The sequence below is a fragment of the Streptomyces sp. NPDC101160 genome, assembly GCF_044768205.1.
Taxonomy (GTDB): domain Bacteria; phylum Actinomycetota; class Actinomycetes; order Streptomycetales; family Streptomycetaceae; genus Streptomyces.
Genome location: NZ_JBIWPJ010000002.1, coordinates 333691 through 390566 on the forward strand (window position 1 = coordinate 333691; position 56876 = coordinate 390566).

A 56876-nucleotide genomic window follows, 5' to 3' on the forward strand; every position below is an offset into this window, starting at 1 on the left:
GGGGCGGCCGGGGGGGCGCCCGCCGCCCCGGCCCCCGGCCCGCGCGGGGGGGGGGGGGGGGGGCGGGGGGGGGGGGGGGGGGGCCCCCCGCCCCCCCCCCCCCCCGCCGCCGGCCGGCCGGCGGGGTCAGCCCGCCGCGTACGCCGTCACCGGGTAGTGGTCGGACAGGTTGGTGTACGTGTAGTCCGTGCCCCAGCTGGAGACCGTCCAGGGCGCGGTCGTCTCCGGCACCACGTTGTTCGTCCAGCCCGCCGGGCGCGGGTGGCCGGCCCGGTACAGGACGTAGTCGAGGTCCTCGCGCGGGTCGGTCGGGTAGCGGTAGCTGGCGATCGAGTTCGTCTGCGTGTCGAAGGAGTACGGGTGGCCGGTGCGGGCGTCCGCGCCGACCAGGTCCGCGTCGGCGAGCATCGTGCCGTACTCGGAGGACCGCGAGTCCACGTTCATGTCACCCGCGACGATGACCTCCTCGTTCGCCGGGATGTTCTTGGCGTCGAGGAAGGCGTCGATCGTCTTGAACTGCCGGCTGCGCATCTGCGCCGCCTCGCCCGCCGAGCAGCCCGGGTCGGTGGACTGGGCGTGCGTGCCGACGACGTGCACCTTGGTGCCGTTGACGTCGAGGACGGCGTAGACGAAGCCCTTGTTCGAGTACCAGTCGGCGCCGCAGGCGTCCTTGTAGATGTACTGCTCCTTGCGGACGACCGGCCACTTGCTCAGCAGCGTCACGCCGCCGTCCTCCGGCGTCATCGACGAGTACGAGCCGCCCGTGGCGTCCCAGCCCGACTTGGACCGGCCGACGACCGGGGTCTGGTACGGGTACTCGGCGGCCGCCTTCGACTTCAGGGCGTCGGACGCGGTGTTGTCGAACGCCTCCTGGAGCACGACCACGTCGTTGCCGTGGAAGAAGGACGTCGTGGGGATCGTCGCGGCCCGGTAGCCCTGTCCCCAGTTCGGGTACAGGTTCGTCGACATCAGGAAGGTGTTGTAGGTGAGCACCTTCAGGCTCGGGGTCGCGGCGGCCGAGGCCGCCGAGGCCGCCGGGGCGTTCGCGACGAGCGCGGCGGCGGCGAGCGTGACGGAGAGGACCGCACCGGAGGTACGGCGAAGCGCGGCGATCGGCACTGATAACTCCCGTTGGATGGTGGGGGGTTGACCCGGCGCCGCACATCAAATCAGCCGTGGTTACCTTCCGGTAGCCGTTGGATGCCGCGAATCTTGCGCGGTTCGCACAAACGCGCCAACTCTTTGGCCACTGTCTGAATTGTGATGTTTGCGATTAGGTAAGATGCGCGCATGACCCTCGCGCAGAACTCGCAGATCTTCCCCACGGACCTGGGCCCCCTGAACCCGGTCTGGGCCGAGCTCATCCTCGGCGCCGTCCTCTTCGGCCTGACCTTCCTGATCCTGGCCAAGGGGGTTCTCCCGAAGATCAGCCGCACGCTCGCCCAGCGTGAGGACGCCATCGAGGGCGGCACCGAGCGCGCCGACGACCTGCGCGCCGAGGCCGTCGCCATCCGCGAGCAGTACGAGGCCGAGCTCGCCGAGGCGCGTCACGACGCCGCCCGCATCCGCTCGCAGGCCACCGAGGAGGGCTCGGCGGCCATCGCCGCCTCCCGCGCCGAGGGCATCGCCGAGCGCGACCGCATCCTGGCCGCCGGCCACGAGCAGATCGCCGTCGAGCGCGAGACCGCCGAGCGCGAGCTCTCCGCCGACGTCGACGCCTGGGCCCGCTCCCTGGCCGGCCGCATCGTCGGCGAGCCGGTCGGCGCCGAGCGCGCCTGACGCATCCCGCGCATCCGTACGGGGCCGCGCCCCGGGCAGTCCAGCCCGGGCGCGGCCCCGCGTCATGTCCGGGGGCAGGGGGATCGGTCCGCCGGACCCGCCGGACGGGCCGGATCCGCTTGCCCGCCGGGCACAGCCCGGGCAGCCTGAGAGACACGCACACAAGGGGGAGACCGCGTGAGGGAGAACGACCGCATGTCCGCCCGGCAGTACCCACAGCCGGGCCCGACCGGCCCGGTGACGGAGGAGCCGACTGCCGACGCGAGGCCGACTGCCGCGCGGGCCGGCGCCGCGTCGACCACCGACGCCCCCGCGCCGGCCACCCGGCCTGCGTCGCCCCGTCGCCCCGAGCCCGTGCCGCCGCCCGTCGGTGGTGTGCTCTGGACCGTGGCCGGGGACGTCCGGGCGCTGCTCATGCTCCCCGCCGCGCTCACCATGCAGGTCGCCCACCCCGCCATCGGCGCCGGCGTCGACGACCACTCCGTCTTCCGGACCGACCCCTGGGGCCGAGGCGAGCGTTCCCTGCGCTCGCTCCAGCTGTGGATCTACGGCGGGGAGCGGGCCGCCGAGGAGGGGCGCAGGCTGCGCTCGCTCCACAAGGAGATCCAGGGCAGCGACGCCCACGGGCGTCGCTACCACGCGCTGAACCCCGCCTACTACGCGTGGGTCCATGCCACCGGCTACCCCGTCTACCGCCACGGCCTGCGCTATCTCGCCCGCCCCCTCACCGAGGCGCAGGAGCGGCAGCTGTACGCCGAGTGGCTCCGGGTCGGCCGGGTGCTCGGCATCCGCGACCGGGACATGCCGCAGACGATCGAGGAGTTCTGGCCGTACTACCGCCGGGTCCTCGACGAGGAGCTGGAGGCCACCGTCGTCGTCCGCGACCTCCTCGCCACCGACGCCCCGGTGCCCGCGCCCGACCGCGGCCCCCTTCCCGTACGCCTCGCCCTGCGGCTCCTCTGGCCGCTGCTGCGCGGGCCCTTCCTGCGCGCCCGCGCCTTCCTGACGGTCGGCCTCATGCCGCCGGACGCCCGCGCCGCCATCGGCCTGGACTGGACCCCGGCCCAGGAACGCCGGCTGCGCCGCCTCGGCCTGGTCGTACGGGCCGTGGTCCCCGTCCTTCCCGAGCGCCTGCGCTACCTCCCCCTGGCCCGCGAGGCCCGTGGCCGCGCCCGCGCGCAGGCCCGCGCGAAGGCACGCCGAGGCTAGGTCGATCGGACCTGGTCCCTGCCAGGCGCGGCCGCCGGCGCCGCCGAGATCCGGGGCCAGGCCTAGTACGGCTCCCGGCGCCGTCACCACGGTCCGGGCCCAGCCTCGGCCCGCCGCGCCGGCCGGCGCCGTCGCCACCGTCCGAGCGCACTCGGGGCCGCAGACGCCCCGGGCGCCGTCGCCATCGTCCGGGCCTACTCCCCGCCCGCCGTGGCCCCCAGTGCCTCCAGGTAGTCGTCGAGCAGCTCCACCTGGCGCTCCGCCGGGAAGGCCGTCGGGTCGAGGAGGGACTGGACGACCAGGCCCAGGACGAAGGACTGGGCGCCGGTCGCCAGGCGTGACGGGTCGCCCGGGGGCAGTTCGCCGTTGTCCTGCGCTGTGGCGATCAGTTCGGCGAGCCGGGCGCGGCTGCGCCCGTACTTCCCCGCGTAGTCGGCTCTCAGGGCCGGGTCGGCGAGGGCCGTGTCCCAGGAGGAGACCCAGATCCGGTTGCTCGCCGTGGCCTCGTCGGTGAGCGGCAGGATGTCGAGCAGCGCTGCCCGTACGGCGGCGAGGCCGGGCTCGCCCGAGTGCCGCCGGGGACGCGTCGTCGTGCGCTCGTCGAGCAGGTCCAGGGCGTACGCGACCAGATCGCGCTTCGCCGGGAAGTAGTGGGTCAGCAGACCGGTGGTGGCGCCCAGCTCGGTGGCGACGGCGCGCAGCGTCAGGCCGCCGAAGCCGTGCGCGGCCAGGACGCGCCAGACCGCTTCCGAGACGTCACGGCGCCGGGCCTCGTGGTCGCCCTTGGTACGTGGCATGCTGCTACGGTAATAGTCATAACGCTTGTTGTGTGAATGGGGTCCCTGATGTTCTCCCTCCCGCTGCGGGACAACGCCGTCCTCCGGCCGCTCGAAAGCTGGCACGCCGAGGAGTTCGCCGCCCATCTGGACCGGGCGCGCGACCACATCCGGCCATGGGTCGGCCCGGCCTTCGTCACCACCGACGTCGCCGGCGCCCGGGCCACCCTGGTCCGCTACGGCGAGCGGCAGGCCGCCGACGGCGGACGCCTCTACGGCATCTGGCTCGACGGCACGCTGGTCGGCGGCGTGATGTTCACGGTCTTCGACGCCGACTGGGGCACCTGCGAGGTCGGCTGCTGGCTCGAACCGGCCGGCGAGGGACACGGCCTGGTCACCGCGGCCTCCACCGCCCTGCTCGACTGGGCCCTCGTCGAGCGCGGCCTGCACCGCGCCGAATGGCACTGCCGGGCCGACAACGACCGCAGCGTCGCCGTCGCCCGGCGGCTCGGGATGAGCCTCGAAGGCACGCGGCGCGAGGCATGGCCGTACGACGGCGCCCGGTACGACAAGCAGATCTGGGGCATCCTCGCCTCCGAGTGGCGGGCCCACCGCACCTGAGGTCCCGCACGGCGCGCGGACAAGGCAGACAAGACGGAGCCGCCGTCCCGCCTGGCCAGGGGGACGACGGCTCCGCCGCTCTATGGGTGCGCCCGTCAGCGCTCGTGGATCGTGTTCGTCTCCGCGATCTTCTTCCAGGACTTCGGCTGCACCGGCTTCGCCGCGGTCAGACCCTTCGCGGCGGTCAGACCCTTCGCCGCCGCCAGGCCCGCCTTCGTGGCCGCCGGCGCCGCCGGCTTCACCGGCTGGTACAGCCAGGTGTTGAAGAGCCCCGCGAGCGGCTTGCCGGACACCTTCTCCGCGTACTGCACGAAGTCGGAGACGTGCGCGTTGCCGTACGCGTGCTCCTGCGGCCAGCCCTTGAGGATCGCGAAGAACGTCTCGTCGCCGACCTCGTTCCGCAGCGCCTGGAGCGTCAGCGCGCCCCGGTCGTACACGGCGATGTCGAACTGGTTGTCCGCGCCCGGGTCACCCGGCTTGACCGTCCAGAACGGGTCGTCCGCCGCCCGCGTCCCGTACACGTAGTCCGCGAGCTCCTGCGCCGTGCCCTCGCCCTCCTTCTCCGACCACAGCCACTGGCTGTAGCGGGCGAAGCCCTCGTTGATCCAGATGTCCTTCCAGTCGCCGACCGACACGCTGTCGCCGTACCACTGGTGCGCCAGCTCGTGCACGACCACGGAGACGTTCGCGCCGTTCGCGAACTGCCGCGGACTGTAGTACGGCCGGGTCTGCGTCTCCAGCGCGAAGCCGGTCGTCACGTTCGGCACGTAGCCGCCGATCGCGCTGAACGGGTACGGGCCGTAGAGCGACTCCAGCCACTCGGCGACCTCGGCGGTCCGCTCGACCGAGGCGCGCGCCGCGCCCGCGTTGTCGCCGAGCTCCGTGCTGTACGCGTTGAGGACCGGCAGACCGCCGGCCGTCTTGTCCGTCGTGATGTCGAACTTGCCGACGGCGAGCGTGGCGAGATACGTCGCCTGCGGCTTGTTGGAACGCCAGTTGAAGCGGGTCCAGCCGAGCTTCGAGGACTGCGACTGCAGCACGCCGTTGCTGATCGCCTGCGTGCCGTCCGGCACCAGCACGGAGACGTCGAAGGTCGCCTTGTCGAGCGGGTGGTCGTTCGACGGGAACCACCAGACCGCCGAGTCCGGCTCGTCCGCCGCCACACCGCCGTCGGGCGTGCGGTGCCAGGCCGACCAGCCGCCGATCTTCAGCTCGGACGGCTTGCCCGCGTAACGGACCACGACCGATATCGACTTGTTCTTCTCCAACGGGACCGCCGGGGTGACCTCCAGTTCGTGGTCGCCGGACGTGGCGAACTTCGCGACGCGGCCGTTCACGCGGACCTCGCTGACCCGCAGGCCCAGGTCGAGGTTGAAGCGGGACAGGTTCTGCTTGGTGGTGGCGAGGATCGTCGCCGTACCCTCCAACAGGTCTGTCGTCGGCTGGTACTTGAGACGCAGGTCGTAGTGGGACACGTCGTAGCCGCCGTTGCCGCTGGCGGGGTAGTACGAGTCGCCGATGCCCGGAGCGCCCGCCTCGAACGTGGCCGCCGACGCCGGGATCGCCAGCAGGAAGGAGGCCGCGAGAGCGCTCGGAACGATGATTCTGCGGTGCACAGGTGCTCCTCAGGTCGTGAAGTCGCAGGAAACGTAAGACGCGTGGTTGGCCGTCGGTCCTCGGCGACACTATTCAGCCCCGCGACGGGCCGTCACGTCCAGAGCACCTCCTGTCACATGATCGCCATTCGGCCGACACGCACCGCCCGTAGCGGGTGGCGCCGCAGGCACTCTTTTGCACCGCAGCCGCCCGGGGTACCTTCCGCCCCATGCCGATACGTGCGCGGAGAACCCGCTCGGTCCGTCTGTCGTGCAGATCCCTGGCCGTCGCCGCCACGACGGCGCTCGCCGCCGTCCTCCTCGCACCCGTCGGGGCCCAAGCCGCCCCGCATGTACGGGAGTCGAGCCCCGTCTACTCGTACGCCGACGCCGTCCGCGAATCCGTCTGGGTCGACACCGGGCTCGACGGCGACGCCGACGGCCGCACCGACCGGGTCGCCGTCGACATCGCCCGGCCCCGCGAACCCGTGGCCGCCGGCCGCCGTGTCCCCGTCATCATGGACGCCAGCCCGTACTACGCCTGCTGCGGGCGCGGCAACGAGAGCCAGAAGAAGACCTACGACGCCGACGGCAGGCCCCTCCAACTCCCGCTGTTCTACGACAACTTCTTCGTACCGCGCGGCTACGCCTTCGTCGCCGTCGACCTCGCCGGCACCAGCCGCTCCGACGGCTGCGACGACGTCGGCGGACCCTCCGACGTCGGCTCCGCCAAGGCCGTCGTCGACTGGCTGAACGGCCGCGCCCACGGCTACACCACCCGCACCGGCACCGAGCGCGCCCGCGCCACCGACTGGTCCACCGGCGCCGTCGGCATGATCGGCAAGAGCTGGGACGGCACCATCGCCAACGGCGTCGCCGCCACCGGCGTCGAAGGACTGCGCACCATCGTCCCGATCGGCGCGATCTCCTCCTGGTACGACTACTTCCACTCCCAGGGCGCACCGCTCTACGACGCCAACCCGACCTGGCTCTCCGACTACGTCGCCGGCCGCGACGCCAGGGCCCGGTGCGGCGCCGTGCAGAGCCGGATCGCCGCCGCCACCCCGTACAGCGGCGACTGGACCCCGGCCTGGACCGAGCGGAACTACGTGCCGGACGCGGGCAGGGTGAAGGCCAGCGTCTTCGTCGTGCACGGACAGCAGGACCTCAACGTCCGCGCCAACCAGTTCGGCCAGTGGTGGGACGCCCTCGCCGCGCACGGCGTCGAGCGCAAGATCTGGCTCTCCCAGACCGGCCACGTCGACCCCTTCGACTACCGCCGCGCCGACTGGGTCCGCACCCTGCACCGCTGGTTCGACCACTACCTGCTCGGCTACGACAACGGCATCGACCGCGAACCGGCGGCCGACATCGAGCGCGCCCCCGACCGCTGGGCAACCGACCGCAGCTGGCCGCCGCACGGCACCGCCACCACCGTGCTCCGCCCCGCGCCGGGCACGGCGCCCGGGGTCGGCACCCTCGGCCGCACGCCCGCACCGCGCGGCGCCACCGAGACCTTCACCGACGACCCGGCCCAGAGCGAGCTCCAGTGGGCCGCCGACATCGACCGGACCACGGCCGCCAAGGCCGGATTCGCCACCGCGCCGCTCGCCCGCGAACTGCGTGTCGCCGGCTCCTCGACGGTGACCGTCACCGCCACCCCGACGACCACGACCGCACACCTCAGCGCCGTCCTCGTCGACCTCGGCCCCGCCACCATCCGCGCTTACGCCGAACCCGGCGAAGGCATCACCACCCTTGCGGGGCGCAGCTGCTGGGGCGCGAGCACCGACGGCGACAGCGCCTGCTACAAGGACACCGAGGCACGTACGGCGGACGTCGGGTACACGGTCGTCAGCCGCGGCTGGGCCGACCTCGGCACCTGGGCGGACCCGCGCGTGGGCCGGCCGCTGACCCCGGGGCGCCCGTACGCGATCACGATCCGCCTCGCGCCGACCGACCACGTCGTCCCGGCCGGCCACCGGCTCGCCCTGATCGTCGCCGGCACCGACAAGGACCTCCTCGACCCTCCGTCGACCACGCCGACTCTCACCCTCGACCTGGCCCGCACGACGGCGCGCGTACCGCTGCTCGGCGGAGCCCGCGCCTTCGACCGGGCGGTCTCGCCCCCGGCGGGCGCCTTCGACCGGGCGGTGACGGCCCCGGCCGGCGCCTTCGGCCCGGCGGTGACGTCCTCGGCCGGCTCCCCGGCACGTGACCTCACGGCCGGCCCGTCCGTTCAGCACCGTGCCGCCCCGACCGGCGTCGCCGCGCCCCCGCGCACCGGCGCCCCGATCCCCGGTGAGGACCGATGACCCGCACCGCCCGTCACCGCCGCCGCGCGCTCACCGTCGCGGCCGGCGTCGCCGCCCTGGGGCTGCCGCTCCTCGCCGCCCCCACCGAGGCCGCGGGCAGCGCGCCCGGCCCGACGCCGCCGCGCACCGGCTTCGAGACCAGCGACGGCGTACGCTGGACCGGCGAGGCCGAGGAGACCGCCTTCCTCGCCGCCGTCGACCGCGACAGCGCGGCCCTGTCCGTCCGCACCGTCGGCACGACCGCACAGGGCCGCCCGCTGCGGCTCGCCACCATCGGCACCGGCGCCACCACCGTGCTCCTCATCTGCTCCCAGCACGGCGACGAGCCGGCCGGCCGCGAAGCCTGCCTGAGCACCCTGCGCGACCTCGCCTACGCCCAGGACGGCACGACCCGGCGCTTCCTCGCCCGCACCACCCTCCTCGTCGTGCCCACCGCCAACCCCGACGGCCGGGCGGCCGACACCCGGGGCAACGCCGCCGGCACCGACATCAACCGCGACCACCTCGCCCTGCGCACCGCCGAGACGCGCACCCTCGCCGCCGTCATCCGCGACCGGCGCCCCGAGCTGATCTACGACCTCCACGAGTACGGGGCCACCCCGCCCTACTACGACAAGGACCTGCTCGCCCTCTGGCCGCGCAACCTCAACACCGACCCGCGCGTCCACGACGAGGCACGCACCCTGTCCGAGGCGTACGTACGGCCCGCCGCCGGACGCGCCGGATACAGCAGCGGCATCTACGGCATCTGGACCGACCCGCTCACCGGTGAGCCGATCAAGCAGGTCGCGGGCGACGGCCAGGAGCGCATCCTGCGCAACACCGCGGGCGTCAAGAACGCCGTCGGCCTGCTTGTCGAGACCCGCGAGAACGCCCTCGACCCGGCCGAGCAGAACGACCCGGCGCGCAACCACCGCCGCCGGGTCGCCACCCAACGGGCCGCCCTCAAGGGCGCGTTCGGCTACCTGGACGAGCGGCGCGGACCGCTCATGGCCGCCACGGCCGCGGCCCGCCTCGCCGGCCTCGCCGACCGCGGCCCGGTCCTCCTCGGCGGCGCCGACAACGACCCGGCCGAACCCGCCGAGATCCTCCAGGACCCGCCCTGCGGCTACCGCCTGACGGAGGCTCAGTACGAGGACGTGCGGGACGAGTTGGCGCTGCACGGCATCCTCGTACGGACGGACGGCGACGGGGTGCTCGTACCGCTGCGGCAGTCGCTGCGCGCGCTCGTACCGCTGCTGCTCGACCCGCGGGCGAGTTACGGGCTCACCGGCGGAGAGCCTGTGGAGAGGTGTTGATGAACTGGTGACCGAGGGCGCGGCGCGGCGGTTCCCATGATCGTTCCGAGTATTGTTACCGACCGGTATTGACCATACCTGAACGGGCAACGGGCCGTGACGGCCCGGAACTTGGAGTGACACATGACGAACGCGACGCCGCTGCGCCGCACCCTGTCGGCTCTCGCCGCCACGACGCTGCTGGCCGGGGGCCTGCTGCTCGGGCAGACCGTGACCGCACCGACGGCCCAGGCCGCCGGCGCCACGGTCACCTGCAACGTCCCGAAGATGCGCCAGGAGTCCCACGAGCTGCGCGTCAAGGCCGCCAAGCTGAAGCAGCTCGGCTCCCGCGAGGAGGCCCGCCGCGTCAACGCCCAGGCGGACGCGCTGGACCGCCGCATCAAGGCGTGCGTCGACGCGGACGACCACGCCCAGAAGCCCTTCCCGGGCTGAGGCCCCTTCTTGAGCGCCCCGCCCGGCATCGTCCGGGCGGGGCGCTCGCCTTTTCCCTGTGTGGGCAGGGCGGGGGCGCCGCGCCTGCGGGGCGGGTGCCCACCGCGACGTGGTGCCCCGGCATCGGGTCGCCGGACCACGGAGGCCGTCACCTAGAATCCATCCCCTGATGACTGCCACCCTCGTCGCCAAGAACCTCGCCGCCGGCCACGGCGAGCGCTCCCTCTTCTCCGGGCTCGACCTCGTCGTCGCCCCCGGGGACGTCATCGGCCTCGTCGGCGTCAACGGCGCCGGCAAGTCCACGCTCCTGCGCCTGCTCGCCGGCCTCGACACCCCTGAGGACGGCGAACTGCGCCTGTCCCCGCCCACCGCCACCGTCGGCCACCTCCCGCAGGAGCCCGAGCGGCGCGAGGGCGAGACCGTGCGGCAGTTCCTGGCCCGCCGCACCGGCGTCGCCGCCGCCCAGGCCGCCATGGACGAGGCCACCCAGGGCCTCGTCGACGGCACGCCCGGCGCCGACGACGCCTATGCCGTCAGCCTGGAGCGCTGGCTCGACCTCGGCGGCGCCGACCTCGACGAGCGCGCCGAGGAGACCGCCGGCACGCTCGGCCTCACCGTCGGCCTCGACCAGCCGATGACCTCGCTCTCCGGCGGCCAGGCCGCCCGCGCCGGCCTCGCCTCCCTCCTCCTCTCCCGCTACGACGTCTTCCTCCTCGACGAGCCCACCAACGACCTCGACCTCGACGGGCTCGAACGACTCGAGGCCTTCGTCGCCGGCCTGCGCGCCGGCACCGTCGTCATCAGCCACGACCGCGAGTTCCTCACCCGGACCGTCACCAAGGTCCTCGAACTCGACCTCGCCCAGCAGCAGATCACGCTCTACGGCGGCGGCTACGAGGCGTACCTGGAGGAGCGGGACACCGCCCGCCGGCACGCCCGCGAGGAGTACGAGGAGTACGCCGACAAGAAGTCGTCCCTCGAATCGCGCGCCCTCATGCAGCGCAACTGGATGGACAAGGGCGTCCGCAACGCGCGCCGCAAGGCCACCGACAACGACAAGATCGGCCGCAAGCTGCGCGGCGAGGCCAGCGAGAAGCAGGCCGCCAAGGCCCGCCAGACCCAGCGCATGATCGAACGCCTCGACGTCGTCGACGAGCCCCGCAAGGAGTGGGAGCTGCGCATGGAGATCGCCGCCGCGCCCCGCTCCGGCGCCGTCGTCGCCACCCTGCGCGAGGCCGAGGTCCGCCGCGGCGACTTCTCCTTCGGGCCGGTCACCCTCCAGGTCGACTGGGCCGACCGCGTCGCGATCACCGGCGCCAACGGGGCCGGCAAGTCCACCCTCCTCGCCGCCCTTCTCGGCCGCCTCGCGCTCGACGGCGGCGACGCCGCGCTCGGTCCCGGCGTCGTCGTCGGCGAGGTCGACCAGGCCCGCAAGCTCTTCCACGGCACCGAGACGCTCCTCGAAGCGTTCTGCGCCGCCGTGCCCGACACCGAGCCGGCCGACGTCCGCACCCTGCTCGCCAAGTTCGGCCTCAAGGCCGACCACGTGCTGCGCCCCGCCACCACCCTCTCGCCCGGCGAACGCACCCGCGCCGCGCTCGCCCTGCTCCAGGGCCGCGGGGTGAACCTCCTCGTCCTCGACGAGCCCACCAACCACCTCGACCTGCCCGCCATCGAACAGCTGGAGTCGGCGCTCGACTCGTACACCGGCACGCTGCTCCTGGTCACCCACGACCGGCGGATGCTCGACGCCGTCCGCGTCACCCGGCGGATCGAGGTCGCCGACGGCAAGGTGACCGAGCTCTGATGACCGCCGCACCCGGTGCCGGCGTCTCGTTCGGGTGGGGGCCGGTCGACGCCCGGCGCCTGGGCGCCCGCGCCGAGTGCGTGGTCGTCGTGGACGTCCTCTCGTTCACCACCGCCGTCGGCGTCGCCGTCGAGGCCGGCACCGCCGTCCACCCGTACGCCTGGGCGGACGAGACCGCCGGCGCGTACGCGCGCGAGCACGACGCCGTCCTCGCCGTCGGCCGCCGCGCCGCCACCGCCCACCACCCCTGGTCGCTCTCCCCGGCCGCCCTGCGCGCCGCGCCCGCGCCCGCCCGGCTCGTCCTGCCCTCCCCGAACGGCTCCACCATCGCCGCCGAGGCCGGACGCTCCGGCGCGACCGTCGTCGCCGCCTCGCTGCGCAACGCCACCGCCGTCGCCCGCCGGCTCGCCGACCGCCCGGAGGCCCGCATCGCTGTCGTCGCCGCCGGCGAGCGATGGCCCGACGGCTCCCTGCGGCCCGCCCTGGAGGACCTCCTCGGCGCCGGCGCCGTCCTCGCCGCGCTCCACGCCCTTCTTCCGGGCGCCACCCTGACGCCCGAGGCGACCGCGGCGGCCACGCTGTGGACCGCCACCAAGGACCCGGCCGCCGCCTTGCACGGCTGCGACTCGGGCCGTGAACTGTACGAGTACGGCTATCCGCAGGACGTGGAGGTGGCCGCCGAGACCGACTCGTCCGCCACCGTCCCCGTCCTCGTGGACGGCGCATTCCAGGAGGCACCATGACCGACGACGCCCGCGTGACCCGGCTGATCGCGATGCTCGACGACCTCGACGCCGACGTCGACGAGACCATCGACCTCGCCGACGAGATCGCGGCGACGGAGGACCGGACCCTCCTCCCGCGCCTCGCCGCCGAACTCGACCGCGCGGTCGCCGACCGCAACTCCTACGCCCGCGAACTCCTCGGCGGCGTCATCGCCGCCCTCGGCGGTACGGAACAGCTCCCGGTCCTCGTGCGCGCCTCCGCCGTCGACCTCGGCGACGACCAGGACGGCCTCGCCACGGAGATCGTCGACCTGGTCCAGGCCGACCCGAAGACGGCGCAGCGGCTGCTCCAGCCGCTGACGGAGGACGACGACCTGTCGGTGGCGAACCGCGCGGACTGGGCGCTGCGGTTCGTGCCGTAGGCACCCTTGACCGTTGTTCTGGGCCCGCCGCCCCGACCGGGGCGGCGGGCCCGCTGCTGCGCGGGCGCGCGGCCGGTGCCTGCCGTGCTTTGCGTGTGGCGCCGGGCGGTGCCTGCCGTGCTTTGCGTGTGGCGCCGGGCGGTGCCTGCCGCGCTTCGCGCGTGCCGCCCGGTGGTGCCTGTCGCCCTTCTCCGGCCGACTGCTGGCTGCTGCGGGATGCTGCGGGCTGCGTCCGAGCCCGTGGGGCCGCCGGGGTTCGGCGATTCCGCGCGGGTGAGGGTGTCCGGACTGCGGCTCACCGCGCTTCGCGAGAGTTCTGCCGCAGTCCGGACACCCCGCCCCCGCTCCGCCCCGAACCCCTCTCGCCGGGTCGGGCCTCGGCGCTCTCCCGCGGGGCCCCGGGAGGGGCAGGTCCCGCCCCCTCCCGTGGCCGTCCGGCGCGTCAGCGCCTCCCGCGGCGGCCCTGGTCGCGGGAGCCGCGCTCGTTCAGCAGACCCGCCTTGCGCAGGGCGTCGGCCATCGCGCTGTTGGCCGGGGCGGGGGCCGGGGACTGGGCGCGGTCGCGGTTGCCGCCACCGGCGCCCGCACCGCTCCGGCCGCCGCCACCTCCACCGCGCCGCTGCTGCGGCGGGCGGCCGCCCCGCTCGCGCTTCGGGGCGCCCGGCTTGGCTGTGGCGGTGGCCTCGTCGTCGAGGCGGAGCGTCAGGGAGATGCGCTTGCGCGGGATGTCGACGTCCAGGACCTTCACCTTGACGACGTCGCCCGGCTTCACGACGTCGCGCGGGTCCTTGACGAAGTTCTTGGACATGGCGGAGACGTGCACCAGGCCGTCCTGGTGGACGCCGATGTCGACGAAGGCGCCGAACGCGGCGACGTTGGTGACGACGCCCTCCAGGACCATGCCGGAGGACAGGTCGGAGATCTTCTCCACGCCCTCCATGAAGGTGGCCGTCTTGAAGGCGGGGCGGGGGTCGCGGCCCGGCTTCTCCAGTTCCCTGAGGATGTCGCCGACGGTCGGCAGGCCGAACTTGTCGTCGACGTAGTCGTCCGGGCGCAGCGAGCGCAGCACGGCCGTGTTGCCGATGAGCGCGCCGACCTCGCCGCCCGCCGTCTTCACCATGCGGCGCACGACCGGGTACGCCTCCGGGTGCACGGCCGATGCGTCCAGCGGGTCGTCGCCGCCGCGGATGCGGAGGAAGCCGGCGCACTGCTCGTACGCCTTGGGGCCGAGGCGCGGCACGTCCTTGAGCGACTTCCGGGACCGGAAGGGACCGTTGGCGTCGCGGTGGGCCACGATGTTCTCGGCGAGGCCGGCGCCGATGCCGGAGACGCGCGAAAGGAGCGGCGCGGAGGCGGTGTTGACGTCGACGCCGACGCCGTTCACGCAGTCCTCGACGACCGCGTCGAGGGAGCGGGAGAGCTTCACCTCGGACAGGTCGTGCTGGTACTGACCCACGCCGATCGACTTCGGGTCGATCTTCACCAGCTCGGCCAGCGGGTCCTGGAGGCGCCGGGCGATGGACACGGCGCCGCGCAACGACACGTCCAGGTCCGGGAGTTCCTGCGAGGCGAAGGCGGAGGCCGAGTAGACGGAGGCGCCGGCCTCCGAGACCATCACCTTGGTCAGCTTCAACTCGGGGTGCTTGGCGATGAGTTCACCGGCGAGCTTGTCGGTCTCGCGGGACGCCGTGCCGTTGCCGATGGCGACCAGCTCGACCGCGTGCTCCTTGGCGAGCCGGGCCAGTTTGGCGAGCGACTCGTCCCACTTGTTGGCGGGCACGTGCGGGTAGATCGTGTCGGTGGCGACGACCTTGCCGGTCGCGTCGACGACGGCCACCTTCACGCCCGTACGGAAACCGGGGTCGAGCCCGAGCGTGGCGCGCGTGCCGGCGGGCGCCGCGAGCAGCAGGTCGCGCAGGTTCGCCGCGAAGACCCGTACCGCCTCGTCCTCGGCCGCCGTGCGCAGCCGCAGCCGCAGGTCGATGCCGAGGTGGACGAGGATCCGGGTGCGCCAGGCCCAGCGGACGGTGTCCAGGAGCCACTTGTCGCCGGGGCGGCCGCGGTCGGCCACGCCGAAGCGGGCGGCGACGATCGGCTCGTACGAGGAGACGGGGGAGTCCGTCGGCTCCTCGGGCTCCAGGTCCAGGGTGAGGACGTCCTCCTTCTCGCCGCGCAGCATCGCGAGGATGCGGTGCGAGGGCAGCGCGGTGAACGGCTCCGTGAAGTCGAAATAGTCGGCGAACTTCGCACCCGCCTCCTCCTTGCCCTCCCGCACCTTCGCGGCCAGCCGGCCCCGGGCCCACATCCGCTCGCGCAGCTCGCCGATCAGGTCGGCGTCCTCCGAGAACTTCTCCGTGAGGATGGCCCGCGCGCCCTCGAGCGCTGCCGCCGCGTCCGCGACGCCCTTGTCGGCGTCCACGAACGCGGCCGCGGCGGCCTGCGGCTCCACCGACGGGTCGGCGAGCAGCCCCTCGGCCAGCGGCTCCAGACCGGCCTCGCGGGCGATCTGCGCCTTCGTCCGCCGCTTGGGCTTGAACGGCAGGTAGATGTCCTCAAGGCGCGCCTTGGTGTCGGCGGCCAGGATCTGCGCCTCCAACTCGGGCGTCAGCTTGCCCTGTTCCCGTACGGAGTCGAGGACAGCGGTCCGCCGGTCCTCCAGCTCGCGCAGATACCGCAGCCGCTCCTCCAGGGTGCGCAGCTGCGCGTCGTCGAGCATCTCGGTCGCTTCCTTGCGGTAGCGCGCGATGAACGGCACGGTCGAACCGCCGTCCAGCAGTTCGACGGCCGCCTTCACCTGTCGCTCGCGTACGCCGAGCTCCTCGGCGATCCTTGCCTCGATGGACGTCGTCACGATGTCCCGACCCGCCTTCTCGTGCCTCAAGCTTGCGGATGCATTCTGCCGGGTCGGTCACCCGTACGCGGCAACCGACCCGCCCTGCGTCCCGGCTACGCCTTGCCGCTGAGGTCGGCGGGGAACGCGCCGGCGCCGACCGCCGCCATCAGGAAGCCCTTGGCGAGCTCGGTGAGCCGGGCCGTGCCGTCCGCTCCCAGGTGCTCGTACGGGGCGGAGTCCAGGCGGTCCGTCTCGTCCTCCAGGTGCTCGCGCAGCGCCACGCCCGCCTCGGTGAGCCCGCCGTCGGCGTCGAGCAGCCCGCGCCCGCGCAGCCGCTCCACCGCCGCGTCCCAGTCGGCGCGCCCCCAGCCGCGGGTGCCGAGGACCCAGCGCGGGTTCATGCCCTTGCCGGTGGCGGTGTGGCTCGCCAGCGCCTCCACCGGGTCGAGCCCGGCGCCGAGCAGGGCCACCAGGTGGCCGTCGCCGCGGTGCTCGCGCAGCAGGGTGGTGGCGTGCCACAGGCGCAGGTGCGGTGCGTCCTCGTCCGGCACCGGCAGGTCGGCGTTTCCGGCGTACAGCGGGCGGGCGTGCCGGGTGCATGCCTCGGCCGCGCGCAGGGCGAGCGTGGCGGCCTCCGCCATCTCGGCCGAGGCGATCGCCTCGGCGCCGAGCAGCCGGCGGTAGGTGGCGTCGACGGTCCGCAGCCGGGCGTCGAGCACGGCGGCGGGGGAGGCGGTCTCCCAGACGGCGGGCAGGTGCCGGGCGAGCAGCTCGTGGTTGTAGTTGTAGAAGGTGGCCGCCACCGTGCCGGCGCCGACCGCGCCGAGCGGCGCGCTGCGCGCGGCCAGGCGCATGGCGCTCCGGTCCTCGATGCCGAGCTTCTCGAACTCGGTGTCCAGGTCGGGCGAGAAGAACAGGGTCGCGTGCAGCAGGTTGACCGGGTGGGCGCAGCGGCGGACGGCGTGCGGCGGCAGATTCGTCATGGTGCCGCACCTTACCTACCGGCCGGTACGTGGGGAACGGCCGGGGCGGCGGCCGTCCCGGGAGGGGCAGAGAACACGGCGCGGACGTGGCAGAAAAGGTGGGGTCTTCGTCATTGCGGACACCCCGGCGCCCGCCAAGGATGGACCCATGACGCAGCGACCCGTCCGGTCCGTCCTCGTCGTCCTCTTCGAGGGCGTGCAGAGCCTCGACGTCACCGGCCCCGTGGAGGTCTTCGTCGGCGGCGCCCGCGCCGCCGGCCGGCCCGACGCGTACGAGATCCGCACGGCCTCCCTGGACGGCGGCCCCGTCCGCACCCACAGCGGCCTGCGGATCCTGCCGGACACCTCGCTCGCCGACGCCGTCGCAGGTGGAGCGCCGCACACCCTGCTCGTACCCGGCGGCGAGGGCACCCGGACCCCGGATCCGGCGCTCGTCGACTGGCTGCGGACGTACGCGCCGAGCGTGGAGCGGCTCGTCTCGGTCTGCACGGGCGCGCTGCTGCTCGCCGAGGCCGGGCAGCTCGACGGGCACCGGGTCACCACGCACTGGGTCGCCTGCGAGCAGCTGGCCCGCGACCACCCCGCGGTCACCGTCGATCCGGAACCCATCTTCGTCCGCGACGGCCGGCTCGCCACCTCCGCCGGGGTCACCGCCGGCATCGACCTCGCGCTCGCCCTCGTCGAGGAGGACCTGGGCCGCGACGCCGCCCTCACCGTCGCCCGCCACCTCGTGGTGTTCCTGCGCCGCCCCGGCAACCAGGCCCAGTTCAGCACCCAGCTGGCCGCCCAGACCGCCCGCTGCGAACCGCTCCGGGACGTCCAGCACTGGATCGCCGAGCACCCCGAGGACGACCTGTCCGTACCCGCCCTCGCCGCCCGCGCCCGGCTCTCCCCGCGTCACTTCGCCCGCGCCTTCCACGCCGAGACCGGCACGACGCCGGGCCGCTACGTCGACCGCGTCCGCCTGGAACACGCCCGGAGGCTCCTGGAGGAGTCCCCGCAGGGCGTCCAGGAGGTCGCCCGCGCCGCCGGATACGGCACGGCGGAGGCGATGCGCCGCGCCTTCGTGAAGGCGCTGGGCACCGCGCCGGCGGACTACCGCCGCCGCTTCCACACTCCCTGAACCGATCAACCGACGTCCCACGACGAAAGGACCGGCATGCAGATCGCCGTTCTCCTCTACGACGGCTTCACCACCCTCGACGCCGTCGGCCCCTACGAGCTCCTCGCCCGTCTCCCCGGCGCCGAGACCGTCTTCGTCGCCAAGGAGGCCCGCCCCGTCCGGGGCGACCAGGGCAGTCTGGCCCTCCTCGCCGACAAGGCCCTCAGGGACGTGCCGCGCCCCGACATCGTGCTGGTGCCGGGCGGTCCCGACGCCCGGACGGCCAAGGACGACCCGGAGATCCGGGACTGGCTCCGCGTCGCCGACGCGACCAGCACCTGGACCACGTCCGTGTGCACCGGCTCGCTGCTGCTCGGCGCCGCCGGGCTGCTCACCGGCCGGCGGGCCACCACCCACTGGCTCGCCTACGAGGAGCTGCGGGCGCTGGGCGCCGAACCCACCGGCGAACGGGTCGTGTTCGACGGCAAGTACGTGACGGCCGCCGGAGTGTCCTCCGGCATCGACATGGCGCTGCACCTGCTGGGCCGGATCGCGGGTGACGCGACCGCGCAGACCATCCAGCTGCTCACCGAGTACGACCCGCAGCCCCCGTACGACGCGGGCTCGCCGGAGAAGGCCCCGGCCGAGATCGTCGCCCAGTGGCGCGGCAGGACCACCGGGCAGCTCCCCCAGCGGTCGTAGCTCAGCGCCCGTACGTGAACCGGGGCGGGCGGCGTTCCAGGAAGGCGGCGACGCCCTCGGCGGTGTCGCCGCTGCCGTGGGCCTGCTGTGTCCAGTGGGCGTCCCGGTCGGTGCGCCCGTTCGCGAACTCCTTCGCGGCGGCCTGGGTGAGCAGCGAGCGGGAGACGAGGACGCGGGTGAACTCGGCGACGCGCTTGTCGAGGTCGCCCGCCGGGAGCACCTCGTCGACGAGGCCGGTGCGCAGCGCCCGCTCGGCGTCGATCAACTCGCCGCTGAACAGCAGGTACTTGGCGGCCGCGGGGCCGACCAGGGCGGCGAGGCGCCGGGTGGAGGAGGACGGGTAGACGATGCCGAGCTTCGCCGGGGTCACCCCGAAGCGGGTGCCCTCTTCGGCGAAGCGCAGGTCGCACGCGGCGGCGAGCTGGCTGCCGCCGCCGACGCAGTAGCCGCGGACGGCCGCGAGGGTCGGCTTCGGGAAGGCGGCGAGCGCCTCCTCGGCCCGTACCGCGAGCGACTGCTGCTCGTCGCCCGGCTCGCGCAGCGTGGAGATGTCGGCCCCCGCGCAGAAGGTCTCGCCAGCGCCGGTCAGCACCAGCGCCCGCACCGCCGGGTCGGCGGCGAGCGGGGCGAGCAGCTCGGGCAGGGACCGCCACATGCCGGCGGTCATGGCGTTGCGCTTGGCGGGGTTGGCGATGACGACGGTGGCGACCTCGTCGACGACGCTGACGGTCAGCTGCGGCTCCATGCGCCGGATGCTATCCGGGCACCCGTTCCGCACGATCAAGAAGGGGGGAGGTCGGAGGCCGTCGTACCGTCAGTATGGTCACACCGACGCCACACCCTCCGAAATCGTCAGCGGGGGATCAGGAACAGTCGAACATCTGACGTTGGCATACTCACCCGATCAGAAGTCGGTCGATACGTGTCGACTTCTGGTCAGTAGCCGGAGGGGGCCCGGCGGATTCCCAAGACTCGACCCGTGGCGACAATCGAGCACGAGGGTGGGAGCCGGATGATGGGAAGCCGCGGGAGCGTCCCCGCCCGGCCACCGTCCTACGAAGGGGTCTGGCGCTTCACCGCTCCCGCGGTCGACGTGTCCGTGCCGCAGGCCCGGCACGCCGTGCGCGACCTTCTCATCAGGCAGGCCGTCCCCGTCCACGACGACACCGTGCAGGGACTGCTTCTCATCGTCTCCGAACTGGTCACCAACGCGGTGAAGCACGCCGCGCTGCTCTCCCCGGAGATAGCGGTCGAGGTGGCCATCGGGGCGGAGTGGATCCGGGTGTCCGTCGAGGACAACCACCCCTACCGCCCCAAGGCCCTGGAGGCCGACTGGGGCCAGACCGGGGGCCGGGGCCTGCTCCTGGTGCGCGAGATCGCCCGGGAGTCCGGCGGCGCCTGCGACGTCGAGCACACCACGAGCGGCGGAAAGATCATCTGGGCGGCGCTGCCGCTGAACCCGTTCGTTCCGGGGCAGCCGCCGACCGGACCGGTGACCCCGGCCGCCGGGGTCACCGAAGTCACCGAGGTCACCAGCCCCCGGACTGGCCCGTCAGTTCCTTGATCGCCGGGCGCGCCGCGTCGAGCACCGTCATGAACCAGGCGGAGAACGGCGCGGCGGCGTGGCGCTCGGCGAGCTCGGCCGCGGTCACGAAGGCGGTCTCCTCGACCTCCTCCGGGTCCGGGAGCGGGGCGCCCTGCACCACGCCGACGAAGAGGTGGTTGAACTCCTGCTCCACCAGGCCCGAGGCCGGGTCCGGGTGGTTGTAGCGGACCGTGCCGGCCTCCGCGAGCAGTGACGGCGAGACGCCCAGCTCCTCGAAGGTGCGCCGGGCCGCCGCCGCGAACGGCGCCTCGCCCGGATAGGGGTGGCCGCAGCAGGTGTTGGACCAGACGCCGGGGGAGTGGTACTTGCCGAGCGCCCGGCGCTGCAGCAGCAGTCGGCCGGCCTCGTCGAAGAGGAAGACCGAGAAGGCCCGGTGCAGCTGCCCCGGCGCCTGGTGCGCGGCGAGCTTCTCCGCCGTGCCGATCGTGACGCCGTCCTCGTCGACCAGTTCGAGCATGATCGGCGCCTCGGCCGGCTCCGGCCGGACGCCGTTCGACGAGGTGTGAGCCACGGTGGCTGGTGTGGTCGGCATACCCATCCTTCGCTTCGGTCCTCTCCCTCTCGGGCAACCTCAGTCTGCCGTACAAAACCGGCTTGTCCGTACTTCGGCGGCCGGACATGGCCGGTCCCACCATCCGGAGTACACCCGGCGCGACGGGACCGGCCGACAGGTCAGACCCCGAAAGCCGCCGGATACGAGATCGTGCCCCCGCCGACGGCGCCGGAACCGCCCAGGTCGAGCGCCATCATCGCTTCGTCCGGAACGGCGAAGGCTGGCTTGATCCCGTACGCGGACGCCCGTACGAATCCGAACCGCGGGTAGTACTCCGGATGGCCGAGCACCAGGACGAGCCGCTCCCCGCGCAGCCGCGCCGCGTCGAGCACCGCCCGTACGACGGCCTGCCCGGCGCCCGAACGCTGGTGCGCCGGAGCCACCGCGACCGGTCCCAGCGCCGCCGCCGGGACACCGTCGACCCGGCACCGGGTGATCAGGGCGTACGCGGCGACCGTGCCGTCCGGGGCCTCCGCCACGTACGACAGACCCGGCAGCCAGGCGTCCCCGTCGGCGCGCAGGGCGTCGACGAGACCCGCCTCCTCCGCCGTCGGAAAGGCGGCCGCGTTGATCTCCCGTACGGCCGGGATGTCGGCGGCCGTCTCCTCGCGGGTGCGCCAGCGCGGGTCGGCGGGCCGCAGGACGAAGCCCGCGTAGCCGTAGTCGGCGCCGTGCGCCCGGCGCAGCGCGATCTCGGCGCGCGCGCCCGCCACGGCCTCGGCCATGCCCGGGACGCCGGTGTCCGCCGACTCGGCACGGGCGGCCAGGGGCCCGTAGTACTCGTCCCAGTCGCTCTCCGGCTGCGCGACCGTGCCGAGCACGTGATAGCCGGCCGCGACGGCGGCCGCCGCGTTCCCGGTGACCGTACGGAGCCGGTAGTGCTCCTCCCAGAAGGCGCGGGCCTCCGGGCCGGGCGCGTCGGTGGTCCACACACACTCGGTGAGCACGAGCGTGCCTCCCGGCGCGAGCAGTCGGCGCCACTCGGCGAGCGCCCGGTCGAAGCCGAGGACGAAGACCGAGCTCTCGGCCCAGACGAGGTCGAAGGAGCCGTCGGCCAGCGTCTCGAGCGCGCCCATGTCGGCGCGGAGGGTACGGACCCGGCCGGCGAGCCCGCGGGCGGCGGCCGCCGCCCGCAGCTCGGCCAGGAACGGCTCGTGCGTGTCGACGGCCGTCACATCGGCGCCCGCCTCGGCGGCGAGCAGCAGTGCGGAGCGGCCGGGGCCGCAGCCGAGGTCGAGCACGCGCGGCCGCGCCGGCAGCGGCCCGCAGAGGGAGAGCAGCCGGCGGGTGGTGGTGTCGGAGCCGGGGCCCTGCCGCGGAAGGCCGTGGTGCAGGGCGAAGAAGGCGTCGTGGAGTGCCTGGGTGGAGATGTTTTCGGAGATGTCGTTGTCGGACAACGTGGGAAACCCTTGTGTGAGAGGGTCCCGGCCGACGTCATGACGTACCGGTGAGAACCGGGATCAGATCAGCCGGAGACCCGGAAGCTGAGGGACGACCGGGCGCCGCCGCTGCGGGCGGCGTTCATCGCGACGGTCATCAACCTCAGCTCCTCTCCACACTCACGTCTGTCCCGACGAGGCTAGCAGCCCGTCGTCGCTCAGAGGCAGAGTTTCGCCTCGTGCTCGGCATGCCCCACCGGCTCCAGCTGGAAGGTGCAGTGCTCCACGTCGAAGTGCGAGCCCAGGCAGCCCTGGAGGTCGTGCAGCATCTTCTCGTGGCCCACCGAGTCCAGCGCGTCCTGCGTGACGACCACGTGCGCGGAGAGCACCGGCATGCCCGAGGTGATCGTCCAGGCGTGCAGGTCGTGCACGTCCTCGACGCCCGGCAGGGCCAGGATGTGCGCCCGGACCTCCGCCATGTCCACGCCCTTGGGGGCGGCCTCCAGGAGCACGTCGAGGGTCTCCCGCAGCAGCCTGATCGTGCGCGGCACGATCATCAGGCCGATCAGGATCGAGGCGATCGGGTCCGCGTACTGCCAGCCGGTGAGCAGGATGATGCCGGCGGCGACGATCACCGTCACCGAGCCCAGCGCGTCGGCGAGCACCTCCAGATAGGCGCCGCGCACGTTCAGGCTCTCCTTCTGGCCGCGCATCAGCAGCGACAGGGAGATGATGTTGGCGACCAGGCCGACCACGGCGAAGGCGATGGTCAGGCCGCCGCGGGTCTCGGCCGGTTCGAGGAAGCGCTGGACCGCCTCGTAGAGGACGTAGCCGCCGACGCCGAGCAGCAGCAGACAGTTGGCGAGCGCGGCCAGGATCTCGGCCCGTGCGTAGCCGAAGGTACGGTTGCCGGCGGGCGGCCGGTTGGCGAAGTGGATGGCGAGCAGCGCCATCGCCAGTCCGACGGCGTCGGTCGCCATGTGCGCCGCGTCCGCGATGAGGGCGAGCGAGTCGGCGACGAGGCCGCCGACGATCTCCACCACCATCACGGAGAGCGTGATGCCGAGTGCGATCCGCAGTCGGTTCCGGTGCGCCAGGGCCGCGGTGCCGGTCGGCGGCGGCCCGCCGTGACTGTGCCCGTGGTCGTGTCCAGCCCCCATGACAAGGCCTCCCGGTCGTGTCGTCTCCAGTGCTGCATCTGTGCCCCGAGTCGCCAAGTGAACTACGGGTGGGGGGTATGTGCAACACGGTACTGAACACCGTTGTCATATGCTCTGACCTGCGGGTTTGCCGACCGGGTCGAGGGGTGGCCGAAGAGCGTTTGTCGCCCGGGCGGCCGATCGCCCATGATGATCTCCGCGGGGCCGGACTCACCCGGACGGACGCGGGGCGACTGCAGGGAGTCGGTACCGCGAAACCTCGGTGAACTCGCGCTTCCGTCATCCGATAGCCTCAGCCGACGTGCCGTCGCCCGGTGCCGGGCCGCATCACAGCGCCCGGGGCCGTGCCGTGGGTTCCCGCCGGCCCGTCCGCCAGCTCCAAGGAGTGAGTTCGTCCTGTCGACCGCCATCCTCACCGGTCCGCCGGTACCCGGATCGTCGCTCGACGCCGATCTGCGGTCCCTCGGCTTCCACGTCGAGACAGCCTCGGGCCCCCACGAGACCGGGGCGCTGCTCGCCCGCGTACCCGCCGGACAGCGGGTCGCGCTGGTGGACCCGCGCTTCGTCGGCCACCCGCACGCGCTGCGGCTCGCGCTGACCGACCCGCGCTTCCCGGCCGCCGCCGCCCCCGGCGCGCTCACCGCGCAGCCGGAGGCCCGCCCGGCCCTGGCCCGCGCGCTGGCCGCCGCCGCGCAGCCGGCGCCGCACGGAACCGGCCACCCCACCACGTACGAGACCAGCCACCCCGCCTCGGACGAGACCGGCCACGGCACCCCGTACGAGACCGGCCACGGCACCCCGTACGACCTCGCCGACAGCCTCCCCGACACCGTCGCCGACGCGCTCGACGCCGACGGCGTCGCCGTGCACCGGCCGCAGCTCGGCACGCTCGTCGCCGCCGTGCCCACCGACCCGGAGGCCCGTCACCAGGCCCGGGCCGCCGTCGAGGCCGTCGACGACGAGGCCGTCCGACTGCGGTCCGCCGTGAAGGCGCACGACGGCTTCTTCACGACCTTCTTCATCAGCCCGTACTCGCGCTACATCGCCCGCTGGTGCGCGCGCCGCGGCCTGACCCCCAACCAGGTCACCACCGCCTCGCTGCTCACCGCGCTGATCGCGGCCGGCTGCGCCGCCACCGGCGAGCGCGGCGGCTACATCGCCGCCGGCGTGCTGCTGCTCGTCTCCTTCGTGCTCGACTGCACCGACGGACAGCTCGCCCGCTACTCGCTGCAGTACTCGACGATGGGCGCCTGGCTCGACGCCACCTTCGACCGCGCCAAGGAGTACTCCTTCTACGCCGGTCTCGCCCTCGGCGCCGCCCGCAACGGCGACGACGTGTGGGCGCTGGCCCTCGGCGCCATGGTCCTGATGACCTGCCGGCACGTCGTGGACTTCGCCTTCAACGAGTCGAACGCCACCGACGCCACCGCCGGCCCCGCGAGCCCCGGCGCCACCGCCAAGACCGGCCTGGCCCTCTCCAGCCGGCTCGACAGCGTCGGCTGGACCGTCTGGGCCCGCCGCATGATCATCCTGCCGATCGGCGAGCGCTGGGCGATGATCGCCGTCCTCACCGCCGCCACCAGCCCCCGGATCGTCTTCTGGGCGCTGATCGTCGGCTGCGCCTTCGGCGCCTGCTACACCACCGCCGGCCGCGTGCTGCGCTCGGTCACCCGCAAGACCCCGCGCAGCGACCGCGCCGCGAAGGCCCTCGCCGACCTCACGGACTCCGGCCCGCTCGCCGAGCTCCAGGCCCGCCTGCTGCGCGGCCGGGCCGGCGTCGTCAGCCCGGTCTTCGTCGCCGCGCTCGGCGCGGCCGCGATGGTGGCCGGCGCGCTGTACCTGCCGTTCGGCGACGCCCGGCTGACCGCCGTCGCGGTGATCTACGTCATGGCCGCCGGCCTGGCCGCCGCCCGCCCCCTCAAGGGCGCCCTGGACTGGCTGGTCCCGCCGTTCTTCCGGGCCGCCGAGTACGGCACGGTGCTCGCGCTCGCCGCCAAGGCCGGCGCCGCCCACGCGCTCCCGGCCGCATTCGGGCTGGTCGCGGCGGTCGCCTACCATCACTACGACACGGTGTACCGCATCCGCGGCAACGCCGGCGCGCCGCCCGCCTGGCTGGTGCGCACCATCGGCGGTCACGAGGGACGCACCCTCCTGGTGGCCGTCCTCGCCGCCCTCCTCGCGAACCGCGGCGACGACTTCACCCTGGCACTCACCGCGCTCGCGGCCGCCGTGGGCCTCGTGGTGCTCGTGGAGTCCATCCGCTTCTGGGTCTCCTCCGGAGCACCCGCCGTACATGACGAAGGAGAGACAGCATGATTGGCCTCGTACTGGCAGCCGGTGCCGGACGGCGTCTGCGCCCCTACACCGACACCCTTCCGAAGGCCCTCGTGCCCGTGGACCGCGAGGGCGACGGTTCGCTGACCGTCCTCGACCTCACGCTGAAGAACTTCGCCGAGGTCGGCCTCACCGAGGTCGCGATCGTCGTCGGCTACCGCAAGGAGGCCGTGTACGCGCGCAAGGAGGCCCTGGAGGCGAAGTACGGCCTGACGCTGACCCTCATCGACAACGACAAGGCCGAGGAGTGGAACAACGCCTACTCCCTGTGGTGCGCGCGTGAGGTCCTCAAGCGCGGTGTGATCCTCGCCAACGGCGACACGGTCCACCCGGTCTCCGTCGAGAAGACCCTGCTCGCCGCCCGCGGCCAGGGCCAGAAGATCATCCTCGCCCTCGACACGGTGAAGAACCTCGCCGACGAGGAGATGAAGGTCGTCACCGCCGACGGCAAGGGCGTCCAGAAGATCACCAAGCTGATGGACCCGGCCGACGCGACCGGCGAGTACATCGGCGTCACGCTCATCGAGGCCGAGGCCGCCGAGGAGCTCGCCGACGCCCTGAAGACCACCTTCGAGCGCGACCCCGACCTCTACTACGAGGACGGCTACCAGGAGCTGGTCAACCGCGGCTTCACCGTCGACGTGGCGCCCATCGGCGAGGTGAAGTGGGTCGAGATCGACAACCACGACGACCTGGCGAAGGGCCGTGAGATCGCGTGCCAGTACTGACCCGGCTGATCCCCTCGCCGGTCGTCGTCGACATCCGCGGAGGAGCGCTGGACGACCTGTCCGCGCTCCTCGCGGACCAGCGGATCTCCAGCAACGGCCGGATCGCCGTCGCCATCAGCGGCGGCTCCGGCCTGAAGCTGCGTGACCGCTTCGCCCCCGAGCTGCCGGACGCCGACTGGTACCCGGTCGCCGGCGGCACCATCGACGAGGCCGTGAAGCTCGCCGACGCCATGCGCGGCAAGCGGTACGACGCGGTCGTGGCGCTCGGCGGCGGCAAGATCATCGACGTGACCAAGTACGCGGCGGCCCGTGTCGGCCTGCCGCTGGTGGCCATCGCCACCAACCTGTCGCACGACGGTATCTGCTCGCCGATCTCCACCCTGGACAACGACAACGGGCGCGGCTCCTACGGCGTGCCGACCCCGATCGCGCTGGTCATCGACCTCGACGTGATCCGGGACGCGCCGATCCGCTACATCCGCTCGGGCATCGGCGACGCCATCTCCAACCTCTCCGCCATCGCCGACTGGGAGCTGTCCCACCGCGAGACCGGCGAGAAGGTCGACGGCCTGGCCGCCGCCATGGCCCGCAGCGCCGGCGAGGCGGTGCTCCGGCACCCCGGCGGCGTCGGCGAGGACGACTTCCTGGTCACCCTCTCCGAAGGCCTGGTGATGTCCGGCATCGCCATGTCGATCAGCGGCGACAGCCGCCCCTCCTCGGGCGCCTGCCACGAGATCAGCCACGCCTTCGACCTGCTCTTCCCGACCCGCGCCGCCAGCCACGGCGAGCAGTGCGGCCTCGGCGCCGCCTTCGCCATGCACCTGCGCGGGGCCCGCGAGGAGTCCGCGCAGATGGTCGCCACGCTGCGCCGGCACGGGCTGCCCGTGCTCCCGGAGGAGATGGGCTTCACCGTGGCCGAGTTCGTGCGGGCCGTGGAGTTCGCCCCGCAGACCCGGCCCGGCCGCTACACCATCCTCGAGCACCTCGACCTGTCCACCGACGAGATCAGGGACGCATACGCCGACTATGCAAAAGCCATCGGTAGCTGAACTCCGCCCGGTCGTGCACCCCCCGGGTGTCAAGGACCGGCGGAGCGGCGAACACTGGGGCGGCCGCCTCTACATGCGGGAGATCTCGCTGCGGATCACCCGCCACCTGGCGAACACCCGCGTCACGCCGAACCAGCTCACGTACCTGATGACCCTGGCCGGCGTGCTCGCCGCGCCCGCCCTGCTCGTCCCGGGCATCCCCGGGGCGGTGCTCGGCGTGCTCGCGGTCCAGATGTACCTGCTGCTCGACTGCGTCGACGGCGAGCTGGCCCGCTGGAAGAAGCAGTACTCGCTGGCCGGTGTCTACCTGGACCGGGTCGGCGCCTACCTGTGCGACGCGGCCGTCCTCGTCGGCCTCGGCCTGCGCGCCGCGGACCTGTGGGGCGGCGGCCGGATCGACTGGCTGTGGGCGTTCCTCGGCACCCTCGCCGCGCTCGGCGCCATCCTGATCAAGGCCGAGACCGACCTCGTCGGCGTCGCCCGCCACCAGGCCGGCATGGAGCCGGTGAAGGAGTCGGCCGCCGAGCCGCGCTCCTCCGGCGTGGCGCTCGCCCGCAAGGCCGCCGCCGCGCTCAAGTTCCACCGGCTCATCCTGGGCATCGAGGCGTCGCTGCTGATCCTGGTCCTCGCGATCGCCGACCGGATCCACGGCGACCTGTTCTTCACCCGCCTCGGCGTCGCCGTACTCGCGGGCATCGCGCTGCTGCAGACCCTGCTGCACCTGGTGTCCGTCCTCGCCTCCAGCAGGCTCAAGTGAGGCCCGCCATCATGACCGGAACGCTGAAGCTGGGCGCGGTCGTCATCACCATGGGCAACCGGCCCGAGGACCTGCGGGCGCTGCTCGACTCGGTCGCCCGCCAGGACGGCGACCCGATCGAGGTCGTCGTCGTCGGCCAGGGCGTCGAGATCCCGGACCTGCCCGCGGGCGTCCGCTCGGTGACCCTGCCGGAGAACCTCGGCATCCCCGGCGGCCGCAACGTCGGCATCGAGGCCTTCGGCCCCGGCGGCACCGACGTCGACGTGCTGCTCTTCCTGGACGACGACGGACTGCTCGCCAACACCGACACCGGCGAGCTGATCCGCCAGGCCTTCACCGCCGACCCGAAGCTCGGCATCATCAGCTTCCGGATCGCCGACCCGGAGACCGGTCTCACCCAGCGCCGGCACGTGCCCCGGCTGCGTGCCTCCGACCCGATGCGCTCCTCGCGCGTGACCACCTTCCTCGGCGGCGCCAACGCCGTGCGCACCAAGGTGTTCGCCGAGGTCGGCGGTCTCCCGGACGAGTTCTTCTACGCGCACGAGGAGACCGATCTCGCCTGGCGCGCGCTCGACGCCGACTGGATGATCGACTACCGTTCCGACATGGTGCTGCTGCACCCCACCACCCCGCCGTCCCGGCACGCGACCTACCACTTCAACGTGGCCCGCAACCGCGTGTGGCTGGCGCGCCGCAATCTTCCCGCACCCCTGGTGCCGGTCTATCTCGGCGTGTGGTTGCTGCTCACCCTGGCCCGGCGGCCCTCGGTCCCCGCGCTCAGGGCGTGGTTCGGCGGTTTCCGGGAGGGGTGGAAGGTGCCCTGCGGACCTCGGCGCCCCATGAGGTGGCGTACGGTATGGCGGCTGACCCGGCTGGGACGCCCGCCGGTCGTCTGACATCGTGGTACCCGACTTGCCGCGCATCTTGAACACGAAAGTTTCGACTTGTGAGTGACACAACGCAGGACGGTGGGGTCATGACCAGCACCCGGCCGTCCGCCGACGACGGCCTGAGCCCGGCCGAGCTGGCCGCGAAGCACGGTCTCGCGGTCAGCGGTGCCCGGCCGGGGCTCGGTGAGTACATCCGTCAGCTGTGGGGCCGCCGCCACTTCATCCTGGCGTTCTCCTCGGCGAAGCTCACCGCCCAGTACAGCCAGGCGAAGCTCGGCCAGCTCTGGCAGGTGGTGACCCCGCTCCTCAACGCCGGTGTCTACTACCTGATCTTCGGTGTGATCATCGGCGCGGACCGGGGCATGCCGCACTCGGTCTACATCCCGTTCCTCGTGACCGGTGTGTTCGTGTTCACCTTCACGCAGAACTCGGTGATGGCCGGCGTCCGCGCGATCTCCGGCAACCTCGGCCTGGTCCGGGCGCTGCACTTCCCGCGCGCCACGCTGCCGATCTCCTTCGCGCTCCAGCAGCTCCAGCAGCTGCTGTTCTCGATGATCGTGCTCGCCGGTGTCGCCATCGCCTTCGGCAGCTACCCGTCGCTCAGCTGGCTGCTGCTCGTCCCGGCGCTGGCCCTGCAGTTCGTGTTCAACGCGGGCCTCTCCATGATCGTGGCCCGCTGGGGCGCCAAGACGCCGGACCTCGCGCAGCTGATGCCGTTCATCATGCGCACCTGGATGTACGCGTCCGGCGTGATGTTCTCCATCCCCGTGATGCTCTCGGACAAGCCGGCCTGGATCGCCGACCTGCTCCAGTACAACCCGGCCGCGCTGCACATGGACCTGATCCGGTTCGCCCTGATCGACGGCTACGGGGCCCACAACCTCCCGCCGCACGTCTGGGCCGTCACCATCGCCTGGTCCGTGGTGATCGGTGTGGGCGGCTTCATCTACTTCTGGAAGGCCGAGGAGAAGTACGGCCGTGGCTGATCACTCCCAGGGCCGCGTGCCCACCGTCATCGCGGACAACGTCCACATCGTCTACCGGGTCAACGGCGCCGGCGGCGGCAAGGGCAGCGCCACCGCCGCCCTGAGCCGGATCATCCGCGGCCGCAAGGGCGAGAGCGAGCGCGGCGTGCGCAAGGTGCACGCCGTGCGCGGCGTCTCCTTCACGGCGTACCGCGGCGAGGCCATCGGCCTGATCGGCACCAACGGCTCCGGCAAGTCGACCCTGCTGCGCGCCATCGCCGGCCTGCTGCCGACCGAGAGCGGCAAGGTCTACACCGACGGCCAGCCCTCGCTGCTCGGCGTCAACGCGGCCCTGATGAGCGACCTGACCGGCGAGCGCAACGTGATCCTCGGCGGCCTCGCCATGGGCATGAGCCGTGACGAGATCAAGGACCGTTATCAGGACATCGTCGACTTCTCCGGAATCAACGAGAAGGGCGACTTCATCTCGCTGCCGATGCGGACCTACTCGTCCGGCATGGGCGCCCGGCTCCGCTTCGCGATCGCCGCGGCCAAGCAGCACGACGTCCTCATGATCGACGAGGCGCTGGCCACCGGTGACCGCAAGTTCCAGATCCGCTCCGAGGAGCGCATCCGCGAGCTGCGCAAGGAGGCCGGCACGGTCTTCCTGGTCAGCCACAGCAACAAGTCGATCCGGGACACCTGCGACCGGGTGCTGTGGCTGGAGAAGGGCGAGCTGCTCATGGACGGCCCGACCGACGAGGTCATCGCCGCCTACGAGCGCGAGACCGGCAAGTAGTCTCCCGAGCGCCCCGAGCGCCGAGCGCTCCGAGTCCCGAGCGCCCCGAGCGCCGAGCGCTCCGAGTCCCGAGCGCCCCGAGCGCCCGCGGTTTCCACCGCCCCCGCCGATCCGATCGGCGGGGGCGGTTTCGTGTCCGGGCGCGTCCGGTTTTCGCGCATCGGGGACCCGGCCGGAATGTTCATGCGGTCAACATCGGGCAGGATGAGCCCATGGCAGCGATTTCGGGAGGAAAGACCTACCATCACGGCGACCTGCGCAACGCCCTCATCTGCGCGGCCGTCGACCTCGCCACCGAAGGGGGCCCCGAACGCGTCGTCCTGCGCGAGGCCGCCCGCCGCGTCGGCGTCTCGCCCACCGCCGCCTACCGGCACTTCGAAGGCCGCGGCGAGCTCCTCGCCGCCGTCCGCGAACACGCCCGGCGTGCCCTCGCCGACGCCATGGAGCGCACCGCCACCCGCATCCCCGGCGCCGACGACTGCGCCCTCGCCGCCGAGACCCGGCTCGCCGCCCTGTGCCGCGGCTACGTCGCCTTCGCCGTCGCGCAGCCGGGGCTCTACCGGTCCGCCTTCAGCACCCCGAGCGCCGATGACGCCGAGACCGCCGCCGAGGGGCCGGGGGCCGCGGAGGTCCGGGCGTTCACGCTGCTCACCGACGCCCTCGCGGCCGTCGCCGCGACCGCCCGGCCGCCACGCGTCGCCCGGCCCGCGGCCGAGGCCGCCGCGTGGTCGGCCGTGCACGGACTGTCGCTGCTACTCCTGGAGGACCCGCTGCGGCGGCTGCCCGCCCAGCGCCGGGACGACGTCGTCGAGTCCACGCTGGCGATGGTGGTCTCCGGCACCCGGGCCTGCTGAGGGCCTCCGGGAGAACGTCAACCTTCCGTGAACTTCCCCTCGTCGGGGGAAGGTTGACGGGCCCTGCGGCGCTGTCGCGTTGCGCGCACCCCCGGACGAGGCACATCGCCTCGTGCAACGTAAGCTGGACCGGTCTGTTTCGCGGCAAGTGGGGCGATACCCCGGCGATATCCCATGGCCCCGGCGGCCGGGCGGTGAGCCATGGGCAAGGGTCGGCGGCGTGTCCGAAATAGGATGGATTGGATCCGCGGTGTAGAACGGGAGATGTGACGGCCATGACGCAGAATCTCCAGCTCCACGAGGGTGTCGCCGTCCCCGCGTCGGGCAGCGGCCGGTGACGGGAACCCGGCAGGTGCGCCCCGATGACGCCGCTTCGCGCACCACACTCGGCAAGGCCGCGGACGAGAACTTCCCCGTGGCCCCCTTCTTCCTGCCGCGCGCCTGGCGCGACGACCTCATGGCCGTCTACGGCTTCGCCCGCCTCGTCGACGACATCGGCGACGGCGACCTCGCGCCCGGCGGCGCCGACGCCCGCCACCTCGGCGTCGACCCCGGGCACGCCGACGACCGGCTCGCGGTGCTCGACGCCTTCGAGGCCGACCTCCTGCGCGTCTTCGACCCGGCCGACGGCCCGGCCCGGCACCCGCTGCTCCGCGCTCTCGGCCCCACCGTCGAACGCTGCCGGCTCGCCCCGGAGCCGTTCCTCGGCCTCGTCGCCGCCAACCGCCAGGACCAGCTGATCCGCCGCTACGAGACGTACGACGACCTCGTGGCGTACTGCGAGCTGTCCGCCAACCCCATCGGCCGGCTCGTCCTCGGCATCACCGGCACCGCCACCCCCGAGCGGATCCGCCGCTCCGACGAGATCTGCACCGCGCTCCAGATCGTCGAGCACCTCCAGGACGTCGCCGAGGACCTCGGCCGCGACCGGATCTACCTGCCCGCCGAGGACCTGAAGCGCTTCCACGTCACCGAGGACGACCTCGCCCGGCCCACGGCCGGCGCGTCCGTGCGCGCCCTGATCGCCTTCGAGGCGGACCGGGCACGCGGTCTGCTCGACGCCGGCGTCCCGCTCGTCGGCAGCGTCCACGGCCGCCTCCGGCTGCTCCTGGCCGGTTTCACCGCCGGCGGGTACGCGGCGCTCGACGCGATCGCCGCCGCCGGCTTCGACGTGCTGTCCGGGCCGCCCAAGGCCGCCAAACCGAGTCTGATGCGCCGGGCGGGCGCCGTCCTGCTCACGGCGCGGAGAGAGGGGTGAGCCGGACAGTGGAGGGACAGTCCCAGCCGTCCGCGCCGGTCCAGGCCGCGTACAGCTACTGCGAGGCCGTGACCGGGGCGCAGGCGCGCAACTTCGCGTACGGGATCCGGCTGCTGCCGACCGAGAAGCGGCAGGCCATGTCGGCGCTCTACGCGTTCTCGCGGCGGGTCGACGACATCGGCGACGGGCCGCTCGCGCCCGCCGACAAGACGGACCGCCTGGAGGCCACCCGGGCGCTCCTCGGGCGCGTCCGCGCAGGCGAGATCGAGGAGGACGACACCGACCCGGTCGCCGTCGCCCTCAGCGACGCCGCCCGCCGCTTCCCGATCCCGCTCGGCGGGCTCGACGAGCTCATCGACGGTGTGCTCATGGACGTGCGCGGCGCGACATACGAGACCTGGGACGACCTCAGGGTCTACTGCCGTTGCGTGGCCGGCGCCATCGGCCGGCTCTCGCTGGGCGTCTTCGGCACCCAGCCCGGCGCCGCCGGGTCCGAACGCGCCGCCGAGTACGCCGACACCCTCGGCCTCGCGCTCCAGCTCACCAACATCCTGCGGGACGTCCGCGAGGACGCCGGCAACGGCCGCACCTACCTGCCGGCCGACGACCTCGCCAAGTTCGGCTGCGCCGACGGCTTCGGCACCGGCACCCCGCCGCCGGGCGCCGACTTCGCCGGCCTCGTCCACTTCGAGGTCCGCCGCGCCCGCGCCCTCTTCGCCGAGGGCTACCGGCTGCTGCCGATGCTCGACCGCCGCAGCGGCGCCTGCGTCGCCGCCATGGCCGGCATCTACCGCCGCCTCCTCGACCGGATCGAACGCGACCCCGAGGCCGTCCTGCGCGGCCGCGTCTCCCTCCCCGGCCGCGAGAAGGCCTACGTCGCCGTCCGCGGCCTCTCGGGCCTCGACGCCCGCCACATCTCCCGCCGCACGTCGAGGAGGCCCGCGTGACCCACGCCGCGCACCCGTCGTACGACGCCTCCGCCGCGGGCCGCACGGCCCCTTCGACGTCCGGCACCGCCGCGCCGCGCTGCCGGCTGCCGCACGGCGCGGGCGGCGCCCAGGCCGGCCGCGTCGCCGCCTGCAGCGCCGCCGGGCGGGCCTTCGGTGCGGGCGGTAGGACCCGGACAACCCGCGGACTCCGTACCGCGTCCCTGAACACGACGTTCCGAGAGGAGGCCGCATGACCGCCGACGACATCCGGGTCACCGGGGGAGCGGCCGACGTGCGCGGGCACGGCGAGCGGCGGCCGCGGGCCGTCGTCGTCGGCGGCGGGCTCGCCGGGCTGACCAGCGCGCTGCAGCTGGCCGAGGCCGGGCTGCGGGTGACGCTGCTCGAAGGGCGGCCGCGGCTCGGCGGGCTCGCGACCTCGTTCAAGCGCGGCGACCTCACCGTCGACAACGGCCAGCACGTGTACCTGCGCTGCTGCACCGCGTACAGCTGGTTCCTGGACCGGGTGGACGGCGCCCACCTCGCGCCCGTGCAGCCGCGCCTCGACGTGCCGGTGCTCGACGTCGCGCACCCGCGCGGCCCGCGGCTCGGACGGCTGCGCCGGGACGCGCTGCCGGTGCCGCTGCATCTGGCGCGGAGCCTGGCGACGTATCCGCATCTGTCGCCCGGCGAGCGGGCGAGCGTCGCCCGCGCCGCGCTCGCGCTGAAGAAGCTGGATCCGGCCGACCCCGCGCTCGACGGCATCGACTTCGGCACCTGGCTGGGCCGGCACGGCCAGTCCGCGCGCGCCGTCGAGGCGCTGTGGGACCTGGTCGGAGTGGCGACGCTGAACGCCCTCGCACCGCACGCCTCCATGGGCCTCGCGGCGAAGGTGTTCAAGACCGGGCTGCTCTCCGACAGCGGCGCCGCCGACATCGGCTGGGCCCGCGTCCCGCTCGGCCACCTCCACGACGACCTCGCCCGCAAGGCCCTCGACGACCTGGGCGTGCGGATCGAGCTGCGCACCAAGGCCGAGCGGATCAGCCGCACCGGCGACGGCCGCTGGGCCGTCCAGGTGCCGGGGGAGACGCTGGAGGCGGACGCCGTCGTCCTCGCCGTACCGCATCGCGAGACCCGCGAACTGCTGCCGGACGGCGCCCTCGACGACCCCGACCGGCTCCTCGACATCGGCACCGCGCCGATCCTCAACGTGCACGTGATCTACGACCGCAAGGTGCTGCGCCGGCCGTTCTTCGCCGCGCTCGGCACCCCCGTCCAGTGGGTCTTCGACCGCACCGACTCCTCCGGGCTCACCGGCCCCGGCCAGTACCTCGCCCTCTCGCAGTCCGCCGTGCACGACGAGATCGACGAGCCGGTCGCCGCCCTGCGCGAGCGCTACCTGCCCGAGCTGGAGCGGCTGCTGCCCGCCGCCCGCGGCGCCGGTGTCCGCGACTTCTTCGTCACCCGCGAGCGGACCGCCACGTTCGCCCCGACCCCTGGCGTCGGCCGGCTCCGGCCCGGCGCCCGCACCCACGCCCCCGGCCTCTACCTGGCCGGCGCCTGGACCGCCACCGGCTGGCCCGCGACCATGGAGGGTGCCGTCCGCAGCGGCTTCAGCGCCGCGGGCGCCGCGCTCTCCGCACTCGGCCGCCACTACGACCACCCGCTACAGGAGGCGGCATGAGTGTGAGTACCGGAACCAGAGGAGAGACCGTGCCGACTGTGCCCCCGGGGAACCCGGGCGTCGACACCCCGGATGTCGCCGCACTGCTGGAACGGGGCCGCGCCCTGTCCACGCCCGTCATGCGGGCGGCCGTCGACCGCCTCGCGCCGCCCATGGACACCGTGGCCGCCTACCACTTCGGCTGGATCGACGCCCAGGGCAACCCGACCGAGGGCGACAGCGGCAAGGCCGTCCGCCCCGCCCTCGCGCTGATCTCCGCCGAGGCCGCGGGCGCCGCCCCCGAGGTCGGCATCCCCGGCGCCGTCGCCGTCGAGCTGGTGCACAACTTCTCGCTGCTCCACGACGACCTCATGGACGGCGACGAGCAGCGCCGCCACCGCGACACCGTGTGGAAGGTGCACGGCCCCGCCCAGGCCATCCTGGTCGGTGACGCGCTCTCCGCCCTCGCCAACGAGCTGCTGCTCGAACTCGGCACCGTCGAGGCCGGCCGCGCCACCCGCCGCCTCACCACCGCCAACCGCAAGCTCATCGACGGGCAGGCGCAGGACATCTCCTACGAGCACCGCGAGCGGGTCACCGTCGAGGAGTGCCTGGAGATGGAGGGCAACAAGACCGGCGCCCTGCTCGCCTGCGCGGCCTCCATCGGCGCCGTCCTCGCGGGCTGCGACGACCGCACGGCCGACAAGCTGGAGGAGTACGGCTACCACCTGGGCCTCGCCTTCCAGGCCGTCGACGACCTGCTCGGCATCTGGGGCGACCCGGAGTCCACCGGCAAGCAGACCTGGTCCGACCTGCGGCAGCGCAAGAAGTCGCTGCCGGTCGTCGCCGCGCTCGCGGCCGGCGGCCCGGCCTCCGAGGAGCTCGGCGAGCTGCTCGCGGCCGACGCCAAGAGCACGGACTTCGACTCCTTCTCCGAGGAGGAGTTCGCCGCCCGCGCCGCCCTCATCGAGGCGGCCGGCGGCCGGGAGTGGACCTCCCAGGAGGCCCGCCGCCAGCACGCCATCGCCATCCGGGCCCTGCACGAGGTCGACATGCCCGCCCGGGTCCGCGACCAGCTCACGGCTCTGGCCGATTTCGTCGTCGTACGGAAGAGATGATCACCATCGCTCTGATATAGCTGCGCAGTCGCCGGCCGGTGCCACCCGGCACCGGCCGACGGCAGACCCGAGAAGGCAGAAGTACGCGTCACGCACTACCGACTGCATGAAGGGGAAGCCATGACAGCGACGACCGACGGAAGCGCCGGGGCCGTGGGACCCCGGGCTGCAGCCGCGGCCAGCGACACGACCACCGACCCGACCACCGACACGACCACCGTCACCCTCACCGGCGGGCTCGACGAGGCCGCCAAGCGGGCGGCGGAACGATCCGTCGAGCACCTCCTCGGCCGCCAGGACGCCGAGGGCTGGTGGAAGGGCGACCTGGAGACCAACGTCACCATGGACGCCGAGGACCTGCTGCTCCGGCAGTTCCTGGGGATCCTCGACTCCGACACCACCCGCGCCGCCGCCCTCTTCATCCGCGGCGAGCAGCAGGAGGACGGCACCTGGGCCACCTTCTACGGCGGGCCCGGCGACCTCTCCGCCACCGTCGAGGCGTACGTCGCGCTGCGCCTCGCCGGCGACCTCCCCGACGCCCCGCACATGGCCCGCGCCGCCGCCTGGATCCGCGACCAGGGCGGCATCGCCGCCGCCCGCGTCTTCACCCGGATCTGGCTCGCCCTCTTCGGCTGGTGGCGCTGGGACGACCTGCCCGAGCTGCCGCCCGAGCTGGTCTTCCTGCCGAGCTGGTTCCCGCTCAACCTCTACGACTTCGGCTGCTGGGCCCGGCAGACGATCGTGCCGCTCACCGTCGTCTCCGCCAAGCGGCCGGTGCGGCCCGCCCCCTTCCCGCTCGACGAACTGCACACCGACCCGGCCCACCCGAATCCGGTCAAGCCGACGGCCCGGGTGCTGAGTTGGGACGGCTTCTTCCAGCGCGTCGACAAGGGCCTGCACCTCTACCGCAAGGTCGCCCCGCGCCGGCTGCGGAAGATCGCCATGGACGTGGCCGCCCGCTGGATCGTCGAACGCCAGGAGAACGACGGCTGCTGGGGCGGCATCCAGCCGCCCGCCGTCTACTCGGTCATCGCCCTGCACCTGCTCGGCTACGACCTGGAACACCCCGTCATGCGGGCCGGCCTCGAATCGCTCGACCGGTTCGCGGTCACCCGCGAGGACGGCGCCCGCATGATCGAGGCGTGCCAGTCCCCGGTCTGGGACACCTGCCTCGCCACCATCGCGCTCGCCGACGCGGGCGTACCGCCGGACCACCCGGCGCTGGTCAGGGCCGCCGACTGGATGCTCGGCGAAGAGGTCACGCGCAAGGGCGACTGGGCGGTGCGCAGGCCCGAACTCCCGCCGGGCGGCTGGGCGTTCGAGTTCCACAACGACAACTACCCGGACATCGACGACACCGCCGAGGTCATCCTCGCGCTGCGCCGGGTGAAGCACCCCGAACCGGACCGGGTGGAGGCGGCCGTCCGCCGCGGCGCACGGTGGACCGCCGGCATGCAGTCGAGGAACGGCGCCTGGGGCGCCTTCGACGCCGACAACACCAGCGCCTTCCCCAACCGGCTGCCGTTCTGCGACTTCGGCGAGGTCATCGACCCGCCGTCCGCCGACGTCACCGCCCATGTGGTGGAGATGCTCGCCTATGAGGGCAAGGCCGACCACCCGCGCACCCGGCGGGGCGTCGAGTGGCTGCTCGCCGAACAGGAGCCCAGCGGCGCCTGGTTCGGCCGCTGGGGCGTCAACTACGTCTACGGCACGGGCTCGGTGGTCCCTGCCCTCGTCGCCGCCGGACTGCCCCGCACCCATCCCGCGATCCGCCGCGCGGCCGGTTGGCTGGCATCCGTGCAGAACGAGGACGGCGGCTGGGGCGAGGACCTCCGCTCGTACCGGATGCCGCAGTGGATCGGCCGCGGCACCTCCACCGCCTCCCAGACCGCCTGGGCGCTGCTCGCCCTGCTCGCGGCCGGCGAGCGGGACTCCGACGCGGTCCGGCGCGGGATCGCCTGGCTGGTCGAACGGCAGCGCGCGGACGGCTCCTGGGACGAGCCGTACTTCACCGGCACCGGCTTCCCGTGGGACTTCTCCATCAACTACCACCTCTACCGGCAGGTCTTCCCGCTCACCGCGCTCGGCCGCTATCTGAACGGCGAGCCCGTCCTGCACGGCCGGGAGAGCACCGGATGACCCGGGAACCGCCCCCCGAGGGCCCCAGAGGCGCCGAGGACACCACGGGGCCGGCCGCGGCTGCGGCGGGGCCCGGGGCCGGGGACGGCGGCGTACGGGGCGGGGGCGACGGCGTACGGGACGGGTCCGGGCATCCGGTACGGGCCCGGGCCGGCGGCGTACGGGCCGAGGCCGGCGATCCCGTACGGCCCGAGGCGGGAGAGCCCCCACGGGCCGCGGGAGGCCCCGCCCGGGCCGCGGGAGACCCCTCACGGGCCGCGGGAGGCCCCGCCCGGGCCGCGGGAGACCCCTCACGGGCCGCGGGAGGCCCTGCCCGGGCTCGGGCAGGCGGTTTCGTGTCGCGGGGCGGGCTCGTCGTGCCGCCGCTGATCGTCGCCTGTGCGCTCGGCATCGAGAAGCTGGCGCTGCGCAGCGGCGACCGGGGCGGGGCGCCCGCGCCGCTCGCGGTCGTGCGGACCGGAATGGGGCCGGCGCACGCGTGCCGGGGCGTCTCCCGGGCGCTGGCCCGCGAGCCCTGGCGGGACGCGGCCGTCATCGCCTCCGGCTTCTGCGCGGGGCTCGCCCCCGGCATGCACCCCGGCGACATCGTGGTCGCCGAGGAGACCCGCGACGCCGACGGTGCCACGCCCTGCGTCGGCACCGAGCTGCTCGTCAAGGCGCTCGCCCGCGCCCTGCCCGGGCACACCGTCCACACCGGCCCGCTGACCGGCTCCGACCACGTGGTCCGCGGCCCCGAGCGGGCCGCGCTGCGGGCCGGCGGGGCCATCGCCGTCGACATGGAGTCCGCGGCCACGCTGCGCACCGCGACCGGCGCCGGAGCCCGCCCGGTTGCGGCCGTCCGGGTGGTCGTGGACGCTCCAGAACATGAACTGGTCCGGATCGGCACCGTGCGCGGGGGAATATCGGCGTTCCGCGTTCTCCGTGCCGTCCTTCCCGCTTTCTTCGAATGGCACCGTTCTTTGCTGCTCCCCAGGAGGTGAGCCGAGTCATGGCCATGCCGCTCCGTCAGTCCATCCGGGTCGGGACCTATCTCTTCGAACAGAAGCTCCGCAAGCGGGACAAGTTCCCGTTGATCGTCGAGCTGGAGCCGCTGTTCGCCTGCAACCTCAAGTGCGAGGGCTGCGGCAAGATCCAGCACCCGGCAGGCGTGCTCAAGCAGCGGATGCCGGTCGCGCAGGCGGTGGGCGCCGTCCTGGAGTCCGGCGCGCCGATGGTGTCCATCGCCGGCGGCGAGCCGCTGATGCATCCTCAGATCCACGAGATCGCACGCCAGTTGGTGGCGAAGAGGAAGTACGTCTTCCTGTGCACCAACGCGATGCTGCTGCGCAAGAAGCTCGACGACTTCACCCCCTCGCCGTACTTCGCCTTCGCCGTGCACATCGACGGACTGCGCGAGCGGCACGACGAATCCGTCGCCAAGGAGGGCGTGTTCGACGAGGCGGTGGCGGCCATCAAGGAGGCCAAGCGGCGCGGCTTCCGGGTCACCACCAATTCGACCTTCTTCAACACCGACACCCCGCAGACCGTCATCGAGGTGCTCAACTTCCTCAACGACGACCTCCAGGTCGACGAAATGATGATCTCGCCCGCCTACGCCTACGAAAAGGCCCCCGACCAGGAGCACTTCCTCGGCGTCGAACAGACCAGGGAACTCTTCAGGAAGGCGTTCGCGGGCGGAAACCGGCGGCGCTGGCGGCTCAACCACTCGCCACTCTTCCTGGACTTCCTGGAGGGCAAGGCCGACTTCCCGTGCACCGCGTGGGCGATCCCCAACTACTCGCTCTTCGGGTGGCAGCGCCCCTGCTATCTGATGAGTGACGGCTACGTCCCGACGTACCGCGAACTCATCGAGGAGACCGACTGGGACAAGTACGGCCGCGGCAAGGACCCGCGCTGCGCCAACTGCATGGCGCACTGCGGCTACGAGCCCACCGCCGTCCTCGCCACCATGGGCTCCCTCAAGGAGTCGCTGCGGGCCATCCGCGAGACCGTCAACGGGAACACCACGTCATGAACGGCGAGTTCGACCTGCGGGCGCTGCTGGCCGAGCGCGGCGGCGAACGCTACGAGCTGCACGCCCGCCACCTCAACCACCAGCTCCCGCGGATGCTCCACACCATCGGCTTCGACCGGACGTACGTACGGGCCGAGGGGGCGCACTTCTGGGACGCCGAGGGCAACGACTACCTCGACATGCTCGCCGGCTTCGGCGTCATGGGGCTCGGCCGGCACCACCCGGTCGTCCGCAAGGCGCTGCACGACGTCCTCGACGCACAGCTCGCCGACCTCACCCGCTTCGACTGCCCGCCGCTGCCCGGACTGCTCGCCGAGCGGCTGCTCGCGCACAGCCCGCACCTGGACCGGGTCTTCTTCGGCAACAGCGGCACGGAGGCCGTCGAGACGGCCCTGAAGTTCGCCCGGTACGCCACCGGGCGGCCCAGGATCGTCTACTGCGCGCACGCCTTCCACGGCCTGACCACCGGCTCCCTCTCCGTGAACGGGGAGAAAGGTTTCCGGGACGGCTTCGCGCCGCTGCTGCCCGACACGGCGATCGAGCTCGGCGACCTCGACGCCCTGGAGCGGGAGCTGCGCAGGGGCGACGTGGCCGGCTTCGTCGTCGAGCCCGTCCAGGGCAAGGGCGTGCACGAGGCGCCGCCCGGTTTCCTGCGCGCCGCCCAGGAGCTGCTCCACCGGCACGGCGCGCTGCTGATCGCCGACGAGGTGCAGACCGGCCTCGGCCGGACCGGCGACTTCTACGCGTACCAGCACGAGGACGGCGTCGAGCCCGACCTGGTCTGCGTCGCCAAGGCGCTCTCCGGCGGTTACGTGCCGGTCGGCGCCACCCTCGGCAAGGACTGGATCTTCAAGAAGGTCTACTCCTCGATGGACCGGGTGCTGGTCCACTCGGCCAGCTTCGGCTCCAACGCGCAGGCCATGGCCGCGGGGCTCGCCGTGCTCGCGGTCATGGAGGCCGAGGACACCGTCGCGCACGTCCGCCGGACCGGCGACCTGCTCGCCTCCCGGCTGCGCGAGCTCGTACCGCGCTACGAGCTGCTCAAGGAGATCCGCGGCCGCGGCCTGATGATCGGCATCGAGTTCGGCCGGCCGTCCTCGCTCGGCCTGCGCAGCCGATGGACCATGCTCCAGGCGGCCCGCAAGGGCCTCTTCGCCCAGATGGTCGTGGTGCCGCTGCTCCAGCGCCACCACATCCTGACCCAGGTGTCCGGCGACCATCTGGAGGTGATCAAGCTCATCCCGCCGCTGATCATCGACGAGACGGACGTCGACCGCTTCGTGACCGCCTTCACGGCCGTCATGGACGACGCCCACGGCGGCGGCGGACTGATGTGGGACTTCGGAAAGACGCTGGTCAAGCAGGCGGTGGCCCAGCGCTGAAGGCGGGCTGACCGGATCGCGCCGAGCGGGTTTTGCCTCTGAGGCAAGAAAGTTGCCTCAGAGGCACGGGCCTGGCGCAATGGACACATGGACCACGTCACCGACGCCGTACCGGACGTCGCCCCTCAGCTGCGGGCCCTGCGCCGGCGGCGCGGGCTCACCCTGGAGGCGGCCGCCCAGCGCGCCGGACTCTCACCGGCCCATCTGTCGCGGCTCGAGACCGGGAACCGGCAGCCCTCGCTGCCGATGCTGCTCGCGCTCTCCCGCATCTACGGTACGACGGTCTCCGAGCTGCTCGGCGAGGCGCCGCCGGAGCGCGACCCGGTCGTCCGGGCCGGGCGCTCCGAGCCGGTCGAGGCCGACGGCTGGATCTATCGCCAGGCCGGCGGCGCCGGGCGCGCCCTGCAGTGTCTGCGGGTCCACGTCCCGTACGCCACCCGCGCCGACATCGTGCGCGTCCACCCCGGCGAGGAGTGGATCCACGTCCTGGAAGGCCGGGTGCGGCTCGCGCTCGGCGAGGCGGTGCACGTCCTCGATCCCGGGGACAGCGCCCACTTCGACTCGCTCACCCCGCACCGGATCGGTGCCGCCACCCAGGCCGGGGCGGAGCTGCTGTTCGTCCACACCCTGATGCAGAGCCCCGCCGCCGAACTGTGCCTCGGCGACGGAACTCCGCACCGCCGCTAGGTCGAGAAAGGACCGACATGTCCGAGAAGTCCGTACCGGTCACCGGCGAGGAGCGCGGTGAGGGCAAGTTCCCCAAGGGCCTGGTGCTCCGGCTCTTCGCGTATCTGGTCGCCGGCCACCTCTTCGCCGCCTTCCTCTACCTGCTCTTCGCGATGGGGGCGAAGTAGCGGGGACCGGAACGGCGGACGCTACGCCTCCGTGAGCATCCGCTCGCGCAGCCGCTCCCGGGTCTCCGGGGCCAGCTTCAGGCCCTCGGCGAGATAGGCGTCCACCGAGCCCCAGGTCGCCTCGATCGCCTCGAAGGCCGTCTGCAGATATTCCACCCGCGCGTCGAAGAGCGGCGCGAGCAGCTCCATCACCTCCGGCGACATGGCGTCCGGGGCGGTGGAGCTGCGCTGCACCTTGTAGCGGCGGTGCGGGGCGTTGGACTTCAGGTAGTCCGCCTCGATCGCCTCGCGCTCGACGCCGAGCGCCAGCAGGGATATCGCGATCGCCAGGCCCGCGCGGTCCTTGCCGGCCGCACAGTGCATCAGGACGGGGACGCTGTCCTCGGCCATCGCGTGCAGGATCCGGCTGTGCTCGGCCGTCTTCTCCACAATCATCTTCCGGTACGAACCGGACATCCGGGCCGCGGCCTTGCCGTCCGCCAGGAGCTCGCGCAGCTGCGCCAGGTCGCCCGTGCGCACCAGCTTCCAGAACTCCTTGCCGTCGGCCGGGTCGCTCAGGGGGATGTTCACGTTCCGTGTCCCCGGAAGGTCCACGTCCGGTCCCTCGACCTTCCGGTCCGCGTCGTTGCGGAAGTCGAACACCGTGTGCAGGGCCAGGGTGGTGAGGAACGCGGCGTCCTCCGGGGTGGCGTGCGCCAGGTGGCCGCTGCGGAAGAGGCGCCCGGGGCGCACCTCCCGGCCGTCCGTGGTCGGCAGCCCGCCCAGGTCACGGAAGTTGCGTACGCCGACGAGCTCGGGCTCGGTGGTCGCTTGCGTCACGGTTGCTCCTGGTCTCTCGAGATCGGTTCCTCGGGCAATCATCCAGGGTCAGTAGCCCCGGGCATACCCCCTCGGGGCGGGAATGGGTGATCTGTCCGTATTGTGGGTTTGGTGATAACGCGCCCTGGTTGCAGGGGAGATGGGAATCGGGGCGTGAGCAGCGTCATAAACGTGACGGACCGTGCCTGATCGTCTTTTTCAAATTCCCTTGGGGAAAGGGAAAACGAGAGTTCGTCATCGACGCAGGGTGACCAGAATTCCGGCCGGATATCGCGCGATCAAGAGTGGCCGAAAAACCGTGGCTTGTTCCCGTCGGCCCGGCTCGTCTAGCGTCGCGCTCAATCCGGACGGACCGCCGAATCCTGCCGCCGCCCGGAATCCGCACCCACCCGTGTCAGGCAGGAGCGGGGGACCCAGGTACTTTGCCGATCCCTCGACGCAGCACCCACGAAGGACGGCTCGGGGTGAAGCCGCGCGACCGCGCGGCCGGACATCTCCAGTCCGAACCCGACAGCTCACCTCGCAGGCGACGGAGAGGAATTCACCATGCCCGCGAAGGGTAAGCACCGCCGTCCCAAGGTCAACCCGATCAGCCGCGGGTTCGTCGCCGCCGGCGCGGGCGGCGCGGTCGTCGCGCTCCCGCTGATCGGTGCGACCGGCGCCCACGCCGCCGAGCAGGCCGCTCCCGCCGTGGCGCACCAGCGCGTCGCCGCCGTGGCTCCCGCCGCCGTCACCCCCGCCGCCGTCACTCCCGCCCAGGCCCACGCCGCCGCCCCGGTCTCGTACACCGTGGTCCGCGGCGACTACCTGTCGAAGATCGCCACCGAGCACCACCTGGCCGGCGGCTGGCACAAGCTCTACCGCGACAACCGCCAGGTCATCGGCGAGAACCCCTCGCTGATCCTGCCCGGCATGAAGCTGACCCTCGGCGCCAAGAACCACGCCGAGCCGCACGCGGCCAAGGCCCGCCCGGCGAAGTCCCAGGCGGCCGGGACCGGCGGCGAGCAGCGCGCCTCGCGCAGCGCCGAGCGCTCCGCCGCGACCACCTCCGCCCCGGCCGCCGCCCCGGCCCCGGCCGCGACGGCCACCTCCTCCGGCTGGGTCGTCCCGGTCAGCGGCGGCATCTCCACCCCGTACAAGCAGCCGGGCTCCATGTGGTCCTCCGGCTACCACACCGGCGTCGACTTCATCGCCGACACCGGCACGGCCGTCCACGCGGTCGGCCCCGGCACCGTCTACTCCGCCGGCTGGGGCGGCGCCTACGGCAACCAGATCGTCATCCAGCACGCCGACGGCACCTTCTCCCAGTACGGCCACCTCTCCTCCATCTCGGTGAGCGCCGGGCAGACCGTCACCGGCGGCCAGGTCATCGGCCTCTCCGGCGCGACCGGCAACGTCACCGGACCGCACCTGCACTTCGAGATGCGCACAGGGCCGGACTACGGCTCCGACATCGACCCGCTGGCCGCGCTGCGCCAGCACGGCGTCAACATCTGACGCCTCTGACGAACCGTCAGCAGGAAGCCCCGGCACGATCCCGTGCCGGGGCTTCGCTTATTCCTGATTGACGTGATCTTTACCAGGTGGCATATGTCACCCGCCGTCAACCCCTCCTTACGGTCGCGTAGGTCACACACATAAGGGAAAGATGAGTTCCCGTGGCAGACGATTCGAGATCACGAGACAAGAACGCATTCGGGTCGTACGCGGCGATCGGTGACAGCTTCACCGAGGGCGTGGGAGACCCCGGGCCCGACGGGAATTTCGTCGGCTGGGCGGACCGGTTCGCGGTCCTGCTCGCCGACCAGCTGCCTGAGCACGACGCCTTCCGCTACGCCAACCTGGCCGTACGGGGGCGCCTTCTCGACCAGATCGTCACGGAACAGGTCCCACGGGCGAAGGAACTCGCCCCGGACCTGGTGACCTTCTGCGCCGGGGGCAACGACATCATCCGCCCCGGGACCGACCCCGACGACGTCGCCGAGCGCTTCGAGCGCGCCGTCGCCGACCTGACCTCCGCCGTCGGCACCGTCATGGTGACGACCGGCTTCGACACCAAGGAAGTGGCGCTCCTCAAGCACCTGCGCGGCAAGATCGCCACGTACAACGGGCACGTCCGGGCCATCGCCGACCGCTACGGCTGCCCTGTGCTCGACCTGTGGTCGCTCAGGTCCGTCCAGGACCGCCGCGCCTGGGACGAGGACCGGCTGCACCTCTCGCCCGAGGGCCACACCCGGGTCGCGCTGCGCGCCGCCCAGGTCCTCGGCCTGCCGGTGCCGGCCGACCCGGAGCAGCCGTGGCCGCCGCTGCCGCCGCGGGGCGCCCTGGAGGTCACCAAGGACGACATCCACTGGGCCAAGGAGCACCTGGTCCCGTGGATCGGGCGCCGGCTGCGCGGCGAGAGCTCCGGCGACCACGTCGAGGCCAAGCGCCCCGATCTGCTGCCGCTCTGACGCCGTTGCAGGCGGCGCCTGAGAGGGCGTCTCACCACCGACTGTTCGCCGGGACGCGTTCCAGGACGCCCCCGGCGAACACGTCGTACAGCGGCAGCGTCTCCAGGTGGACGTAGCCGATGTGGCAGTCGCACCGCGCGAGCGGGCAGGCGCGGGGGCGCAGCGCGGCGCGGTACGAACCGTCGTAGAGGTTGCCGAGCTCGGCGCGGACGAAGTGGCAGCGGCGTACCGTCCCATCGCCGTCCACCGAGACGACCGACTCGCCCGTGCGGCACGGCAGCCCGGCCGAGCGGTGCGGATGGCGGCTGTACGGGAAGAGCGGGTCGAGCGCCGTCCAGTCGGCGGCCTCCGCGTCGGTGTAGGTGTGGCCCTCCGCCGCGTTCACCCACAGATAGACCTCGTCCGGCAGCTCGGCGCGCAGCCGGCGGGCGTGCTCGCGGTGCTCGGGCAGCCCGACGACGCCGACGCTGAAGCGGATGCCGCGCCCGGCGAGCGACCGGCACTTGCCGAGGAAGCGCTCGTACGGCGTCTGCCCGGGGTGGTAGGTGCACCACAGGGCCACCGTCTCCGGGTCGGCCTCGTCCAGCCACTCCGTGCGGCAGCTCAGATTGGTCTGGATCGCCACCCGCTCCACGTGCGGCAGCCGGGACAGCTCGACGATCGTGCGCCGGTACCAGGACCGCACCAGGCCCTCGCCCCACGGGGTGAACAGGATCCGCAGCCGGTCCCCGGTCTGCCCGGCGGCCCAGCCGGCGAAGCGCTCCAGGGCCGCCCGGTCGGCCCGCAACTGTTCTGTGCTGTCACGCCGCTTGGCGAACGGGCAGTACGGACAGTCGTAGTCGCAGGAGGCGAGCGGCCCCCGGTAGAGCAGAGTCAGATCCATGGCGTGGGTCCCCCGGTCACTTCGTCTCGTACGCGGCCATCGCCGCCCGCACCGCCGGCGAGAACAGCTCCGGTCCGAGCCCGTCCGAGTGCGCCAGGCCCTCGGGCGAGAGCCGCAGCAGCCCGGCCGGGGCGCCGGTGTCCAGCCAGCCCCACTTCTCGAAGCGGGCCAGTTCGCCGGCGAAGTCCTCGAACGGCGAGCCGCCGAACCGGGCCGTGTAGTCGTCGAGCGGCATGCCCTCGGCCTGGAGCAGCGACTGGAGCAGATGGCGGCGGCGCGCCTCCGCCGCGTCGACCCGGCGGCCCACCTCGGCCCGGGAGAAGTCCTCCGTGCCCGTGTAGGTGTCGATGATCCGGCGTATCTCGGGCATGCCGACCGCGTAGTCGAAGGAGTAGTGCAGCGTCGAGGTGTACGACCGGGCGCCGCAGCCCAGGCCGATCATGCCGTCCGTCTGGCAGGCGTAGTCGTCGGGGCCCAGCGGCGGCGCGTCGGCACGCCGGAACATGCGCATCGACACCTGCTCGTAGCCCCGGGCGAGGAGATGGTCCCGGCCGTGCCGGTAGAGCCGCAGCCGCTGCTCGTCCCACTCCCGGTCGGCCGCCGCCGGGTCCTGCACCCGGCCCAGGCCGGTGAGCGGGCGCACGTACAGCGGGTACAGATAGAGCTCCTCCGGCCGCCAGGCGAGCGCGGCGTCGAGCGAGCGGCGCCAGGACTCCTCGGTCTGGCCGTCGATCCCGTAGATCAGGTCGATGTTGAGGACCGGCACGCCGGTCTCCCGGATCCGGCCGAGGGCCGCCTCGACGTCGGCCCGGCGCTGCGGGCGCACGGCGGCCCTGGCCTCGGCCTCGACGAAGCTCTGCACGCCGATGCTCAGCCGGGTCGCGCCGCGCTCGGCGAGCACGGCGAGCCGGTCGGCGGTCGCGGTGGCCGGCGAGGTCTCCACGGACAGCGGCACCGCCCTGAGGTCGGCGCCCATGCGCCGCTCGGCGATGTCGCAGAGCCGCTCCAGCTCGCCGGCGGTGAGGAAGGTCGGCGTGCCGCCGCCGAAGGCGGCCGTGGCGAACCGCACCGGCGCCGCGTCGCCCAGCGCCTCCCGCACGGCCGTCGCCTGCCGGTCGAGGGCGTCCAGATAGCGGGTGGTGAGCTCGTCCGGGGCGCCGATCCGGGTGAACAGGTTGCAGAAGCCGCAGCGGACCTCGCAGAACGGGATGTGCGCGTAGAGGGAGAGCGCGTCCTTCGGCTCGTCCGCCCAGAGCGCGGCGAGCGACGGCCGCTCGGGCAGCGGACGGTACGCGGTCTTGTGCGGATAGGCGTAGACGTAACTGCGGTACGGGCGCGGGGTGCCGGTCGGGGTGGTCACGCGGCCTCCTCCCCGGCGCGAGCGGAGTCACCGGCCGCCGGTCCCGGGAGCGTGAACTGCGCGTACGGCACCGTCCACACCGACTCGTGGCCCAGCCGGTGGCCGGTGAAGCCGTCGTCCCCGTACGCCGTGCCGTGGTCCGAGCAGACGATCGTGAAGCAGTCGCGGCGGCTGCTCATCGCCGCGAAGAGGCGTCCGATGTGCCGGTCCACGTACTCCAGGGCGGCGGCGTGGGTGGCCCGGGAGTCGCCTGCCTCGCGGGTCGCGCCCGGCAGATGGAACCAGTTGGGCTGGTGCAGCGCCGAGACGTTCACGAACAGGAAGAGCCGGCGGGCCCGGGGGAGCCGGGCCACGACCTCCTCGGCGCGGGCCACCTGCGACTCGAAGGAGGTCGGCGAGGCGACCCCGAACGAGGGCTCCCAGTGGCTCTCCTGGAAGAGGCCCGGCAGCACGCTGCCGAGCGGCGGCTGCCCGTTGAAGAAGCCGACCCCGCCCACGCACACCGTGCGGTAGCCCTCGTGAGCGAGCGCCGACACCAGGTCGGGCGTGTCGTGGAAGACATAGGTGCCGTCCGCCGTGGTCTCGCTGCCCGCGAACCGGGCCGCGAAGAGCCGTGGATGCGGGCCGGGCGCCGCCGGGGTGGGCAGGAAGCCCGCGAAGATGGCCTGGTGGGAGGCGTAGGTGAAGCTGCCGGGCGCGTGCCTCCGCTCCCAGGCCCCGCCGGGCAGATGCCGGGCCAGGTTCGGTATGCGGCCCGCGGCGGCGAGCTCGGCCGCCACGTCGTAGCGCAGGGTGTCGAGGGTGACGAGGAGCAGATCGTGGCTGCCCACGATCTCGTTCATGTCGGGGGCGCGCTCGGCGGTTTTCATGGGGTTCACGGCGTGCTGGTTTCTGTGGTGGAGCGGACGGATCGCGTACGGAGCAGGGCGGCGACCTGGGCCGCGTAGGTGTCCAGGCCCTCGGCGCCGCTGCCCGGCAGGCCCGTGAGCCCGGGGAGCAGATCGCCGAAGGCGTTGACCTCGCCGACGGCGAAGCGGCGCCAGCCGGTGCCGGGCAGCAGGTCGACGCCCACGCAGCGGGTGCCGGGGAAGGCCGCGGCCGCCGCCTCGCAGACCGCGAGCGCGTCCTGGAACCGGCCGCCGGCCGCGGCGATCGCCTCCCGCGCGGCGGCCAGGTCGCCGCGGGCGCCGCCCAGGTGGAGGTTGGTCATGGGGGAGCGGCTGGTGCGGACGACGGCATGGGTGGCCCGGCCGTCGACCACGACCACCCGCAGGTCGGCCGCCCGGCCGTGCTGTGCGGCCTTGGGCAGCCAGCGCTCGATGTGCAGGCCGTCGGGTGCGAGGGCGTCCACGATCGCCGCGACCTCGCCCTCGGTGCCGTAGCGCCGCACCCGCAGCGAGTTGAAGAGGCTGCCGTCCGGGGTGCGTTCCACCGAGGTGGTGGCCTGCACCCGGCCGCCGCCGGCGGTCTCGACCGCGACGACGCCCGAGGCCGACGAACCGTGCGCGAGCTTCACGAACACCCGGCGCAGCCCGGCATCGGCCATCAGCGTCCGCACGTCCGCCCAGCCCCGTACGGCCGGCGCCGCCGGGCCGGAGGTGGGGGAGTCCGGCACCGGGACCCCGGCGGCCCGCAGCCGCCCGTGGGTCAGCCGCTTGTCGAAGAGCACGGCCGTCTCGGCCGGATCGTCCACCAGGGCCGCCCCGGCCTCGCCCACCCGGGCGGCGAGCCCCGACAGTTCGCTCGTGAACCGCTCGTACCAGCGCCGCGAGCCCTCCACCCGGGCCGGGTCGTCCGCGCCGCGCAGCAGCCGGTCGACCGCCCCGTCCTCGCCGGGCGTGTCGACCCGGACGGTCTCCCCGGCCCGGAACCCCGCGCGGCCGCGGAGCACGTCGAGCCACGGCACGACGCGCGCCGCGGGCAGGCCGGCGGCGCGCACCGCGTCCTGGAAGAGGCCGACCCGGCGGGTGCCGGGGTTGCCCACGACGACCGGGTGGAGGCCCGCGGCGGGGCTCATTCGCCGACCGCGGTGTACCGGTAGAGCGTGCCGTCGAACTCGTCCGGGACCTGCCGGTCGCTGACGTCCACGGCGACGCCGTGCGGCGCGAGCGCGGCCGTGATCCGCCCGGCCGTCTCCTCGGAGAGGTAGTGGTGCGACAGGTCGAGCCGCTGGAGGTGGGTGAGCGACTGCCCGGCGAGCAGCGCCTCGGCGCCCTTGTCGGTGAGCACACCCATGGACAGGTCGAGTTCGGCCAGGCGCGTCACGACCGGAGCGGTCGCGACGGCGGCCGCCACGTCGTCCTGGGTGTCGCTGTTGCGCAGCCCGAGATACCGCAGCGCGGGCAGCCGGGTTCCGGTCAGGATCGGCTCCAGGTCGGCCGGCGTGACGTCGTTGCCGTAGTCGTCCCGGCCGAGCCACAGCTCCAGGTGCTCCAGGGCGGGCAGGTCGCAGGCGCCGATGTCCCGCACCACGGAGGCCGGCAGCCCGCCGGTCTGCACGACCAGGCGGCGCAGTCCCTCGTGCCGCAGCGGCGGGAACTCCAGGCCGCTCGCGCCGCGGACGGCGAGCGTGTGCAGCCCGGGGTAGGCGGCCGGCAGCGGGGTGACGTCGGACTGCATGATCCAGGAGATCTCGCAGTCCTCGGAGAGCATGTCGCCGAGGAACACCGCCTCAAGGGCGGGCAGTCGGTCCTTCGCGCCCGCGAGCGCCTCGACGATGGCGGCCGAGGAGGTGTCGTACGCCTCGTCCCAGCCGCCGACGATGATCGCCCGCACCCGCGTGGTGTCGACCGTGGCGAGGAAGCGCTCGAACAGCGGCTGCCACAGCTCGTCGTCGTCCTCGGCGTACGTCGCCGCGAACAGTCGCCAGGCCACCGCGTCGGGGTCGGGCAGCTCGGCCGGCACGCCGGGCACGGGGAACTGGAACACGGGCAGGCCGTGGAACTCGCGCAGGTAATCCCGAATAGTCATGACGTGCTCCCAGACACCGGACCTGAGGCCGGACGGCGTTGATCGGCTGACGCGAGAAGTTGTACCAAGCGGCACTGACAACACCCCCCGGCGGGCCCGGGGGACGGGGCTGGCCACCCACGACACGCGCGTCCGGAACGAAATCTGATGATTTGTCTGATAATCATCACTCGTGCATGTATGCCGCGCCCATGTCGCCCTTCTCAGCCTGCTGTTCGCCGCGACCGCGCTCCTCGCCGCGCTCCCGGCCACCGCCCACGCCGACACGCCCGGGCCAGGCGACCGGTCCCTCGCGCCCCAGGCCGCCTTCACCATCTCCGGGCTCGACCTCCACGACGCCCAGATCGCCAAGTTCGGCGACACGTACTACATGTACGGAACGATGTACGGCTGCGGCTTCCAGTGGTACGTCGCGCCCACGCCCTGGTGCGGCTTCGGCGTCTCCACCGCGCCCGCGCCGCAGGGCCCCTGGAGCACCCCGAGACCGCTGTTCGACCCCGGCTCCGTCGACCCGTGGACCCACACGTCCTGGCAGGACACCTGCGGCGGCACCGGACAGGGCTGCTTCAACGCGCGGATGATCCGCCGCACCGGATGGGGCAAGGACGACGGCGTCTTCGTCCTCTGGTTCAACAGCCCCCGCCACTACTCGCTCGACCGCAAGAACGCCTACAACGCGATGGGCTGCGCCTCCGCGGCCGGCCCCTGCGGACCCGGCGCCACCCCGAACGGCTCGTACCACAAGCCCGCGCTCTCCTTCTGCACCGGCAACGGCGACTTCGGCTTCATCGCCTCCGGCGCCCCCGGCGGCCGCCCCGCCCTCGTCTGCACACACGTGGGCAGCGCCCAGATCGACATCGAGGAACTCGACCTCTGGGGCACCGGCGGCCACGGCGTCGGCGTGAGCAAGGTCGCCGGGCTCAGCCAGGTCGAGGGTCCGGGCGGCTACTGGGATCCCGTACAGCGCCACTACGTCCTCACCTACGCGGACCCCGCCTGCGGCTACTGCGCCGGCACCCCGATCGGCTACGCCACCGCGCCCTCGCTCTACTCCGGCTGGACCGCACCCGGCAACGTCGGCTGGAGCGCACCCGCCTACGGCCGCCGCATCTTCAACGGCAACAGCTGCGGCGGCCAGCCGAGAACCGTCGCCGTGCTCGACGGCCGCCCGTGGCAGATCATCGACCTCTGGCTCGGCACCCGCAACGAGGCCGCGGCCGCCACCCACGTCGTACCGCTGTCGTACACGCCGACGCAGGGCATCGCCGGTGACGGCCGGGTATGGCGCCCGCCGCTGGCCCTGGCGTGCTGAGGCGGGGCTGGGGGTACGGCCGGCCCCCGCCCCCCGCGCAGTGTGCGGGCTGGGGGGTACGGCCGCCCCCCGCCCCCGCACGGTGTGCGGGCTGGGAGTACGGCCGGCCCCGACCCCCCCCCGCACAGGGTGGGGGCGGGGGGTATGGCAGGCCCCCGCACCGTGTGTGACCGGGGCAAATCCCGGCAAGGCGCCCCCCTGGGACCCGGGCCCCGGCGCGGGACGGCGCGAGCCGCCCATAATGGGGAGATCCTCGACTTCAGGAGGTCTCGTGACCGGCACTGGCTCCGACCACACGCTGCGGGCACGGCTGCGCGCGCTGCGCCCCGCGGCCTTCGGCGCCGACGCGGCGGGAGAGCGCTGGGAGCGCATCCTCCGTTCCCCGAACTTCGCCGACGGGGTCTTCGTGAACCCCGAGCCCGCCCGGCACCGGCCGTCCGGCGGGGCCGTCGAGTTCGCCAAGGTGTACTTCGAGAAGGAGGCCCGGGCGAAGCGCGCCCCGGCCGGCCGGATCCCCGTGCACCCCACCACCGTGGCCGACCTCGCCCGGCCGCCGGCCACCGGGCTGCGGCTCACCTGGATGGGCCACTCCAGCGTCCTCGCCGAGATCGACGGGCACCGGGTGCTCTTCGACCCGGTCTGGGGAGACCGCTGCTCGCCCTTCGCCTTCGTCGGTCCGAAGCGGCTGCACCCGGTCCCCGTGCCGCTCGCCGCCCTCGGCCCGGTCGACGTCGTGGTGATCTCCCACGACCACTACGACCACCTCGACCTGCCGACGATCAAGGCGCTGGCCGGCACCGACACCGTCTTCGCGGTGCCGCTCGGTGTCGGCGCCCACCTGGAGCGCTGGGGCGTCCGCGCCGCCCGGATCCGCGAGCTCGACTGGAACGAGTCCACCACCGTCCGCGACCTGCGCCTCACCGCTACCCCCGCCCGCCACTTCTGCGGCCGCGGCCTGCGCAACCAGCAGCACACCCTGTGGGCCTCCTGGGCCGTCGAGGGCCCCGCGCACCGGATCTACCACAGCGGCGACACCGGCTACTTCCCCGGCTTCAAGGACATCGGCACGGCCCACGGCCCCTTCGACGCCACCATGATCCAGCTCGGCGCCTACTCCGAGTACTGGCCCGACATCCACATGACCCCGGCCGAGGGCCTGCGCGCCCACCTCGACCTGCAGGGCGGCGGTCCGCACGGCGTGCTGCTGCCGATCCACTGGGGCACCTTCAACCTGGCCCCGCACCCGTGGGCGGAGCCGGGGGAGTGGACGAAGTACGAGGCCGAGGAGGCCGGCCAGGCGGTGGCGTTCCCGCGTCCTGGCGAGCCCTTCGAGCCGGCGGGGAAGCTGCCGGGGGAGCCGTGGTGGCGCGAGGCGTCCCATCCGATCGCGGACCCGTGGCGGCGCCCGCGGAGTGCCGAGGGCGTGGCCGAGCCGAGCAGGGGGGATCTGGACCTCGCCGGCGAGCGGTGACGTCAGCCGAGGGCGACCGGGCGGAGGTCGTGCGGATGCCGGCGTGTCTGCCGCCTGCGATGTGCGACCGCCTGGTGCAGGCCGGGCCTGCCGTGTCGGCACGAGCCGGACCGTCCGCCCGAGGCGCAGGCTTTGGCCGTATGCCTTCGTCGAGGCTAGGGTGTGCCGCCGTACTCGGCGGTTCGCTCCCCTGGAGAAGGTGGGAATGGGGCTCACAGACGCAGACCACGCGGGACTGGTCGTCGCGGCGCAGGCCGGTGACGACCGGGCGCGCGAGGAGCTGATCGCCGCGTACCTGCCGCTGGTCTACAACATCGTCCGGCGAGCCCTGAGCGGACATGCCGATGTCGACGACGTCGTCCAGGAGAGCCTGCTGCGTGTGGTGCGCGACCTGCCTTCCCTGCGTGCCCCGGAGAGCTTCCGTTCCTGGCTCGTCTCGATCACACTCCGTCAGATCAACACCCATCTGCACCGGAAGCACGCCTTCGCCGACCGGACCACGGTCATCGACGAGGCACACCGGATACCGGATGCCGGCGCCGAGCCCGTGGACGCGGCCATCCTGCGGCTGCATGTGTCGGACGAGCGTCGTCGCGTCGTCGAAGCCGGCCGGTGGCTCGACCCGGACCATCGGGTGCTGCTGTCGCTGTGGTGGCAGGAATGCGCCGGCCTGCTGAGCCGGGAGGACATCGCCGCCGCGACGGGGCTCACGGTCGCCCACGTCGGAGTGCGCCTGCAACGCATGCGCGAGCAGCTGGAGGCGTGCCGGACGATCGTCGTCGCACTGCAAGCCGACCCGCGCTGCCGGCAGTTGGACGAGACCGTCGTAGGCTGGGACGGCCTTCCCGCATCGGTGTGGCGCAAGCGGATCACGCGGCACACCCGTGACTGTCCGGTCTGCATGGCGGCGTCGGTCGAACGGGTTCCGGCCGAACTCCTGCCCCTCGGGCTCGCGACGCTGGCCGTACCGGCCGCACTCATCGCCACGCTGGCCGCCAAGGGCCTGCTGTCCGGTGCCACCGTGAGCGCGGCCGGGCTGGGCACGGCACCCGTCGCCGTCGGCGCGGCGACGGGCGGAGGCGGTCTGCACAGCACGCTGTTCGGCAAACTCCACGCGGCGACCACTGCTCATCCGTTCGTGAGCCTCGCTGCCGGCGCGGTGCTCATCGCGGGGACCGCCACCTACGCGGCCTGGCCCGAACCGGCGCATCGGGAGCCCGGCGTCATCGCCGCTCCCACGGTCGGCCGTCCCGCGCCGACCCCGTCGCGCACCACCGCGTCGGCCGAACCGTCTCCGACGAGCCCGCCCTCGACGAGCCCGTCCCCGGCGCGGCCCTCCCCGGCGAGCCCGTCCGCCGCCGCAGTCACCGTTCCGCTGGGCGCGCGATCGCTCGAGTCGGCGGACCAGCCGGGCCTGTTCGCCACTTACGACGGCGACTTCGTGACGCTCGGTCCCGTATCGGCGTCCAGTAGCGCGCAGGCACGGCAGCGAGGCACTTTCACGGTCGTCGGGGGGCTGGCCGACCCACGGTGCGTCACCTTCCGTGCTGCGGACGGCCGGTATCTTCGCCACTCCTACCTGCGGCTACGGCTGAGCACCGACGACGGCAGCGCACTTTTCCGTGAGGACGCGACATTCTGTCCCCGTCCCGGGGCGGTCGCCGGCTCGGTGACCCTGCATGCGCACAACTATCCCGGCTCGGTCCTCCGCCACCGCGACGGTGGTGTGTGGCTCGACGGCTCCGACGGCACGCCGGTCTTCGCCGGCCAGGCTTCCTTCATCGTGCGCGGGGCCTGGGCCTGACCACCCGCTCCTCGGGTGATCCGGCCGGTCGTCCTCTCTCTACGGGCGCGGCCGGACCTTCGCGCTCGGCATAACGCTTTCTGTCTGCGAGATGCATCACCAGGCAATCCTGCGGGCGGCGCGACTTTTCTGTTACGAGCCCGCGCGCTCACAAGCCTCCACTTCAGGGGTGTCCCTCCTGCCGCCCGCCATGACATGCCGGCGTGGCAGGCCGACTTCCCCGACTGACGTATCCCCTGAAGAAAGTTCCTCCCATGACGCAGCACATCCACGAACTCCGGGCGACCGGTACGCAGGGCCCCCGAGGAGAATCATGAAGGGCCTGCACCGACTCCGCCGGCGACGCCGGACATGGGCGATCGGACTGTCGGCCACGGCGCTGGTGGCCGGCGTCGTGACGCTCCTCCCCGGCTCCGCCGGAGCCGCAGGCCTGGGGACCCAGGCGGCCCCTTCGGGCAGGTACTTCGGCACGGCCGTGGCCGCCGGCAGGCTCGGCGACCCCGCGTACACCGCGATCGCCGACCGGGAGTTCAACATGATCACCCCGGAGAACGAGATGAAGTGGGACGCCGTCGAACCGTCCCGCGGCCACTTCGACTTCGGCCCCGCGGACCGGATCGTCGACCGTGCCCTGGCACACGGCCAGCGCCTGCGCGGCCACACCACGGTCTGGCACTCGCAGCTTCCCTCCTGGGTGGGTTCCCTCCGCGACGCGACGACCCTGCGCAGCGTCATGAACCACCACATCACCACCGAGGTGGCCCACTTCAAGGGCAA

51 protein-coding genes, 1 pseudogene and 1 riboswitch (1 of these 53 running past the window's edge) are annotated in these 56876 nt (G+C 73.2%); of the genes and pseudogenes, 37 read left to right on the plus strand and 15 right to left on the minus strand.

Going from position 1 to position 56876, the window contains the following annotated elements; translation table 11 throughout:
* Positions 1 to 126: 126 nt before the first annotated feature.
* Positions 127 to 1119, minus strand: a complete 993-nt coding sequence (sph, locus tag ACIRSU_RS07120) for a sphingomyelin phosphodiesterase (protein WP_403789703.1) — start codon at positions 1117 to 1119, stop codon at positions 127 to 129.
* Between the two features lie 171 nt (positions 1120 to 1290).
* Between sph and ACIRSU_RS07125 the strand changes: the two genes are divergently transcribed.
* Together ACIRSU_RS07125 and ACIRSU_RS07130 are read left to right on the plus strand one after the other, a co-directional pair.
* The gene (locus ACIRSU_RS07125) at positions 1291 to 1779 is read left to right on the plus strand and encodes a hypothetical protein (RefSeq protein WP_403789704.1); all 489 of its coding nucleotides are present in this window, start codon (positions 1291 to 1293) and stop codon (positions 1777 to 1779) included.
* A 375-nt stretch (positions 1780 to 2154) separates the two neighbouring features.
* The gene (locus ACIRSU_RS07130; protein WP_403790201.1) at positions 2155 to 2988 is read left to right on the plus strand and encodes an oxygenase MpaB family protein; all 834 of its coding nucleotides are present in this window, start codon (positions 2155 to 2157) and stop codon (positions 2986 to 2988) included.
* Between the two features lie 194 nt (positions 2989 to 3182).
* Here ACIRSU_RS07130 and ACIRSU_RS07135 read toward each other — a convergent pair whose 3' ends face one another.
* The gene (locus ACIRSU_RS07135; protein ID WP_403789705.1) at positions 3183 to 3785 is read right to left on the minus strand and encodes a TetR/AcrR family transcriptional regulator; all 603 of its coding nucleotides are present in this window, start codon (positions 3783 to 3785) and stop codon (positions 3183 to 3185) included.
* A gap of 48 nt (positions 3786 to 3833) precedes the next feature.
* Between ACIRSU_RS07135 and ACIRSU_RS07140 the strand changes: the two genes are divergently transcribed.
* Complete coding sequence (locus tag ACIRSU_RS07140; RefSeq protein ID WP_403789706.1) at positions 3834 to 4385, plus strand: GNAT family N-acetyltransferase; 552 nt, start codon at positions 3834 to 3836, stop codon at positions 4383 to 4385.
* A 95-nt stretch (positions 4386 to 4480) separates the two neighbouring features.
* Here ACIRSU_RS07140 and ACIRSU_RS07145 read toward each other — a convergent pair whose 3' ends face one another.
* Positions 4481 to 6001 carry a M1 family metallopeptidase gene (locus tag ACIRSU_RS07145; protein ID WP_403789707.1) on the minus strand — a complete coding sequence of 507 codons (1521 nt, stop codon included), beginning with the start codon at positions 5999 to 6001 and terminating at the stop codon, positions 4481 to 4483.
* A gap of 209 nt (positions 6002 to 6210) precedes the next feature.
* On the opposite strand from ACIRSU_RS07145, the gene ACIRSU_RS07150 reads away from it, so the two are divergent.
* The 6 genes from ACIRSU_RS07150 (at position 6211) to ACIRSU_RS07175 (ending at position 12979) form a co-directional block, all read left to right on the plus strand.
* The gene (locus tag ACIRSU_RS07150) at positions 6211 to 8295 is read left to right on the plus strand and encodes a Xaa-Pro dipeptidyl-peptidase (protein WP_403789708.1); all 2085 of its coding nucleotides are present in this window, start codon (positions 6211 to 6213) and stop codon (positions 8293 to 8295) included.
* Positions 8292 to 9593, plus strand: a complete 1302-nt coding sequence (locus ACIRSU_RS07155; RefSeq protein WP_403789709.1) for a M14 family metallocarboxypeptidase — start codon at positions 8292 to 8294, stop codon at positions 9591 to 9593. Before ACIRSU_RS07150 ends, ACIRSU_RS07155 begins: the two co-directional genes overlap by 4 nt.
* Positions 9594 to 9716: 123 nt before the next feature.
* Positions 9717 to 10025, plus strand: a complete 309-nt coding sequence (locus ACIRSU_RS07160; protein ID WP_403789710.1) for a hypothetical protein — start codon at positions 9717 to 9719, stop codon at positions 10023 to 10025.
* 169 nt (positions 10026 to 10194) lie between these two features.
* Positions 10195 to 11832, plus strand: a complete 1638-nt coding sequence (locus ACIRSU_RS07165; protein ID WP_403789711.1) for an ABC-F family ATP-binding cassette domain-containing protein — start codon at positions 10195 to 10197, stop codon at positions 11830 to 11832.
* A complete protein-coding gene (locus tag ACIRSU_RS07170; RefSeq protein ID WP_403789712.1) occupies positions 11832 to 12575 on the plus strand; it encodes a 2-phosphosulfolactate phosphatase in 744 nt (247 codons plus the stop codon). The genes ACIRSU_RS07165 and ACIRSU_RS07170 overlap by 1 nt, the downstream gene beginning before the upstream one ends.
* A complete protein-coding gene (locus ACIRSU_RS07175; RefSeq protein WP_403789713.1) occupies positions 12572 to 12979 on the plus strand; it encodes a hypothetical protein in 408 nt (135 codons plus the stop codon). Before ACIRSU_RS07170 ends, ACIRSU_RS07175 begins: the two co-directional genes overlap by 4 nt.
* A gap of 442 nt (positions 12980 to 13421) precedes the next feature.
* Here the strand turns inward: ACIRSU_RS07175 and ACIRSU_RS07180 are convergent, their stop codons facing one another.
* Both ACIRSU_RS07180 and ACIRSU_RS07185 read right to left on the minus strand, forming a co-directional pair.
* Entirely contained in the window at positions 13422 to 15830 is a 2409-nt protein-coding gene (locus tag ACIRSU_RS07180) for a Tex family protein (RefSeq protein WP_403789714.1), read from the minus strand.
* A 95-nt stretch (positions 15831 to 15925) separates the two neighbouring features.
* Positions 15926 to 16795: a hypothetical protein gene (locus tag ACIRSU_RS07185; RefSeq protein WP_403789715.1), complete on the minus strand. Its 870-nt coding sequence runs from the start codon at positions 16793 to 16795 to the stop codon at positions 15926 to 15928.
* Positions 16796 to 16943: 148 nt separating this feature from the next.
* Here ACIRSU_RS07185 and ACIRSU_RS07190 point away from each other — a divergent pair, with 148 nt between their 5' ends.
* Together ACIRSU_RS07190 and ACIRSU_RS07195 are read left to right on the plus strand one after the other, a co-directional pair.
* A complete protein-coding gene (locus ACIRSU_RS07190; RefSeq protein ID WP_403789716.1) occupies positions 16944 to 17918 on the plus strand; it encodes a GlxA family transcriptional regulator in 975 nt (324 codons plus the stop codon).
* Between the two features lie 36 nt (positions 17919 to 17954).
* Positions 17955 to 18599 carry a DJ-1/PfpI family protein gene (locus tag ACIRSU_RS07195; protein WP_403789717.1) on the plus strand — a complete coding sequence of 215 codons (645 nt, stop codon included), beginning with the start codon at positions 17955 to 17957 and terminating at the stop codon, positions 18597 to 18599.
* Position 18600: 1 nt separating this feature from the next.
* Here the strand turns inward: ACIRSU_RS07195 and ACIRSU_RS07200 are convergent, their stop codons facing one another.
* Positions 18601 to 19344: an enoyl-CoA hydratase/isomerase family protein gene (locus tag ACIRSU_RS07200; protein WP_403789718.1), complete on the minus strand. Its 744-nt coding sequence runs from the start codon at positions 19342 to 19344 to the stop codon at positions 18601 to 18603.
* Positions 19345 to 19614: 270 nt separating this feature from the next.
* Here ACIRSU_RS07200 and ACIRSU_RS07205 point away from each other — a divergent pair.
* Positions 19615 to 20061: pseudogene (locus ACIRSU_RS07205) on the plus strand (ATP-binding protein); the annotation flags it as partial.
* Between the two features lie 67 nt (positions 20062 to 20128).
* Here the strand turns inward: ACIRSU_RS07205 and idi are convergent.
* The 3 genes from idi to ACIRSU_RS07220 form a co-directional block, all read right to left on the minus strand.
* The gene (idi, locus tag ACIRSU_RS07210) at positions 20129 to 20737 is read right to left on the minus strand and encodes an isopentenyl-diphosphate Delta-isomerase (protein WP_403789719.1); all 609 of its coding nucleotides are present in this window, start codon (positions 20735 to 20737) and stop codon (positions 20129 to 20131) included.
* 140 nt (positions 20738 to 20877) lie between these two features.
* Positions 20878 to 22155: a GNAT family N-acetyltransferase gene (locus tag ACIRSU_RS07215; RefSeq protein ID WP_403789720.1), complete on the minus strand. Its 1278-nt coding sequence runs from the start codon at positions 22153 to 22155 to the stop codon at positions 20878 to 20880.
* Positions 22156 to 22355: 200 nt separating this feature from the next.
* Complete coding sequence (locus ACIRSU_RS07220; protein WP_403789721.1) at positions 22356 to 23297, minus strand: cation diffusion facilitator family transporter; 942 nt, start codon at positions 23295 to 23297, stop codon at positions 22356 to 22358.
* A gap of 396 nt (positions 23298 to 23693) precedes the next feature.
* Between ACIRSU_RS07220 and ACIRSU_RS07225 the strand changes: the two genes are divergently transcribed.
* The 19 genes from ACIRSU_RS07225 to ACIRSU_RS07315 all read left to right on the plus strand — a co-directional run bounded on the left by ACIRSU_RS07225 (position 23694) and on the right by ACIRSU_RS07315 (position 43027).
* Positions 23694 to 25613 (plus strand): DUF5941 domain-containing protein, encoded by a 1920-nt coding sequence (locus ACIRSU_RS07225; protein ID WP_403790203.1) that lies wholly within the window; start codon positions 23694 to 23696, stop codon positions 25611 to 25613.
* Complete coding sequence (locus ACIRSU_RS07230) at positions 25610 to 26359, plus strand: sugar phosphate nucleotidyltransferase (RefSeq protein ID WP_403789722.1); 750 nt, start codon at positions 25610 to 25612, stop codon at positions 26357 to 26359. Before ACIRSU_RS07225 ends, ACIRSU_RS07230 begins: the two co-directional genes overlap by 4 nt.
* Positions 26347 to 27408 (plus strand): iron-containing alcohol dehydrogenase family protein, encoded by a 1062-nt coding sequence (locus ACIRSU_RS07235; protein WP_403789723.1) that lies wholly within the window; start codon positions 26347 to 26349, stop codon positions 27406 to 27408. Before ACIRSU_RS07230 ends, ACIRSU_RS07235 begins: the two co-directional genes overlap by 13 nt.
* Positions 27386 to 28165: a CDP-alcohol phosphatidyltransferase family protein gene (locus ACIRSU_RS07240; protein ID WP_403789724.1), complete on the plus strand. Its 780-nt coding sequence runs from the start codon at positions 27386 to 27388 to the stop codon at positions 28163 to 28165. The genes ACIRSU_RS07235 and ACIRSU_RS07240 overlap by 23 nt, the downstream gene beginning before the upstream one ends.
* An 11-nt stretch (positions 28166 to 28176) precedes the next feature.
* Entirely contained in the window at positions 28177 to 29061 is an 885-nt protein-coding gene (locus ACIRSU_RS07245) for a glycosyltransferase family 2 protein (RefSeq protein ID WP_403789725.1), read from the plus strand.
* Positions 29062 to 29111: 50 nt separating this feature from the next.
* Positions 29112 to 30041: an ABC transporter permease gene (locus tag ACIRSU_RS07250; RefSeq protein ID WP_403789726.1), complete on the plus strand. Its 930-nt coding sequence runs from the start codon at positions 29112 to 29114 to the stop codon at positions 30039 to 30041.
* Positions 30034 to 30819, plus strand: a complete 786-nt coding sequence (locus ACIRSU_RS07255) for an ABC transporter ATP-binding protein (protein ID WP_403789727.1) — start codon at positions 30034 to 30036, stop codon at positions 30817 to 30819. The genes ACIRSU_RS07250 and ACIRSU_RS07255 overlap by 8 nt, the downstream gene beginning before the upstream one ends.
* Positions 30820 to 31031: 212 nt before the next feature.
* Positions 31032 to 31673 (plus strand): TetR/AcrR family transcriptional regulator, encoded by a 642-nt coding sequence (locus tag ACIRSU_RS07260; protein WP_403789728.1) that lies wholly within the window; start codon positions 31032 to 31034, stop codon positions 31671 to 31673.
* A gap of 334 nt (positions 31674 to 32007) precedes the next feature.
* Positions 32008 to 32931 (plus strand): squalene synthase HpnC, encoded by a 924-nt coding sequence (gene hpnC, locus ACIRSU_RS07265; RefSeq protein WP_403789729.1) that lies wholly within the window; start codon positions 32008 to 32010, stop codon positions 32929 to 32931.
* Positions 32928 to 33878, plus strand: a complete 951-nt coding sequence (gene hpnD, locus ACIRSU_RS07270; RefSeq protein WP_403789730.1) for a presqualene diphosphate synthase HpnD — start codon at positions 32928 to 32930, stop codon at positions 33876 to 33878. Before hpnC ends, hpnD begins: the two co-directional genes overlap by 4 nt.
* Complete coding sequence (locus tag ACIRSU_RS07275) at positions 33875 to 34114, plus strand: hypothetical protein (protein WP_403789731.1); 240 nt, start codon at positions 33875 to 33877, stop codon at positions 34112 to 34114. Before hpnD ends, ACIRSU_RS07275 begins: the two co-directional genes overlap by 4 nt.
* Positions 34111 to 35541, plus strand: coding sequence for a hydroxysqualene dehydroxylase HpnE (gene hpnE, locus ACIRSU_RS07280; RefSeq protein WP_403789732.1), 1431 nt, complete (start codon positions 34111 to 34113; stop codon positions 35539 to 35541). Before ACIRSU_RS07275 ends, hpnE begins: the two co-directional genes overlap by 4 nt.
* Complete coding sequence (locus tag ACIRSU_RS07285; RefSeq protein WP_403789734.1) at positions 35538 to 36638, plus strand: polyprenyl synthetase family protein; 1101 nt, start codon at positions 35538 to 35540, stop codon at positions 36636 to 36638. The genes hpnE and ACIRSU_RS07285 overlap by 4 nt, the downstream gene beginning before the upstream one ends.
* A 120-nt stretch (positions 36639 to 36758) precedes the next feature.
* A complete protein-coding gene (gene shc, locus ACIRSU_RS07290) occupies positions 36759 to 38777 on the plus strand; it encodes a squalene--hopene cyclase (protein WP_403789735.1) in 2019 nt (672 codons plus the stop codon).
* Positions 38778 to 39133: 356 nt separating this feature from the next.
* Entirely contained in the window at positions 39134 to 39757 is a 624-nt protein-coding gene (locus tag ACIRSU_RS07295; protein WP_403790205.1) for a 1-hydroxy-2-methyl-2-butenyl 4-diphosphate reductase, read from the plus strand.
* Positions 39758 to 39765: 8 nt separating this feature from the next.
* Positions 39766 to 40791 carry an adenosyl-hopene transferase HpnH gene (gene hpnH, locus ACIRSU_RS07300; protein ID WP_403789736.1) on the plus strand — a complete coding sequence of 342 codons (1026 nt, stop codon included), beginning with the start codon at positions 39766 to 39768 and terminating at the stop codon, positions 40789 to 40791.
* The gene (locus tag ACIRSU_RS07305; protein ID WP_403789737.1) at positions 40788 to 42173 is read left to right on the plus strand and encodes an aspartate aminotransferase family protein; all 1386 of its coding nucleotides are present in this window, start codon (positions 40788 to 40790) and stop codon (positions 42171 to 42173) included. The genes hpnH and ACIRSU_RS07305 overlap by 4 nt, the downstream gene beginning before the upstream one ends.
* Before the next feature lie 87 nt (positions 42174 to 42260).
* A complete protein-coding gene (locus ACIRSU_RS07310; protein ID WP_403789738.1) occupies positions 42261 to 42860 on the plus strand; it encodes a helix-turn-helix domain-containing protein in 600 nt (199 codons plus the stop codon).
* Positions 42861 to 42877: 17 nt separating this feature from the next.
* Complete coding sequence (locus ACIRSU_RS07315) at positions 42878 to 43027, plus strand: DUF6126 family protein (protein ID WP_389206824.1); 150 nt, start codon at positions 42878 to 42880, stop codon at positions 43025 to 43027.
* 21 nt (positions 43028 to 43048) lie between these two features.
* On the opposite strand, the gene ACIRSU_RS07320 is transcribed toward ACIRSU_RS07315, so the two are convergent.
* Positions 43049 to 43888 carry a tyrosine-protein phosphatase gene (locus ACIRSU_RS07320; RefSeq protein WP_403789739.1) on the minus strand — a complete coding sequence of 280 codons (840 nt, stop codon included), beginning with the start codon at positions 43886 to 43888 and terminating at the stop codon, positions 43049 to 43051.
* Positions 43889 to 44222: 334 nt separating this feature from the next.
* Positions 44223 to 44388: riboswitch (cyclic di-AMP (ydaO/yuaA leader) on the plus strand.
* Between the two features lie 4 nt (positions 44389 to 44392).
* Between ACIRSU_RS07320 and ACIRSU_RS07325 the strand changes: the two genes are divergently transcribed.
* The gene (locus ACIRSU_RS07325) at positions 44393 to 45343 is read left to right on the plus strand and encodes a peptidoglycan DD-metalloendopeptidase family protein (protein ID WP_403789741.1); all 951 of its coding nucleotides are present in this window, start codon (positions 44393 to 44395) and stop codon (positions 45341 to 45343) included.
* A 161-nt stretch (positions 45344 to 45504) separates the two neighbouring features.
* On the plus strand, positions 45505 to 46299 hold the full coding sequence (locus ACIRSU_RS07330) for an SGNH/GDSL hydrolase family protein (protein ID WP_403789742.1): 795 nt from the start codon (positions 45505 to 45507) through the stop codon (positions 46297 to 46299).
* 31 nt (positions 46300 to 46330) lie between these two features.
* Here ACIRSU_RS07330 and ACIRSU_RS07335 read toward each other — a convergent pair whose 3' ends face one another.
* The 5 genes from ACIRSU_RS07335 to ACIRSU_RS07355 are packed head-to-tail and all read right to left on the minus strand — an operon-like array spanning position 46331 to position 51512.
* Positions 46331 to 47182, minus strand: coding sequence for an STM4011 family radical SAM protein (locus ACIRSU_RS07335; protein WP_403789743.1), 852 nt, complete (start codon positions 47180 to 47182; stop codon positions 46331 to 46333).
* A 16-nt stretch (positions 47183 to 47198) separates the two neighbouring features.
* Complete coding sequence (locus ACIRSU_RS07340; protein WP_403789744.1) at positions 47199 to 48542, minus strand: STM4012 family radical SAM protein; 1344 nt, start codon at positions 48540 to 48542, stop codon at positions 47199 to 47201.
* Positions 48539 to 49384 (minus strand): STM4013/SEN3800 family hydrolase, encoded by an 846-nt coding sequence (locus ACIRSU_RS07345; protein WP_403790207.1) that lies wholly within the window; start codon positions 49382 to 49384, stop codon positions 48539 to 48541. The genes ACIRSU_RS07340 and ACIRSU_RS07345 overlap by 4 nt, the downstream gene beginning before the upstream one ends.
* 32 nt (positions 49385 to 49416) lie before the next feature.
* Positions 49417 to 50559: an STM4014 family protein gene (locus ACIRSU_RS07350; RefSeq protein WP_403789745.1), complete on the minus strand. Its 1143-nt coding sequence runs from the start codon at positions 50557 to 50559 to the stop codon at positions 49417 to 49419.
* Positions 50556 to 51512, minus strand: coding sequence for an STM4015 family protein (locus tag ACIRSU_RS07355; protein ID WP_403789746.1), 957 nt, complete (start codon positions 51510 to 51512; stop codon positions 50556 to 50558). Before ACIRSU_RS07355 ends, ACIRSU_RS07350 begins: the two co-directional genes overlap by 4 nt.
* 172 nt (positions 51513 to 51684) lie before the next feature.
* On the opposite strand from ACIRSU_RS07355, the gene ACIRSU_RS07360 reads away from it, so the two are divergent.
* From ACIRSU_RS07360 to ACIRSU_RS07375, 4 genes are all read left to right on the plus strand, one after another.
* The gene (locus ACIRSU_RS07360; RefSeq protein WP_403789747.1) at positions 51685 to 52824 is read left to right on the plus strand and encodes a hypothetical protein; all 1140 of its coding nucleotides are present in this window, start codon (positions 51685 to 51687) and stop codon (positions 52822 to 52824) included.
* Positions 52825 to 53095: 271 nt separating this feature from the next.
* A complete protein-coding gene (locus tag ACIRSU_RS07365; RefSeq protein ID WP_403789748.1) occupies positions 53096 to 54295 on the plus strand; it encodes an MBL fold metallo-hydrolase in 1200 nt (399 codons plus the stop codon).
* Positions 54296 to 54338: 43 nt separating this feature from the next.
* Positions 54339 to 56099: a sigma-70 family RNA polymerase sigma factor gene (locus tag ACIRSU_RS07370; protein WP_403789749.1), complete on the plus strand. Its 1761-nt coding sequence runs from the start codon at positions 54339 to 54341 to the stop codon at positions 56097 to 56099.
* Positions 56100 to 56412: 313 nt separating this feature from the next.
* On the plus strand, positions 56413 to 56876 hold the start of the coding sequence (locus ACIRSU_RS07375) for a non-reducing end alpha-L-arabinofuranosidase family hydrolase (RefSeq protein WP_403789750.1). It continues 1900 nt past the right edge of the window; the window shows 464 of its 2364 coding nt (coding positions 1–464); the start codon lies at positions 56413 to 56415; its stop codon lies beyond the right edge, outside the window.

Excerpts from the sequence above, each read along its gene's own strand:
- ACIRSU_RS07125 (WP_403789704.1), top strand. The coding sequence starts at position 1,291 with ATGACCCTCGCGCAGAACTCGCAGATCTTCCCCACGGACCTGGGCCCC.
- ACIRSU_RS07135 (WP_403789705.1), bottom strand. The coding sequence starts at position 3,785 with ATGCCACGTACCAAGGGCGACCACGAGGCCCGGCGCCGTGACGTCTCG.
- ACIRSU_RS07140 (WP_403789706.1), top strand. The coding sequence starts at position 3,834 with ATGTTCTCCCTCCCGCTGCGGGACAACGCCGTCCTCCGGCCGCTCGAA.
- ACIRSU_RS07150 (WP_403789708.1), top strand. The coding sequence starts at position 6,211 with ATGCCGATACGTGCGCGGAGAACCCGCTCGGTCCGTCTGTCGTGCAGA.
- ACIRSU_RS07155 (WP_403789709.1), top strand. The coding sequence starts at position 8,292 with ATGACCCGCACCGCCCGTCACCGCCGCCGCGCGCTCACCGTCGCGGCC.
- ACIRSU_RS07160 (WP_403789710.1), top strand. The coding sequence starts at position 9,717 with ATGACGAACGCGACGCCGCTGCGCCGCACCCTGTCGGCTCTCGCCGCC.
- ACIRSU_RS07165 (WP_403789711.1), top strand. The coding sequence starts at position 10,195 with ATGACTGCCACCCTCGTCGCCAAGAACCTCGCCGCCGGCCACGGCGAG.
- ACIRSU_RS07170 (WP_403789712.1), top strand. The coding sequence starts at position 11,832 with ATGACCGCCGCACCCGGTGCCGGCGTCTCGTTCGGGTGGGGGCCGGTC.
- ACIRSU_RS07175 (WP_403789713.1), top strand. The coding sequence starts at position 12,572 with ATGACCGACGACGCCCGCGTGACCCGGCTGATCGCGATGCTCGACGAC.
- ACIRSU_RS07185 (WP_403789715.1), bottom strand. The coding sequence starts at position 16,795 with ATGACGAATCTGCCGCCGCACGCCGTCCGCCGCTGCGCCCACCCGGTC.
- ACIRSU_RS07190 (WP_403789716.1), top strand. The coding sequence starts at position 16,944 with ATGACGCAGCGACCCGTCCGGTCCGTCCTCGTCGTCCTCTTCGAGGGC.
- ACIRSU_RS07195 (WP_403789717.1), top strand. The coding sequence starts at position 17,955 with ATGCAGATCGCCGTTCTCCTCTACGACGGCTTCACCACCCTCGACGCC.
- ACIRSU_RS07200 (WP_403789718.1), bottom strand. The coding sequence starts at position 19,344 with ATGGAGCCGCAGCTGACCGTCAGCGTCGTCGACGAGGTCGCCACCGTC.
- idi (WP_403789719.1), bottom strand. The coding sequence starts at position 20,737 with ATGCCGACCACACCAGCCACCGTGGCTCACACCTCGTCGAACGGCGTC.
- ACIRSU_RS07220 (WP_403789721.1), bottom strand. The coding sequence starts at position 23,297 with ATGGGGGCTGGACACGACCACGGGCACAGTCACGGCGGGCCGCCGCCG.
- ACIRSU_RS07230 (WP_403789722.1), top strand. The coding sequence starts at position 25,610 with ATGATTGGCCTCGTACTGGCAGCCGGTGCCGGACGGCGTCTGCGCCCC.
- ACIRSU_RS07240 (WP_403789724.1), top strand. The coding sequence starts at position 27,386 with ATGCAAAAGCCATCGGTAGCTGAACTCCGCCCGGTCGTGCACCCCCCG.
- ACIRSU_RS07245 (WP_403789725.1), top strand. The coding sequence starts at position 28,177 with ATGACCGGAACGCTGAAGCTGGGCGCGGTCGTCATCACCATGGGCAAC.
- ACIRSU_RS07260 (WP_403789728.1), top strand. The coding sequence starts at position 31,032 with ATGGCAGCGATTTCGGGAGGAAAGACCTACCATCACGGCGACCTGCGC.
- hpnE (WP_403789732.1), top strand. The coding sequence starts at position 34,111 with ATGACCGCCGACGACATCCGGGTCACCGGGGGAGCGGCCGACGTGCGC.
- ACIRSU_RS07285 (WP_403789734.1), top strand. The coding sequence starts at position 35,538 with ATGAGTGTGAGTACCGGAACCAGAGGAGAGACCGTGCCGACTGTGCCC.
- shc (WP_403789735.1), top strand. The coding sequence starts at position 36,759 with ATGACAGCGACGACCGACGGAAGCGCCGGGGCCGTGGGACCCCGGGCT.
- hpnH (WP_403789736.1), top strand. The coding sequence starts at position 39,766 with ATGGCCATGCCGCTCCGTCAGTCCATCCGGGTCGGGACCTATCTCTTC.
- ACIRSU_RS07305 (WP_403789737.1), top strand. The coding sequence starts at position 40,788 with ATGAACGGCGAGTTCGACCTGCGGGCGCTGCTGGCCGAGCGCGGCGGC.
- ACIRSU_RS07310 (WP_403789738.1), top strand. The coding sequence starts at position 42,261 with ATGGACCACGTCACCGACGCCGTACCGGACGTCGCCCCTCAGCTGCGG.
- ACIRSU_RS07315 (WP_389206824.1), top strand. The coding sequence starts at position 42,878 with ATGTCCGAGAAGTCCGTACCGGTCACCGGCGAGGAGCGCGGTGAGGGC.
- ACIRSU_RS07320 (WP_403789739.1), bottom strand. The coding sequence starts at position 43,888 with ATGATTGCCCGAGGAACCGATCTCGAGAGACCAGGAGCAACCGTGACG.
- ACIRSU_RS07325 (WP_403789741.1), top strand. The coding sequence starts at position 44,393 with ATGCCCGCGAAGGGTAAGCACCGCCGTCCCAAGGTCAACCCGATCAGC.
- ACIRSU_RS07335 (WP_403789743.1), bottom strand. The coding sequence starts at position 47,182 with ATGGATCTGACTCTGCTCTACCGGGGGCCGCTCGCCTCCTGCGACTAC.
- ACIRSU_RS07345 (WP_403790207.1), bottom strand. The coding sequence starts at position 49,384 with ATGAACGAGATCGTGGGCAGCCACGATCTGCTCCTCGTCACCCTCGAC.
- ACIRSU_RS07350 (WP_403789745.1), bottom strand. The coding sequence starts at position 50,559 with ATGAGCCCCGCCGCGGGCCTCCACCCGGTCGTCGTGGGCAACCCCGGC.
- ACIRSU_RS07355 (WP_403789746.1), bottom strand. The coding sequence starts at position 51,512 with ATGACTATTCGGGATTACCTGCGCGAGTTCCACGGCCTGCCCGTGTTC.